The sequence below is a fragment of the Scopulibacillus cellulosilyticus genome (assembly GCF_042665295.1).
GTDB classification, from domain to species: Bacteria; Bacillota; Bacilli; order Bacillales; family Sporolactobacillaceae; genus Scopulibacillus_A; species Scopulibacillus_A cellulosilyticus.
Window position 1 is genome coordinate 171,841 of record NZ_JBHTCO010000020.1, and the last position, 57,671, is coordinate 229,511.

Here is a 57,671-nt window from a genome sequence, read left to right on the forward strand (position 1 = left end):
TTTTCAGAGCATCCCATGCAGCATCAATATCTTTTTTATTAGCTCTGGCCAGTCCGGTGACTGAACTGTCCTTGACCGTTTCCGCAATCGTTTTTACCGCTTGGAAATCACCTTTTGAGGAAGCGGGAAATCCCGCCTCCATAATATCCACACCCAAACGCTCTAACTGTTTGGCAATTTCCAACTTTTCTAATGCATTTAAATTGACGCCTGCTGATTGCTCACCGTCTCGAAGCGTTGTATCGAAAATGTCAATTTTTCGCATTAGCGACCACTTCCTCTTGTTTATCCTCTTTTCTGATAAATGGCATTAATTTACGCAATTCTCTGCCGACAACGGCAATTTGATGATTATTTTCCTGTGCATTAGTCGCATTAAATTGCGGACGGTTCACTTGGTTTTCCAAGATCCAGCCTTTGGCAAATTTGCCTTCTTGAATATCTTTTAACACGCCTTTCATATTTTCTTTAACATGCTCATCAACAACTCTTGGTCCGGAAACGAAGTCACCCCATTGAGCAGTATCAGAAATAGAATAGCGCATGCCCTCGAAACCACCTTCATAGATCAAGTCAACAATAAGCTTCATTTCATGTAAACACTCAAAGTAAGCTATTTCCGGTTGGTACCCTGCTTCGACCAATGTTTCAAATCCTGCTTTGATTAATGAAGTTAGACCGCCGCATAGAACAGCTTGTTCGCCGAAAAGATCAGTTTCAGTTTCTTCTTTAAAAGTTGTTTCCAAAACGCCTGCTCTTGCAGCGCCAATGCCTTTAGCATAAGCCAGGGCAGTTTCCTTGGCTTGCCCGGTTGCATCTTGATAGACTGCGATTAATGCCGGAACCCCTGCGCCTTCAGTAAATGTTCTTCGGACAAGATGGCCAGGACCTTTTGGCGCAACCATGAATACATCAACATCTTCAGGCGGTGTAATTTGGCTGAAGTGAATATTGAAGCCGTGGGCAAACACGAGTGCATTGCCTGCTTGTAGTCCAGGTGCAATTTCTTCATTGTATACTTTTGTTTGGCGCTCATCTGGAAGAAGAACCATGATAACATCAGCTTCTTCAGCTGCCTCTTTTACAGTTTTTACAGTAAAACCGTCTTTTTCTGCTTTATCTGCAGACTTACCAGGTCTAATACCAATTACAACATCAAAACCATTTTCTTTTAAATTCAACGCATGTGCGTGGCCTTGTGAACCATAACCAACCACTGCGATTTTTTTCCCTCTTAGTACTGCCTCTTGAACGTCGTTATCATAATATACTTTAGTCATTTTTCATCTTTCCTTCCTATGTTTGTTTGATTTATTAGAATTTATTTTAAAAGAGAGTACGAATTTAAATCAGTGACTTGCCTTTGTGACCCTCTTAAAAAAGCAGTTAAACCAGTTCTTGATAATTCCTTAATGCCATATGGCCGGAGGAGATCAATCATTGCTTCAATTTTTTCTGTGTCACCCGTGACTTGAATCGTGATGCTTTCACGGCTGACATCAATTATTGAAGCTCTGAACGGTTCAGCAATACCGACAATTTCACTTCGTGTTTGAGCATTGCTTAACACTTTAATTAAAGCCAGTTCTCTTGCGACAATTGCTTGATCTGTAATGTCAGAAACTTTAATAACATCAATTTGTTTGTTTAATTGTTTTATCAACTGTTCGATTTGCTGTTCACTGTCAACATTGACAACAAACGTCATTTTTGAAATACCATCATTTTCGGTTCGGCCGACAGTGATGCTGTCAATATTGAATTGCCTTTTGGTCATTAGTCCGGTGACTCGATTCAGGACACCGCTTTGATTTAATACTGTGGCTGTAACAATGCGTTTCATGGTTTCACTCCAATCATCTCGTGATGTCCCTTTCCTGGTGCAATCATTGGGTAGACATTTTCACTTGCCTTAATCCGGCAATCAATTAATACTGGTTCTTTAACCATCATCGTTTCCCGGAGAACAGACTCTGCTTCCTGTTCATCTGTTACCCTAATACCCTTAATGCCGTAACTTTCAGCCAATTTAACAAAATCAGGCTGAACCGGAATTAGTGACTGGGAATATCTCTCCTCGTAAAAGGTTTGCTGCCATTGCCTTACCATACCAAGCGCTTCGTTATTCAGGATAACAATTTTTATAGGAAGATTTAATTCCCTGACCACTGAGAGTTCCTGCAAAGTCATTTGAAATCCGCCGTCTCCCAGTATTGCAACAACATTTTCTTCAGGACAGGCTATTTGTGCACCGATAGCAGCAGGGAAACCAAATCCCATTGTTCCAAGCCCTCCGGAGGTTACCCAACGATTCGGCAGATTAAATTGGTAATATTGTGCCGCCCACATTTGATGTTGGCCAACATCTGTTGTGACAATGGCATTCCCGTTTGTACATTCATGAACAAGTTCAACCAATCTTTGCGGTAAAAGTTCTTGGTCTCCTTCGTGATACCAAAGCGGGTAATCATTTTTGTAACGATTTAAGCGGCTGCACCAGCTTTCAGTATTAGTATTAATGTCTTCTTCTTCTAAAAGCTTAACTAAAGCCTCTTTGGCATCGGCAACAACCGGAATATGTGTATTGATATTTTTACCGATTTCAGCCGGATCAACATCAATATGTGCAACCTTTGCATTCGGCGCAAAATGTTTGAGATTGCCTGTTAATCTATCATCGAAACGCGCGCCGATATTAATTAATAGATCCGTTTCATGCAATGCCATATTTGCAGCGTAAACACCGTGCATTCCGGCCATGCCAAGGAATAATCGATGATCTGCAGGAAAATTTCCCAACCCGAGCAGCGTATTCGTAACCGGGATATTGTATCGTTCCGCAAATTCAGTCAGTTTTTCTGAAGCCTTGGCGTGCAAGACACCTGCCCCGGCTAAAATTACTGGTTTTTCAGCATGGGACAATGCTTCTGACAGTTTCTTAATTTGCAAATAATTCGGGGTTAGATTAGGCTGATAACCTGGTAAATGAATGTCAGGTTCAAAATCTACAACAGCCTTTCCCTCTGAAATATTTTTTGGAATGTCAATCAATACCGGCCCCGGACGTCCGGTTGTTGCAATATGAAAAGCTTCTTTAATAATTCTTGGCAAGTCTTTCATATCGTGAACCTGGACGTTATATTTTGTTATCGGCATTGTAATCCCCATAACATCTGCTTCTTGAAAGGCATCGGTTCCGATGACGTTTTGCGAAACTTGCCCTGTAAATATAACAAGCGGTAAAGAGTCCATCATCGCATCAGCGATTCCGGTAACTAAATTAGTCACGCCTGGACCGGATGTCGCAATGACAACGCCCGGTTTACCGGATACACGTGCATATCCTTCGGCCGCATGGATCGCTCCTTGCTCATGACGAGTCAACACGTGGCTGATTGGATTTTTATAAAGTGCGTCATAGATAGGCAAGACCGCACCGCCGGGATATCCAAAAAGTATCTCTACACCTTCGTTTATGAGGGATTGTATTAAAATATCCGCTCCGCTCATTTCAGCTGGTGCAGCATTAACATCAACACTTGTTTTAACAGTCACTTTTTAACCCTCCTATAAGAATTTTTAAAAGTTGCTTTACCCAATTACGACGTTTAGCTATTAAAGTCAGCCAATAATAAAAGAGTCCTCTCTCCCCTTGCACACGACATACACCTGTATATGTGTGATGCATTGGGGTGAAAAGACTCTTATTTCACGGTACCACCCAATTTCACGACGCCCTCACGAACGCCGCCTCAGCAACAATCAAGTACTTGATTGTTGAGTTCTATTAACGAATATCATAGTGATACCCGGCTCAGCCTACTGGACTCGCGTTCAGCTGAACACTCAGAGGCGATGTCGCTATAAGAGACAATACCGGTTTCCACCAACCCGGCTCTCTGTGAATGTCTGACCTTATAACTTTTACCCCGTCATCGTTTTTAAAAGGATATTCAAAATTTTTGAACACGCATTTTAAGTTTTAAGTTTTAAATTTTCATAACGCCGCCTGTATTTGCTGATGTTACAAGCTTTGCATATCTGGCAAGGTAACCTTTCTTAATTTTAGGTTCCGGAGCTTGCCATTGTTGCTTCCTTTTTTCCATTTCTTCTTCAGTTTCAAGAATATTAATCGTCCGGTTTGTTAAATCGATAAAAATTTGATCCCCGTTTTCGATTAAAGCAATCGGTCCGCCTTCAGCCGCTTCCGGAGAGATATGGCCGACAGCTATGCCTCTTGTTGCGCCTGAAAAACGTCCGTCTGTAATTAAAGCGACTTTAGTTCCTAAGCCTCTGCCCATGATTGATGATGTTGGAGCAAGCATTTCCGGCATTCCCGGACCGCCTTTTGGACCTTCGTAGCGAATAACAACAACATGCCCTTCGCGAACAGTGCCATCATCAATGCCTTGTTGGGCTTCATCCTGGGAATTAAAAACAATAGCTTCTCCCGTAAAGGTTTTTATTGATGGATCAACTGCCCCGACTTTGATAACAGCGCCATCCGGAGCAAGGTTGCCATATAAAATGGAAAGACCGCCGACTGGACTATACGGATTATCTTTTTCTCTTATAACATCTTTATTAAGAATTTCCGCATCTTTGACATTTTCATAGATTGATTTGCCAGTAATCGTGATCCGGTCGCGGTGAATCGCGCCGTCTATTTTACAAAGTTCTTTAATAATAGCACTGACTCCGCCAGCTTCATGAACGTCTTGCATCGAATAATCTGAAGCCGGCATGATTTTCGCTAAGTACGGTACACGCTTAGCCACTTCATTAATACGGTTAAGATCATAATCAACTTCCGCCTCATTAGCTAAAGCCAGCGTATGCAGAACCGTATTTGTTGATCCGCCCATAGCCATATCCAAAGCAAACGCATCATCGATCGCTTCTTCTGTAATAATATCGCGCGGTCTAATATCATTTTTAATTAAATCCATTAAGTGATATGCCGCATCGTAAATCAGTTTATGGCGTTCTTCAGATGTAGCAACAATTGTACCGTTACCCGGAAGAGCCATTCCGAGCATTTCCATTAATGAATTCATTGAATTTGCTGTAAACATCCCTGAACAAGAGCCGCAAGTCGGACATGCCGTTGTTTCCAGTTCTAACAGCTCTTGCGTTGTCATCTTGCCTGATTTATGAGCACCGACGCCTTCAAAAACTGAAGTTAGTGATAAATTTTGCCCTGTTTTTGAACGGCCGGCTTCCATTGGGCCTCCTGACACAAACACAGCAGGGACATTCGTTCTCGCCGCCGCCAATAGCATTCCCGGTGTAATCTTATCACAATTCGGAATATAGAAAACACCATCAAACCAATGGGCGTTAATAACTGTTTCCGCCGCATCTGCAATGATTTCCCGGCTTGGAAGCGAATATCTCATGCCGATGTGGCCCATCGCTATACCGTCATCAACACCAATTGTATTAAACTCAAATGGTATTCCGCCCGCTTCCCTGATCGCATCTTTTACGACTTCGGCAAATTTATTCAAGTGCTTATGCCCCGGAATAATATCAACGTATGAATTACATACACCGATAAACGGCTTTGCCAAATCTTCTGTTTTTACTCCTGCAGCATGCAGCAAGCTTCGATGCGGTGCGCGGTCAATACCTTTTTTTATCATGTCGCTACGCATACAATCCACCTCTTTTGCAACGTCTATTATCCTGCTTGAACACTATTTTGAGCGTAGACTTTTGTACCTTCTTTGGTGACAATGTCACGGAAATCTGTTAACAGCTGATTTGTAACCGGCCCGGGACGTCCATCATTGATTTGCCGGCCGTCTACCTTAACAACTGCAACGAGTTCAGCCGCCGTTCCAGTGAGAAAAACCTCATCTGCAACGTAAACATCATGCCTTGTAAACACATCTTCACGAATGTCGTAACCTTTTTTAACAGCCAAATCTATAATAGCATTGCGGGTAATACCTTCTAAGGCGCCAATGTAGCTTGGCGGTGTTTTGATAACGCCGTTTTTCACGATAAAAATGTTGTCGGCTGATCCCTCAGCGATATAGCCTTCATCGTTCATAATCAGCGCTTCACTGACACCCGCTATGTGCGATTCAATTTTAACTAATATATTATTCAGATAATTTAGAGACTTCACTTTAGGACTCAAAACATCCGAGCGATTTCGACGAGTTGGAACAGTAACTACGTCAATACCAGTTTCATAGAGTTCTTTCGGGAATATAGCAAGTGCTTCAGCAATAACAATAATTGAAGGAGCCTTACAATTATATGGGTCCAGCCCTAAGTCGCCGACACCTCTCGAAACGACAACTCGAATATATGCATTTTGAAAATTATTCTTCTTTAAAGTTTGAATAATTATATCAGAAAATTCTTCTTTTGTATAAGGTATATTTAGCATAATCGAATGTGCGGATTCATAAAGCCGTGCGATATGTTCATCGAAACGGAATATATTACCCTCATACATCCGAATACCTTCAAATACACCATCCCCATATAAAAAGCCATGATCAAAGACTGAGACGACAGCCTCTTCTTTTCTCACGAATTTCCCATTGAGAAAGATCCACTGTTCACTCATTGCTATTACTCCCCTCACAGTACGTCAATAACTTGTTGTGTTTGGTTGATTGTTGACCATCTTACGCCTTTTCGCCTAAGTGGTCAATACCTATTTTTAATTTTTTTGACTCTTTCGATTAGTGCGCATTCAATGTAATCGCTTCCAAACGTGTCATTGCTTCATTTCTATAAAAATTCCGAGTTAATTGTAAATTTTTTTAAATCGCTTTCATTTTTCTGTTATTTATTTCTAAATGAATTTTTCGTTTTTTTTCGTAAAATTATCTTGTGCAACATTAAAATCACCGATATAATGTCCACTAACGGTAAACATTTGTCTCTTTTATAAAAACAGGAGTGATAACAATGGATCATGTATCAGTAGGATTATTAGGTTTTGGTACTGTCGGCACAGGTGTTGTTCATTTGCTCTCAGATGATCAGGAACAGCTGCAACAACGTACAGGCTGTCCAATCCAAATTGAAAAAATACTTGTTCGCGACAAAGACAAGGCAAGAAAAATTAAACTCGATGATCATCGCTTGACTGAAAACGTTAGTGATATTATAGATAACCCGAATATTGACGTAGTTATTGAGGTCATGGGCGGTATTGATGAAGCGCGGCACTATATTTTGCAAGCCCTACGAAACAAAAAGCACGTCATTACAGCAAATAAAGATCTTATGGCTTTGCATGGCAGCGAACTTCTGGAAGCTGCCGCGGATAATCATTGCGACTTATATTATGAAGCAAGCGTCGGCGGAGGCATTCCAATTATCCGCAGTTTAAGAGACGGCCTGGCCGCAGACCGCATTCAAAAGATGATTGGCATTGTCAATGGAACAACAAATTATATATTAAGTAAAATGAGCCGTCAGCCGGTGTCGTATCAAGAAATGCTTCAAGAAGCACAAGCGCTTGGTTTTGCGGAAGCAGATCCTACATCAGACGTTGAAGGACTTGACGCAGCCAGGAAAATGGTCATTTTAAGCCATCTCGCTTATTCCATTCCGGCAAGCCTTGAAGATGTAACGATTGAAGGTATTACCCGCGTGGAACAAGAAGATATTACTTATAGTAAGAAGCTTGGCTATACGATTAAATTAATTGGAATTGCTGAATACGAAAATGAGTTAATTGACATTAGCGTACAGCCGACACTATTGCCGGCCCATCATCCGTTAGCATCTGTAGATAACGAGTACAACGCTGTTTATGTATATGGAGAATCTTGCGGGGAAACGATGTTTTACGGGCCAGGAGCGGGTGAACTGCCGACTGCTACTGCCGTCGTATCAGATCTTATCACCGTTGTAAAAAATCTGAGCCTTGGTATTACCGGCCACCATATTTTTCTGCCGAAACTCAAAAAACAATGTAAACCGGCAGAAGCTATTTCAAGCCAGTACTTCTTGAGAATGCATGTTTTAGATAAGCCAGGCGCTTTTTCCAAAGTCAGTCATCTATTTAAAGAACAAGGCATCAGCTTGGAAAAATTAATACAAGAACCATTAATTGGAGATGAAAAAGCTGAAGTAGCTATTATTACACATGAAACGAATAAACGGACTTTCGAAAACACTTATCATCTTTTAAAAGATCTTGATGTTGTGAGCGATGTAAAAAGCTATTATCGTGTTGAGGGGATGAATTAAATGTTGTGGCAAGGACTAATTTCAAATTATCAAAATTATTTACCAGTTAATGAAAAAACACCAAGGTTAACTTTAATGGAAGGCAATACACCTCTCATTCCTTTGGAAAAGCTGTCTGATCAATGGGGCGCAGAAATACATGTCAAATATGAAGGATTAAATCCAACCGGCAGCTTTAAAGACCGCGGTATGGTTTTAGCTGTTGCTAAGGCAAAAGAATCTGGTAGCCAAGGTGTCATTTGCGCTTCTACCGGAAATACGGCTGCATCTGCCGCCGCCTACAGCGCCCGGGCAAATCTCGATTGCCTTATTGTTATTCCCAAAGGGAAAATCGCTCTTGGCAAGCTTGCTCAAGCAGTCATGTACGGCGCAAAAATTTACGAAATTGACGGTAATTTTGATGACGCACTTAAAATGGTCAGATATACTGCAAAGCATTCTTCTTATACTTTAGTTAACTCTGTAAACCCATATCGTCTTGAAGGACAAAAAACAGCTGCTTTTGAAGTATGTGAACAGTTAGGCGGCGCACCTGACATTTTAGCAATCCCTGTTGGTAATGCAGGTAATATTTCGGCTTATTGGAAAGGGTTCAAAGAGCTACACGCGCGAAATAAAACTTCCCTGCCGCAAATGCGCGGGTTCGAAGCTGAAGGTTCTGCGGCAATCGTTAAAAATAAAATCATTGAACAGCCTGAGACGATTGCTACAGCTATAAGAATCGGAAATCCAGCCAGCTGGGAACTTGCTGTAGAAGCTGAAAAAGATTCTAAGGGAAAAATTGACAGCGTTACTGATGAAGAAATTTTAGCGGCCTATAAAACTTTGGCAAAGGAAGAAGGTGTATTTGCCGAACCTGCTTCTTGTGCTTCGCTCGCAGGGATTAAAAAGCAACTTAAAACCGGAGAAATCAAAAAGGGAGCAAAAATTGTTGCTGTATTAACCGGAAACGGACTCAAGGATCCAACAACAGCTATGGATACTTTAAATGTTCAGCCCGTCCTTTTAAAAGCTGAAGAAAATCAATTGCTTGATGCCCTTGGAGAGGGTGTTTCAAAATGAATCAACCCGCTTTCAAAGTAAAGGTTCCCGCAAGCACTTCTAATCTTGGTCCAGGATTTGATTCTATCGGTCTTGCGGTTAACCGTTACCTTTATCTTAATGTTGAAGCCGCGAATAGCTGGCAAATTGTTTTTGACACAGGATCGGATGATTTACCTGAAGTAAAAGAAAATATTATTTATCAAGCCGCTCAAATGGTCGGCGAAAAATACAATCAAACGCTCCCGCCATTATCAATAAAGATGCATAGTGAAATTCCGCTTGCCAGGGGGCTTGGCAGCAGTGCAGCAGCGATTGTTGCAGGTATAGAAATTGCCGACACTGTACTTAAGCTTCAATTATCATGCCGGGAAAAAGCACATTTAGCCAGTTGCATTGAAGGCCATCCCGATAATGCAACGGCTTCCGTTTACGGCGGATTAACTGTCTCAGTCCATACTGACGAAGAAACCGAAACCGTCGTATTACCTGCCCCGAATATTGATTTAATTGCTATGATTCCGGCTGTTGAGCTTAAAACTAAGGATTCACGCAACGTTTTACCGCAAACTTTGCCGTATAGTAAATCTATCAAAGGAAGCGCTGTTGGCAATGTCCTTGTGGCTGCAATTTTACAAGATAATTGGGAATTAGCCGGAAAAATGATGGATCAAGATATTTTTCACCAGCCTTATCGTGAACCGCTTGTACCTGATCTCCCTAAAATCGCCGCTTTTGGCCGTGATTTTGGTGTGCTCGGTACATCTTTAAGCGGTGCCGGTCCGACGATTAATTGCTTCATACCTAAAGGCAAAGGCGAACATATCGCATCCCTGATGTCAGCAGCCTTTCCTGATTATCAATGTGATATATTATCCCCAGTATCTCATGGAGCCCGCAAATTAGTAAAAGAAGAAAAAATCTTTTAAAGAGACTGCACCTTTTAATCACAAAATGATATAATGCTTTATACAAAAACTCGCCTTGTCGGCGAGTTTTTAAAATTGAACTTTATTTTTCTTATCTTAAATAAAAAACACACCTATATAAGGCGGGTGATTGTTTGAAAGCCATTTTATTAGGGATCTTAGCCTCATTTTTCTTTGCCTTTACCTTTGTTTTGAACCGGTCAATGGATCTTTCGGGCGGGAGTTGGCTTTGGAGTTCTTCTTTAAGGTTTATTTTCATGTTGCCGTTTTTATTTGTGATTGTGCTTATTCGCGGACATTTAAAACCGTTGTTTAAAGCATTGATCGCCCAGCCTTGGGTTTGGGTAAAATGGAGCTTTGTCGGTTTTGTGCTTTTTTATGGACCGCTGACATTTGCATCAGCTTACGGACCAAGCTGGTTAATTGCCGGGACTTGGCAGTTAACCATTATTGCCGGTGTTTTGCTGAGTCCGCTTTTTTATGAAACGAAGCTGACAACGGAGGGCCCGGTAAAAGTCCGGCAGCGTATCTCATTAATGTCCCTATGTACTTCCTTAATTATTATTATCGGCGTTATCTTTATGCAGGCAGCTCATATTGAAAAGGTTTCAATTAAATTAATTTTAATCGGGTCTTTACCGGTAGTGCTTGCAGCCTTCTGTTATCCATTAGGGAATCGAAAAATGATGGCTGAATTCAGTGAACGTGTGGACACCTTTCAACGAGTTCTAGGTATGACAATTGCCAGCATGCCTTTTTGGATTATCTTAGCGGTTATTGGCTGGATTAAAGACGGTCCGCCAAGTACGGGACAACTCACTCAATCATTTATTGTGGCTGTAACTTCAGGAATTATCGCTACCGTATTATTTTTCTTTGCCACTGATATGGTTAATAATCAGCCGCAAAAACTTGCTGCTGTGGAAGCCACACAATCTGGTGAAGTTATTTTTTCATTGCTGGGGGAAGTTTTTATCTTAAATGGAAATATGCCGTCTTTTTGGTCTTTTATTGGTTTATTTTTTATTATCACCGGCATGATTATACACAGCTTTATGTCAAATAAGGAAAAACATGTACATAAGGCACATAAAGCATCGTGAACTTTTTCGCTGTTTAATCCGCCATTACCTTGCTAACTTTACCAGATCTCGCGTATCTTTGTTTCTATATATGCTTTCTGAATAAAAAATATTGTTGCATGGACCCTTTTTTTCGGGAAAAACTAATAGAAAAAGGGGGTAAAAAAGTGAAACAACAAAATGTTCAAGGAAGATACATTAAGTATGTTTGGGTAGTTATAGTTATTGCCGCCCTCCTATATGGGGTATGTTATGTATGGATCAGGATGCGATAAAGTGAATTCTGTCTAAACTTCAGCGCTTGAAACTTAAGCTTTGAGACGGCAGCTTTAAGCACAATGCAATTTGGTTAGATTATAGAAAATGACCCAAATTATGGGGCATTTTCTATAATTTCTTTAAAGATATAGCTCTTCGTATCTTTTGAAGAGCATTAACGCCTTCATCTTTTCTTTCCTTCATAATATTAACAAATAGAGCATCAATTAGGCTCAGTTGGGCAATTCTTGAAGCAAGCGCTTCGGACCTATATTCAGTTTCCTGTGAAATAGTATAAAGCACAATATCAACATTTTGACTTAATAGAGATTTTTTAAAGCTGGTAATACCGAGTGTTTTACAACCTGTTTCTTTTGCAATTGAAAGTACTTCAAGCAAATCTCTATTATTACCGGAATGGGAAATAAATACCGCAACATCTTCTTTTGTTAATTGTGAAGCAGCCATTAATTGAAAGTGTGAATCATAATAGGCAGCACAAGGAATTCCACTTCTTACAAATTTATGATAAGCGTCAAGTGCAATAACCCCGGACCCGCCGTTTCCGTAAAACTCAATTTTTTTTGCCTTATAAAGAGATGCAACCGCTTTCGAAAAAGATGTATTTTGAAGAATTTGCTGCGTCCCTTCTAATGTTTGGATATTTGAAAGAAATACCTTCTCTGCCACTTCTATTTCATTATCTTCCTCACTAATCGCCTCATGTATGTCATTTATTGGCGAAACAACTTCGGATGCAAGAGCGATTTTCAATGCCTGAAATCCCTTAAACCCTATTTTTTTGCAAAAACGGAAAACAGTGGCTTCTGCCACATTCAAAATCTCAGCGACTTCATTAATGCTGCTATTAATCATCTCTTGAGGATTTTCTAAGATATAATCCGCAACCTTTCTTTCCTTCTCGCTGAATCCTTGATAGGCTAAGCGAATTCTTGACATACACCGCTCTTGAACCATCAAATATTCCTCCACATCACTATTTATGTATTTATTCTTAGTTTACTATATTTTGTTTAAAAGAAAAATTATTTAATGCAAACGGTTTTATTGAAAAAAAATTTTATTATATAATGTTATATGTTGAAAAAATTTTTAAAGCAAGATTAATATTTAAACCTAATGAATACAACAATGGAGGGAATATTATGTTTAGGTTTAAAACATTTTGTTGTCAAGGAAATCCAAAAGCAAGGGAGTTATAAACAATGTATAGTATATTTGGCTTAAGTCACCATACAAGCTTATTGTTGTATGCTTTAATTGCCATCATCTTACTTATTGTCTTAATTGCAAAAGTAAAATGGAATCCATTTGTTGTTCTCATTCTTGTTTCTTTACTTTTAGGGCTTGGAGCAGGAATGAAGCTGCCTGATGTTGTTAAATCCGTACAAGACGGTGTCGGAAGTCAACTTGGATCAATCGCAGTCATTATTGGACTTGGAACGATGCTAGGTAAAATGATGTCTGAATCCGGCGGTGCCGATATCATCGCCAATACGCTCATTAAGCGCTTTGGCGAAAAAAATGTTCACTGGGCCATGATGATCGTTGCTTTAATCGTCGGCATTCCGGTCTTTTTTGAAGTAGGGTTAATACTTTTAATCCCGCTTGCCTTTACGATTGCCCGTAAAGCTAACATGTCTTTATTACAAATTGGTATTCCGCTTGCGGCCGGACTTTCTACAGTTCATGGATTACTGCCGCCGCACCCGGCACCAATGATCGCTATTGATGCTTATCACGCGAGCATTGGAAAAACGATTGTTTATGCTATTATTGTCGCTATTCCGACAGCTATTATTGCCGGTCCGGTTTTTGGTAAATTTATCGGCAAAAGAATTGAATTATCACCGTCTACCGAACTGGCAGAACAGTTTTCTCAAAGGAATACTAAATTAAAAACGCCTGGTTTCGGCATAACATTATTGACTATTTTAATTCCAGTTATATTAATGCTTTTAGCCGCAATTGTTGACGTTTTCATTAAAGGGAATGACACAGCAAAATCAATTTTTGATTTTATTGGAAACCCAATCGTTGCTTTAATTATTGCTGTCATTTTTTCATTCTTTTCGCTTGGCTATTCCAAAGGCATGGCCAAAGAGGATATCTCTAAGTTTACTTCCCAATGCCTGGCGCCTACAGCATCAATTATTTTAATCATCGGCGGAGGCGGCGCATTTAAGACAGTTCTCATTAACAGCGGGGTTGGCAATGCTATTGCTGATATTGCGTCACAAACAAACATTTCACCGATTTTATTTGCTTGGCTTGTAGCTGCGCTTATCCGTGTTGCAACCGGTTCAGCAACAGTAGCTATGACAACAGCCGCTGGTATTGTGACACCGATTATTGCCCAAATACCAGGTGTGAATTTATCATTGCTGGTTCTTGCAACCGGATCCGGTTCACTGATTTTATCTCATGTGAATGACGCTGGATTCTGGATGGTCAAGGAATTCTTTAATATGTCCGTGCCGCAAACTTTAAAATCATGGACTGTCATGGAAACGCTTATTTCAGTCGTTTCGATCATTATTATACTAATATTGAATGTTATTTTTTAGAAATGAAATGAGGGGTTTTTTGTGAAAGAATCTACATACATGATGGGTGTAGACATTGGGACGACAAGTACTAAAGCTGTCCTTTTCAATAAGGAGGGTCAAATTGCTGCTCAACATGCAGTCGGTTACCCTTTACTCAGCCCAAGTCCATCAGTGGCTGAACAGGATCCTGATGAAATTTACGAAGCTGTTGTTAATTCGATAAAACAAGTCATGTTAAAAAGTGCTGTTGACCCAAAAAGTTTGTTGCTAATTTCTTTCAGCTCAGCAATGCACAGCGTTATTGCTGTAGACAGGGACGGCAATCCTTTAACCAAAAGCATCACATGGGCGGATAATCGCAGTGTCACTTATGCAGACAAGCTTAAAAATGACCTTAATGGTCATGATATTTACTTGCGTACGGGAACACCGATCCACCCAATGTCACCGTTATCTAAATTATTTTGGCTAAGAAACGAAGATAAAGAAACATTTAATAAAGCCTATAAATTTATCGGTATTAAAGAATATGTCTTCTTTAAATTATTCGGGGAATATGTTGTAGATTATTCGATTGCCTCAGCTATGGGAATGTTTAATTTAAAAGACCTTGATTGGGATAATGAAGCTTTGGAAGTTGCCGGTGTCTCCGCTGATCAGTTATCCAAACTTGTCCCGACAACGCATGTTATGAAGCATATAGATCCTTCACTTGCTGAAAGAATGGGTATTAGTGCTGCCACGCCTTTTGTTGTTGGTGCGAGCGACGGTGTTCTATCTAATCTCGGATTAGATGCTATTCAGCCGGGTATTGTCGCCGTAACAATCGGCACAAGCGGTGCTGTCCGTACCGTAAGCAACCGTCCTGTGACAGACCCTAAGGGAAGAACTTTCTGCTATGCCCTGACAGAAAATCACTGGATTATCGGAGGCCCCGTTAACAATGGCGGCATGACATTCCGATGGGTGCGTGATCAGCTTGGCGATTCAGAAATTGAAAACGCCAAAAAGAATGGCAAAGATCCGTATGATTTATTAACAAAACGGGCTGAAAAAATATCACCAGGGTCTGATGGATTGCTCTTTCATCCTTATATGGCTGGTGAACGTGCGCCATTATGGAACGCGGATGCACGCGGATCATTTTTCGGCCTTGCCCTTCACCATACCCGGGATCATCTGATACGGTCGGTACTTGAAGGCGTTATTTTTAATATATATGGCGTTCTTCTTGCCCTTCAAGAACTTATCGGATTGCCGAAAAGTGTACAAGCAACTGGGGGCTTTGCCCGCTCTGAACTATGGCGGCAAATTATGGCAGATATTTTTGACCAAAATGTAACTATACCCGAAAGTTTTGAAAGCTCGTGTTTAGGTGCAGCTGTACTCGGGTTATATGCCATAGGCGACATTGACTCAATCGATGTCGTCAGTCATATGATTGGTACCACACACCAACATCAGCCAATTCCAGAAAACGTTAAAATATATGACGAACTCAAACCCATTTTTCTATCGATTTCCCGAAGAATGACCAATGATTATCAACGAATAGCCGATTTTCAAAGAGAACATTTAGAAAATAAATAAAGAAAACTCGCCGATTGGCGAGTTTTTGCTGTATTAGTAAACGTATGCAGCACCAACGATGATCAATAAGATGAACAAGACGACGATAAGAGCGAATCCAGCGCCCATTCCGTAACCGCCGCCGCCGCAGCCGCAGCCGGCTCCACCAGCGTAACCCATAGACTTACACCTCCTTCATCAGGTGTATAGTATAAGTTATGCTGTTTTGGATTTTTTGACATGGACAGCAGCTTCTTCTTAGCTAATCAATCTTTTTAACTAACTTCAATGACAATAATTAAGATGCCCCCATTAAAGGCGGCATCTTTATAAAAAACTATGCAAAAACTGCTGCAGAGGATTTTAGAGCTTTCATAAATTCATGGAATTGAGGAATGTCCATTTGTTGTGCAGCATCTGACAAGGCTGTTGCAGGATCAGGATGTACTTCGGCCATTACGGCGTCAGCGCCAATAGCCAATGCTGCTTTAGCAGCAGGCAAGAGCAAGTCTTTCCGTCCTGTAGAATGTGTGACATCAACCGCAACCGGCAAGTGAGTCTCCTGTTTCAAAATTGGTACAGCTGAAATGTCTAATGTATTTCTTGTTGCCTTCTCATAAGTTCGAATACCTCTCTCGCATAAAATAATCTGACTGTTGCCCCGTGAGATAATATATTCCGCCGCAAACATAAATTCTTCAATAGTCGCAGATAGTCCACGCTTTAATAAAACGGGCTTATTAACAGATCCCGCTGCCTTTAACAAATCAAAATTTTGCATGTTTCGGGCGCCTATTTGAATAACATCCAAGTACTCCACGGCCGTTTCAATATCATTTGGATGTGTAATTTCACTTATAACAGCTAAATCCAACTCATCAGCCACTCTTTTTAAAATCTTCAATCCTTCAATCCCGAGACCCTGGAAATCATATGGGGAAGTCCGCGGCTTAAATGCACCGCCGCGCATTAATTTTAAACCTTGCTGTTTGAGCGCTTGGGCTACTTCTTTCACTTGTTCATAGCTTTCAACTGCACAAGGGCCCATGACGAAATGAGGGTGCCCGTTACCGATTTCCTCCCCTTTAATATTAACAATCGTATCTTCAGCCTTTTTCTTTCTGGAAACAAGGAGCGCTTTACGATTATCAGACTCTTGAAGTTCCAGGCTTGCTTTAAAAATTTGTTTGAACAAATGCTGAAGGGTTGATGTTGTAAAAGGGCCGTCATTTTTTTCGGCAACTGTATCAAGCAATTTTCGTTCACGAACAGGATCATAACGGGTAATCCCCTGTTCTTCCTTTACTTTCCCTATATTTTTTACAATTTCCCCTCTTTTGCAGAGCAGCTCCAACAGCTGCATATCAATCGTATCAATCTGTTCGCGAAGTTGGTCAAGATTTTGATTCGACATAATTAAACCTCCCCATCTAATAAAAATTATTATTGAAAACAGCATAACTCTTTTACGTTTATACTGCAACGCTTAAAATCGCTAAAATCATTTTATACACTTTAAAGCATTAAGTGCCAAAAAAAGGCTCTTAACAAATCTGTTTCATCGTGGCCACGAAAATTTTTAGTTATTGTTCCATAAGATAAACAACCTGAATCAAAAAGTCAATACTTAAATTTTTCAGCAATTTATAAATAAAATAACAAACCTGTTGCTATATCAATACTGTAAACCCTTTCAAAAGATAATAAAAATTTTATTTTTTAAAAATAAGACTTTATATATCCATGGTTTTCATGGTAAAATATTTTATAAATAACATGTGTAAAAAGCTATGACAGGTAAAAGTAATGTTTAATTCCCCGTTATCAGAGAGCTGATGGTTGGTGCGAATCAGTACAAAGTTAAACATGAATTTCGTCCTTGAGCTTCTTTTTCTAACATCCGGTTCTAATCGGATCATTAAAAAAAGACGGGTCAGCCGTTATCCTAATGAAGTGGTGGAACTTTGTTCCGCAATATGGGTGGTACCGCGAATAATTTCGTCCCTGCATTAGCAGGGACGTTTTTGTTTTTCTTAAGTTCTGTTCAAAAAGGAGGAACGAGCGTTACATCTCGAACTACTGCGAGCTGCGACGAGAAGTGGAAATACTTCTATGCGTAATCTTCGGCGCAGGAGCACTTTAGCTCTCAGTCTCGATGCTCAAGTTTTCCCGGACTTTTTGAACATCCTCTTTAAAATATAAATGGGAGATGATCATATGTTAGTCAAAAACCAATTGTTATCGTTAAAAGCTTATGAACCAGGAAAATCTGTTGAAGAAATAAAAAAAGATTATGGCCTTGCAAAAATAACAAAACTAAATTCCAATGAAAATCCTTATGGTTCTTCGCCAAAGGCAGCCGAAGCTTTGGCTAATTTATCATCACAATTTGCCATTTATCCGGATGGCGGTGCTATGAATCTGCGAGCTAAAGTTGCAAGTCATCTGGACGTTGATGAAGATCAGATTATTTTTGGCGCCGGCCTTGATGAAGTCATTCAAATTATCAGCCGGGCTTTGCTTACTCCTGACTCTAACACTGTTATGGCATCTCCTACCTTTTCTCAGTACAAGCTTCATGCTGTGATTGAAGGTGCTGAAATAAGAGAAATAGCGACCGTTGATGGCTGTCATGATTTAAATACAATGCTTTCCCAAATTGATAGTCAAACAAGGATTGTTTGGATATGCAATCCTAATAATCCAACAGGCACATATGTCAACGAAACTGCATTAAAGAATTTTATATCCCGCGTTCCAAAAGAAACCTTAGTCGTTATTGATGAAGCCTATTATGAATATGTCACCGCTGAAGACTTCCCTCATTCATTATCTTTATTGAAGGACTTCGATAACGTCATGGTTTTACGCACCTTTTCCAAGGCTTACGGCCTCGCTGGTCTTCGTGTTGGTTACGGTGTAGGCAACAAAGAATTTATACAAAGGCTGGAAGTGACCCGCCTGCCGTTTAATACAAGCCGTTTAGCGCAAATCGCAGCTGAAGCCGCTTTGGAGGATCAAGATTTTATCCAAGGGTGTGTCAAAATTAACGAAAAGGGCTTAAATGAACTTCAAGCATTTTGTAAAAGACATAAAATTGATTTCTATCCGTCACAAGCTAATTTTATATTTATAAAAACAGACAAAGGACATGAACTTTACGAATCACTGCTGCAAAAAGGCTATATCGTTCGTCTGTTTCCTAATGGTATTAGGATTACGATTGGGACGGAGGAAGAAAATAAAAATCTATTAGCTGATTTTGAAGATATCATTGTAAAAGCTGGTACCCCTAATTAGGCAACTTAAAAAAGAGTGTTCCCGACATCCGGAAACACTCTCCCTGCCTCTATACCGCTTTCTCTTCAAATGCTTTATATTTTCTTCCCTTTAATAAATAAGCACCATAAACGCCAACAAATTATCACCATAAATATAATAGAAACAAAATACATGTTTGTATAGCTTACCTTATAAAATTTGGATGATTACCTTCATATTTTTAGGTTATTGCCCAAGCAACAATCACTCATTACAGAATAGGCTATTAACGAGTAACTAAAGGAGTGATTGGCATGACTCATACTGTACAGCATGGGGAGACAATATATTCTATTGCATCAAAGTACGGGATTGACCCTGCATATTTAATGAGATATAACCAGCTGCATTCAACGATGTTACATGTCGGGCAAAAGCTAAGAATTCCGGAGGGCATGGGACAGCATCCAGGCGGTGGTCAGCACCCGGGCGGCGGTCAGCACCCGGGCGGCGGTCAGCACCCGGGCGGCGGTCAGCACCCAGGCGGCGGTCAGCACCCGGGCGGCGGTCAGCACCCAGGCGGCGGTCAGCACCCAGGCGGCGGTCAGCACCCGGGTGGCGGTCAGCACCCAGGCGGCGGTCAGTATCATCCAGGCGGCCATTACCCGGGTGGAACCTATTATCCTGGCGGCCCGCACCATCCAGGCGGAGGCCATCATTCAGACGGCCAGCATGAATCTCAGGAAATTCGCCGTTTGGAACGTCGAATTTCTCGGCTTGAACAGAGGATTGATCAATTAGATCGCCGTGTGAACCATTTGGAAGGCGGCCATCATTAAGAAAAACCGGGCGAAATGAAATACGCCCGGTTTCTCTTTCTTATTTTCCAAACAACCCTTTGCCGCCTTTAGCCAGAACGACCCAGTTTTGGCCTGCACTCTCTGTTGTATACACATCATTTTTTTGTGTTGATATAACCATTTGTTTTTGGTCTTTAGGGTTTTGCGTCATGTATTTAATTGGATCTTGTTCAACCGAAGATAACTCTAATGAAGTGATGTTTCCTGTGCTGAGGTCAACTTTATCCATTTCAGATTGATCAGTAAAAGCACCTGCATATAGAAATCCATCAAATCCATACAATAAACCGGTAACGTTTTTACCTGTAAATACCGTTTTAAATATCTTTCCGTTATCCTTAGATATGAACAGCCCCTGATCGGTTCCGACCGCTACAATACTTTTATTTTTAGGATGTACAGCGATTGCTTGCGGTTTTCCTATTAACCCTTTTGCATCGCTTTTGGTCCACGATTTCCCATCATTTAATGAATAATAAAGCCCCGAAGTTGGCATCTTTGAATTTTTGTTTGGATTAAATACATAAATAGCATGAGAATAGTAGCCGACACCCATAATTTGAAAATTAGTTTTCCCGGAAAAACCTAAAGTCTTAATATTTTTGCCTGTATTCGTCACTTTAATAATACCAAGCGGATCAGGATGCTTTGAATTTTCACCCGAATGACCGCTGCTGTAAAATCCGTCATCTGTCATTGAAAAGCCAACATAATCATTTTTCTCAGCATTTTGCTTTTTCCATTCACCATTCATATAAACAGCAAGTCCATCATGTACCGGTACATAAAGGCTTTTACCGTTACTTGAGTATCCTAAGCCGTATATTTGCTTAAATCCCACCGTTTTATTCTGAGATCCATGGTGAAGATAGAGGAACCATGCTGCAATAATAACTATAAAAATAATAACAATGATAAAAAGTCCGCCGAAACCTTTCTTAGGACCATTAGCTGTTTGGTCTGTATTTTTTGTCACCAGACGATGCCCCTTTGATAGTAAACTTTTGGATTCTAGCTGAATCATCATCCAATTAATTTTAATGATAATGATTATAGTTCCATTAAACAAGGAATAAGCTGGTATTTTGACAGTTTTTCTAAGAAAAAAGTCATTTAGTCACAGTATTGCAATATAATATGCGAATTAAACAAAGAAACGAGGCCCCGCTGTTTTACCAGGTGGACCCCGCTCTGCTTAAGAATGATGTGCAGCCTTTTCTTTCATTGTTTGAATTAACGCTTGACGTTCTTCAGCTGTAACCGTCGAACAGCCGGATTGGCATGATTTTTTCATTGAACAAGCAGCACATTGGCCTTGACGGCTCTTTTTAATAAACCGTGTTATTGTCCAGACCGCATACCCAAAGATCACAACGCCAATGATAATACTAATAACCATTTCATCTGCCTCCTTGTTAATGCAAACCTAGTAATTTTCCGCCTTGGTAGATAACGAGAGAAAGAATATAAGCAATCGCTAAGGCATATATGATAGAAAATGCCGTCCATTTTTTTGAACCTGCTTCCTTTTGTATAACAGCAACCGTGGATAAGCATGGTACATATAATAAAATAAATACCATAAAACTAAAGGCTTGAAGCGGCGTAAAGAAATGTGTGATAATATGCGACAACGATTGGCCATCAGGAACAAAGTAAAGAACATTCATCGTTGAAACGACAACTTCCTTTGCCAGAAATCCGGTAATAAGAGCGCCTGCCGCTTGCCATGTGCCAAATCCTAGCGGTGCAAACAGCGGAGCAATATAACTGCAAATGATAGCCATAAAGCTCTTATCAATCGGAACGTTAAATCCGCTCGGTCCCGCATAGGATAAGAACCAGATCGCTACTGTTCCGCCAAAGATAAATGTACCAGCCTTTCTGACAAAACCTTTCCCTTTATCCCAAGTGCTTCTTAATAAAGTTCTCGCTTGCGGGACACGGTACGGCGGAAGTTCAATAACAAATACTGAACCCTCTCCCTTAATAAAAATAGAAAATATCTTTGCAAGTATCAATGCAACGACAACACCAAGAACGTACAGTGAAAGAACAATGATCGCCTGATGTTTGTGAAAAAAAGCGGCAACAAATAAGCTGTATACAGATAAACGTGCTGAACAAGACATTAAAGGCGTTAATAATGTCGTAAGCAGCCTTTCTTTTGGCTGTTCAATCGTTCTCGCCGCCATGATACCCGGAACGTTGCAGCCAAAGCCAATAATCAGCGGAATAAACGCCTTGCCATTCAGCCCGACAGATTCCATAATCCGGTCCATGACCATGGCAACTCTTGCCATATATCCTGAATCCTCAATTAAAGATATAAAGAAAAACAGGATAAAAATTTGCGGAACAAAGACCAGTACGCCTCCGACACCGGCAACAATGCCATTTAAAACAACGTCTCTGATAAAATGCGTTGCTCCAATCGCGGTCAGTCCCTTGCCTATCCAATCGGTTAACGGACCGGAAAAGAAAGCATCAAGGGCATCCGACAGCGGTGTGCCAAGGTAGTTGAATGTTAAATTAAACACGAAAAACATTAACAGCAAGAAAATAGGAATCCCTAAATATTTGTTAGTGACAATCGCATCAATTTTTTCGGTAAATGTCGTTCCTTTAATATCAGTCTTTGTAATAGATTCATTAAGTACAGATGAAATAAACTGCTGCCTGACAGCATGCAAATGATGCTTAATAGATTTCTTTTGATGATGTTTCTTCAGTTCATCACTTAATGTTTCATAGATCTCATTTAGTTGCACAGGGTTAATATTGGATTCCAGTTGTGACCTTACAACCTGATTCCCCTCTAAAAACTGAAGCGACAGCCATCTTTTATTTATTTCATTATAATCAGGCATAATAGAGATAAGCTCTTCGATGACATTCTCAACCTCTTTACCATAATCAATATGTAATGGTCTAATGTCTTTACCTGTCACCCGAAGTTCTTGAGCAAGCTGTTTGCAGCCCCTGCCTGTTCTTGCAATGATTGAAATGACAGGTGCACCCAATTTCCTTTTAAGCGCCTGTTCATTAATTTGTATACCGCGGGACCGGGCAACATCTATCATATTTAATCCGATGACAACCGGTTTCCCAAATTCCAATAACTGAACCGTCAAATGCAAATTTCTTTCCAATTGTGAAGCATCAACAATATTTAAGACCGAAGAAAATGATTCATTAATTAAAAATTCGCTGGCAATACCTTCATCCTTCGATAAAGGATTCAAAGTATAAATGCCCGGTAAGTCAATAAGCAATCCATTTTTGCCTTTAAGCGTGCCAACCTTTTTCTCAACAGTGACACCGCTCCAATTGCCTACGTACTCATAAGAACCTGTTAAAATATTAAAGAGTGATGTCTTGCCTGTATTCGGGTTGCCAAATAGCGCGATTTCCATTAGACTTTCTCCACTCTTATGCATTTAGCCTCTTTTCTTCGAATCCCAATACATTGTCCGCATGCTTCAAGCATACATGGCCCCCCAAAAGGAAGCGCATATTTATAACAAACCTTCTCCCCTTCTTTAATGCCAAGATCAAGTAAACGATTTTGAATAAGAGGATTGATTTTAGATATATCAGTTATAAATCCTTTTTCACCAGGTTTCATTTGCGTTAGTTCCATTCTAATTCCCCCATGATAATAATGAGAATCATTATCATTATCATAAATAAAAAAAGCGTTCTTGTAAAGAGCTTTTTTTTGGATCTGTAAAAATTGAATTTATTTTTTCAATTGAAATAGGCCTATATAAATGAAACTGGAAAAACAACCATCAATATTTGGATAATCACTTTAGTCTATGAAGGCTGTTTTTTAGTGAGAATAACTTTCATCCATTTAGTTCATTTTAAAAAAAGAAACTAATTTGGAGGAAACTATGCGTCCGATCATTGGTATAACATCTGATATTGAAGCGCAAAAATTTTATGTAAAAAAGCCGTATGTATCCTCTATTATGGATGCTGGAGGTTTGCCTTATATCTTCCCGCAAACACATGATACTGCGATTATTCAAGATCTTCTCGATCACGTTAACGGACTGCTCCTGACTGGCGGATCTGATATTGATCCTTCCTTATACGGCGAAGAGCCTCAACCGGGACTTGGACAAATTAAACCGGACAGAGATCAATTTGAAATGTTATTAATTCAGGAAGCCCTTAAACGAAATATGGCGATTTTCGCTATTTGCCGGGGATCAAACATGCTTAATGTTGCTGCCGGGGGAAATATTATTCAAGATATTCTAAGCCAAAATCCCCATCCTCTTCAACACTATCAACTTGCACCACGGGATTATTGCTCCCACCAGATAGTCATCAATACCGGAACCCTGTTACATCAGATTATCCAGTTGGATAAAATGAAAGTTAACAGCTTTCATCATCAAGCTGTTAAAAACCCTGCACCAGGATTTCAAATATCCGCTGCCTCCAGTGATGGCGTTATCGAGAGTATAGAGAGCACTGTGCATCGGTTTGTTTTAGGTGTTCAATGGCACCCGGGAGATCTCGTCCAAAAGGACAGTTATGCAAAACAGTTATTTCAATCATTTGTAAATGCTTGTCAGAGTAATATGTAACTAATTTTTTATGAAAAACCATTCTAATCGTTATAAATCAAATATAAAATAAAGACCCTTGACTATATTTTCAACATAGTCAAGGGTCTTATAAAATTAAGCTCGAACAAGTTCACTTTCCTGGTTTTTCAACATTTTTTCACGGTACTTTTTTTGTTCCTTTTTAGACATTGCTTTAAAGTCTTTCAGGAACTTTTCATAATTCGGCATGATCTCTTCAATTGTTCCAAAATCTTTTACCTGACCGTATTCCAACCATAAAGCTTTCTCGCAGAATTTCTTCATTTGGCCAATTGAATGGCTGATAAAGAAGATCGTTTTGCCTCTTTCTTTAAACTCATTCATTTTATCATAACATTTATCAGCAAAAGTTTGGTCACCAACAGATAAGGCTTCGTCAATCACAAGAATGTCCGGATCAACGGTCACTGATATACCAAATCCCAGCCGCGATTTCATACCGCTGGAATATTTTTTTACGGGTTGGTCGATGAATTTGCCAATATCGGCAAATTCAATGATTTCCGGCTCAAGCTTGCGAATTTGTTTTTTACTAAAACCAAGCATTAAGCATTTCAGTTCAATATTCTCCCGGCCTGTTAACTGGTTATTGAGTCCTGATTGAACCGCTATCAGCGATGTTTCACCTTTTGTTTCAACAGTACCGGTTGTCGGCGGGACGATGCCGGCGATAATATTAGATAACGTTGATTTTCCTGAACCGTTAATCCCGACAATACCGACGACATCCCCCTCTTCGGCTTCAAAGCTTACATTCCTCAATGCATAGAAGTCTTCGCCGTAACCGGTTGGCAAGATAATATCCAGTAACCTTTCAGATGTCTTTGTATGGAGTTTGTAACGCTTGGTTACATTTTTTACGATGACAGATTTCGCCATGATTCATCACATCCATATTTACTTATAATCAATAAAATGGCCTCTAAACTTCACATGCATCATGGAACCTAAGAACAATAATACTATGACGACAACCCAAAAATAAATGGTATATTGATAATGCTCAACAAAGTACCATGAAGGCTTGCCTAATAAAGCTGAACGATATCCTTCAACAATATAGTATAACGGATTGATCCTCATAATATTTTGGATAAACTGAGGCAATCTATCCGGCGCCCAAAGGATCGGCGTTAAATAAAGCAGCATCCTCATAATTGCCTGAATAAACATTTGTACGTCACGAACAATGGTTGTTAATGTTGATGTAATTAAAGACAAAGCAAAAAGGAAAGCAAGCGACGCAAACATATAATATGGCAATTGTACTATTTCGAGAGTTACTGGAGAGCCGCTAAATTGCAAAATAATAAATATAATAACGAGCAGCATTAAATGTTGATAAAACTTTGCTAAAATCACATAACTCGGTATTGCACTCATTGGAAAACTCATCTTAGACATCATATTAATGCGTGTATATATCGATTTAGATGACTGTGTGATAGCAGGATTAACAAAAAACCAAACGACAATACCCGCAAGCATCCATTCCAAAAACGGTACGCCGTCAATGGAATGGTTCTTTCGAATACCAAATCCAAACACGAACCAGTAAACAGCGATTTGGATCATTGGGTTAATTATTTCCCAAAGGATGCCAAGGTAATTATTTTTATTGGCGCTTTTAACTTCATATGCAGCTAATCGTTGTATTAAATAAAAGCTATTAATTTGTTCCTTAATAACTGTAAACATTGATTTCATGACGGGATCCTTCCTAAAAAAGGTTGTTCAAAAAGTCCGGGAAAAATAGCTGTCGAATTTCTTCGTCACTCGGTCTCTCCGGTCCTCACGTATCATCTTCATACACTCCGGTCCTCGAGACTTTCGTTCCTCGAACTTCTCGGCTCTTTTTGTCCTCCTTTTTGAACACTCATAAAAAAGACTCTCTCCGCAACTCTTCTGGAAGCTTCACCATCCTCTAAATAACAGAAGCGGCGATGAAAATTTTCGAAGCTGTCCGGACATTCAAAGTTATTCAATTCAATATGATGAATGGCGTTAATTACTTCATCGGTTGTTTTGACAAGCGGACCCGGGGCCTCTTTTTCAAAATCAAAATAAAAGCCCCTTAATTTATCACGGTAATGGTCTATATCATATACAAAAAAGATCATCGGACGTCGTAAATTTGCATAATCAAAAAAGACTGATGAATAATCCGTTATTAATAAATCAGAAATTAAATAAAGCTCACGGATATCCTCATAACCCGAAAAGTCATAAGCAAAACCTTGATATGGGGTTAAATCAAAGTTTTCCGCAACTAGATAATGCATTCTTAAAACGACAATATAATCATCGCCTAATTCCTTTTGCATCTTATTAAGATCTAAATCTAAATCGAATTTGTACCGCCCCTTGCCGTAAAATTTATCATCACGCCAGGTTGGCGCATATAATAAAATCTTTTTATCCAAGGGCAGTCCGCATTTTTCTTTGATATTATTTATAGCCTGAACATTATTATTAATATAAAGGAAGTCATTTCTCGGGTAACCTGACTCGATCATTCCTTTATTAAATTGGAAAGCTCTCTGAAAGATTTCCGTTGAATAAGCATTGGGAGATATTAAATAATCCCATTTCCTCGTTGCTATATTAAAATTTTCTTTATATTGGTCTGTTGTTGTTCCTGGCATATGCACTTCATCAATATCTGCAGCTAATTTCTTTAATGGTGTGCCATGCCAAGTTTGTAAATAAACGGTATGCTTAAGTTTTGGAATCCACAAAGGCAATCTGCTGTTAATCACCCAGTATTGTGCACGGGGCATCAGGAAAAACCATTGAATGGAAAATCTTTTTATATACGGTATATGTCTTTCTTCAAAGGTTTTCACGTATCTCTTATCAGCACTCCAGTACATTTTATACTGGGAATGGTTGTTAGACAAGTACTCATAAATAGCTCTCGGATTACAGCTGTATTGTTTTCCATGGAAACTTTCAAATATAATTAAATTCCTTTTTACAGGCAAACATCCAATTAATTTAAAAATGGCTTTATAGATACTTTTTACTTTCGGATGTCTTTTGATTGTTGTCAATAATCGTTTCATATTTTAATCATTCCTTTTACCATCCGATTATAAAGTACCTCTTTTTCTGCTTTGAAGTTTAACGGATGCTTCCTCAGTAAATAAATATTTAACAAGGTTTTCACTGGAATGCCCGTTTGAGTATAAATTCCACTTTTTTGAGAATGACTGAATTTCATCTAAATCAAACTGATGATTTTTAATTTGATTAACCAATTCTCTGGTTGTATAGACAACCGGCCCTGGAACAGATTGCTCGTAATTCTCCCAAAAACCTCTTTGACTCTGATATTCCTTAAGATCATAAGGGAAGAATATCATCGGTTTACTTAATAAGGCATATTCATAAGGGATAGACGAATAATCAGAAATAAGCACATCTGTCACAAATAATAAATCATTGACATTTGGATAAGATGAATAGTCAAAGAAAAACTTGGGATATTTCTCTTGGAAATTAACTGTTTGATCTTTAATAGCCGGATGAAAGCGAAGAAGAACTACATATTCGCCGTTTAATTCTTCATACATTTTATCTAAATCTAACTTTAAGTCAAAATGGTCCAGTTGATGATCACGAAATGTCGGTGCGTATAAAATAACCTTTTTATTTTTCAAATGTTGATTTTCACTGTATAAATAAGAAACAATTTGCTTTTTATAATCCTGGTCAAAAAAAAGGTCAGTCCTTGGAACCCCCGTTCTTAAAATTTTATAAGAAGGGAGATCGAAAGCCTCAATAAATATATTGGCCATCACTTCGGAACCGACAACAACTCTATTGAATTTTTGATAAACGTTTAAAAATCTCTTTTTGGCTGATGCACTGCGATGCTGAACACTTTTATCCTTTAAACCAAAAGTTTTCAGAGCGCCTGCCGCATGCCAGAGCTGAATACACTCGACGCTTTCTTTAAACTTAACAACGGATAAAAAGCCGTAATAATTATCGACAAAAACATACCGCGATGTGGCTATATGATAAGTCGATTTAATTAAATCAACAACATTATTCGTTTCAAACATAATCGTTTTCGTATGATTTATATCTTTGAATTCCTGCCAGCAAGAAGGCTTGCACAAAAAAACCACTTCATAATCTACGCTTTGGCGCTGCATTTCTTCATAGACAAATAGACTGTTCTGCCCAAAAGTAGCTATAAAGGATACTTTATTTTTAAGCGGGAGCCATTTAAAAATGTTAAACAATATCTTAAAGATATACAAGTAAACAGAAATAATGAGCTCCCTAACCATTTCTCGGCTGAAGTAAGTCCTTTTTAATTTTAGTGGTTGAAATACCGGCCGTTCGAGGCAGATAAACCACTTCGCAATATTCCTTAAGGAAGTCAAAGTGTCCTTCCCAGTCGTCGCCCATGACGAAAATATCAATCTCATTATCTATCACATCCTGAACTTTTTGTTCCCAATTGTGCTCAGGAATGACTTCGTCAACATAACGTATCGCTTCAAGAATCATTTTTCTGTCTTCATAGCTGTGATAAGCTTTCTTTTCTTTTAATGCATTAAACTCATCTGTTGAAAGCCCCACAACTAAATAGTCGCCTAATTCTTTGGCTCTTCTCAGCAAGTTAATATGTCCACTGTGAAGCAAGTCATACGTACCATAAGTGATGACTTTCTTCATAATTATCTGCTCCCTTTTTTTGATTTGTCCACTATACCTGTTTCGGCAGTTGGCATATCAATTAGAAGATATATAACAGTAATTCACGTATATATATTACAGCTTTCCGCTTATTTCTACACATTCATATACATATATCCCATTATACTCAAAATGCATCAGATTTCAAATAGTTATCCACAGGTCTTAATTTATATTATCAGCGTTTCTGCGGTGCGACTGTGCGGACGTCTATTCAATTTTTTCGTCGCAATTGTTAAGTCAATTAGTTACTTTTTTGTTGTTGTCTTTTTCCTTTCTTATTATGTAATATTTCCTATAAAAACTTAAAAATGCTTGGTAATCATCTTCACATAAGGAAATTATAAACATAACCCATAACGTTTTCTGCTCAAATAGTCACCCGTCATATTTAGGCATTTTACACTCTAGACCGTGAAATATCATAAAATATTCGGAATATAGGTTTAAAAACCCAAAATAACAGGTATTAAACAATATTAACTGTTTTACATCTCATTTGAAATGGATAAAAAGTCTCGTTAAGCTTTTATTAGACAGACTTTTTAACTAAAATAAAATTTTTGTAAAAATCGTGGAGGTGTCTCTTATTTGCTGAAATTTGACAACGTAACAAAGATATATGAAGGGGGAAAAAAAGCGGTTGATAATATAAACCTTGAAGTTAAAAAGGGAGAATTCATTGTTTTTATCGGACCCAGCGGCTGCGGTAAGACAACAACAATGAAAATGATCAACCGCTTAATCGAACCATCAGAAGGAACCATTTACATTGAAGACGAAGACATCATGAAAAAAGATCCGGTAGAGCTCAGACGTTCCATCGGTTATGTTATCCAACAAATTGGTCTCTTTCCGCATATGACAATTCGCGAAAATATTGCTTTAGTCCCTAAATTGTTAAAATGGCCTGATTCTAAAAGACGCGCCCGCGCAGAGGAATTATTGAAACTGGTCGATTTACCGCCAGAGTATTTAGACCGTTATCCTCACGAATTAAGCGGCGGCCAACAACAACGTATCGGGGTATTGCGTGCATTGGCTGCTGACCCGCCACTCATTTTAATGGATGAACCCTTCGGAGCGTTAGACCCCATAACCAGGGATTCCTTACAGGAAGAATTTAAAAATTTACAGCAATCGCTTGGCAAGACGATTGTATTTGTTACGCATGATATGGATGAAGCGATCCAATTAGCCGATCGTATTGTTATTATGCGTGACGGAAAATTAGTGCAAGTCGGCACACCTGATGAAATTCTTCTGGAACCGGCAAATGATTTCGTTGAAGAATTTATAGGTAAAGAGCGTTTAGTACAAGCCCGGCCAAACATACAGACTGTCGAACAAGTGATGAACCCCGCTCCGGTAACAATTACTTTCGATAAGTCATTATCTCAGGCCATCGAATTAATGAAACAGCGCAGAGTGGATACCTTGCTTGTTGTCGATGAAGAGCGGGTTTTACAGGGATATATCGATGTTGAAATGATTGACCTGAAACGCAAAAAGTCTCATCAAGTCGGCGATGTCATGGAAACAGAAATGTACACAGTAAAAAAAGACACACTGCTTCGCCATACGGTTCGCCGTATATTGAAAAGAGGCATGAAGTACGTCCCTGTTGTTGATAATGACCAACATTTAGTCGGCATTGTAACCCGGGCTAACCTCGTTGATGTCGTTTACGACTCAATCTGGGGCGAAGAAGATCCCGAAATGACTAAACAACAGGAGGGATGATATGGATAGTGTCATAAAATTTTTATCAAACAATTGGGATGAGCTATTAATCAAGTCATGGCAACATTTATATATATCACTGGCCGCCGTCCTTCTTGGCGTCATTATTGCCATTCCCCTCGGGATTGCCCTTACTCGCGTCCCGAAATTCGCCGGTTTCGTTATGGGCATTGTCGGGGTTATTCAAACCTTTCCAAGCCTTGCTATATTAGCCTTCTTTATTCCGATACTCGGTGTAGGTCAATTGCCGGCAATTATAGCCTTGTTTGTCTATGCACTCTTACCAATTTTAAGAAACACATATATAGGAGTCAGAGGTGTTAATAAAAGCATGCTAGAGGCCGGACGCGGCATGGGGATGACAAGCTGGCAGCGGATTATCCATGTAGAATTGCCTCTAGCTGTTCCAGTCATTATGGCCGGCGTCAGGCTGTCAACGGTTTATTTAATCGGTTGGGCTACGCTTGCTTCATATATCGGCGCAGGCGGATTAGGCGACTATATTTTTGAAGGGCTTAATCTGTTCCGGACCGATTATATTATCGCGGGTTCTGTTCCTGCTATTATTTTAGCGCTAATCGCCGATCTCTTGCTGGGCCGCCTGGAAAAATGGATGACGCCAAAAGGTATTAGAAATTCAAAGGAAGCCGTTTAAAAAGGGGGTAGCTTTATAGTTGTTTAAATATAAATGGAAATGTCTATTTATTTTTGTACTCGTTATTTCATTACTCAGCGGCTGCTCTCTTCCAGGCTTGAGCGGTCCAAAGAAAGACACAATTACTATCGGTGCGATGGGTACAACTGAATCACAAATTGTCAGCAGTATTGTCCAACAAATGATTGAACATGACACAAAATTAAAAACAGAAGTAATCAGTAACCTGGGAACATCAACTGTGGCTCATAATGCGTTAACGAAAGGCCAAGTTGATATCACGCCAACACGTTATACCGGTACTGATCTAACAGGCGCATTAGGCATGGAGCCGATTAAAGACCCAAAAAAGGCTCTTAAAGTCGTACAGCAACAGTTTTCAAAAAGATTTAATCAGACTTGGTTCCCTTCTTACGGCTTCGCAAATTCATATGCTTTTACAGTCAGAAAGGACTTAGCAGATAAAGATCATTTAAAAACAGTATCGGATCTTAAGAAAATTGCGCCGCAGCTCAAATTAGGTGTGGACAGCAGCTGGCTGAAACGTAAGGGTGACGGATACCAGGGATTTGTTGAAAAGTACGGATTTAAGTTTGGCCACACATATCCGATGCAAATCGGCTTAGTGTATCAAGCTTTAAAAAACAAAAAAATGGACGTTGTTCTCGCTTATACAACGGATGGCCGTTTAAAAGCTTTTAATTTGAAAACTTTGAAAGATGATAAAAGGTTTTTCCCTCCGTATGATTGTTCGCCGGTTGTTCGCAACGACGTATTGAAAAAGCATCCGGAAATTCGCACCATCCTAAATAAACTTGCCGGAAAAATCAGTACAAAAACAATGCTTGAAATGAACTATCAAGCAGACGTTAAACTAAAAGAACCATCGGTTGTTGCTAAAGAATTTTTAGAGAAGCATCATTATTTTGATAATGAAAAAGGCAGGTGATGATATTTGGAAACACTAAAAGAACTTTGGATATACTATACGCAAAACGGCGGGTACGTTTGGCAAGAATTTTATAGACATTTTCTCATGTGTGCGTACGGCGTGGTGTTTGCTGCGATAATCGCAATCCCAATCGGTATCATCATCGCCCGTTACAGCCGTCTGAGCACTTGGGTGCTGACGCTCGCAAACATTATTCAAACCATTCCGGCGCTCGCGATGCTGGCACTTCTTATGTTAGTAATGGGCCTTGGTTCTAATACAGTTGTTGTTTCACTATTTTTGTATTCCCTTTTGCCTATTATTAAGAACACATATACAGGTATTCGCAATGTCGACAATGCCCTTTTACAATCAGGGCGGGGCATGGGAATGACTAAATTTCAAATTCTGTGGATGGTAGAATTGCCGCTGTCATTAGCAGTTATTATGGCCGGCCTTAGAACCGCTTTAGTTGTTGCCATTGGCATTGCCACAGTTGGTACATTTATCGGAGGCGGCGGTCTTGGCGACATTATTGTCCGCGGTACAAACGCCACCAACGGAACAGCGATTATTTTAGCAGGAGCAATCCCAACTGCCTTAATGGCGGTTATTGCCGATATTTTGATGGGCTGGCTGGAACGTCTCCTTTCACCTATAAAAGGAAAAAATATTAAGAAGGCACAGGATTCAGCCTCATAAAAAAGCTCGCCGCCCGGCGAGCTTTTACCTTGTGATTTTTTTCTTTATGGCTTTTAACATAAAAACCGGAAGCACCGACATTCTGCGCCATCTTGATGGCTGCTGACATAGACGGTAAAACCATTCGAGGTTAAGTTTCTGCCATGCCTTTGGCGCACGTTTGAATTTCCCGGCAATCACATCATAACTCCCCCCGACTCCCATAAATAAGCCGTGGTTAAAATCTTTTAAATGTTGATTGATCCATTGTTCTTGCTTTGGGAATCCTAAACCGACAAATACAATATCCGGCTTTTTTTCGCGAATTTCGTTGACAAGTTCCGTATCATCTTCGATATAACCATGGTGATAGCCTGCTATATTTAATTGAGGGAAATCGCCTTGTATTTTACCCGCTGCTTTTTCTATAACTTCCGGCTCAGCCCCAAGAAAATAAACTGAATAGCCCTTTTTCTCAGCCGCTTTTAGTATTTCTTGCATTAGGTCAAAACCAGTAATACGTTCCATTAAAGGCGTGCCTAAAATTCTTGAAGCAATGACAACACCCGCGCCGTCAGGAACGATATAATCTGCTTTATGAATAACATCACGAAATTCAGGATCTTCACCGGCATACATAATAATTTCGGGATTTGCAGTGATAATAAACGTTTTTAACCGGTTAGCCAATCTATTATTTAAATCTTGAACGAACGAATTTATATCTGAATTTATAAAATGATAATCCATGACTTCTGTAGTCTTCATATAAGTCAACTCCTACTTATAAAGTTATTTTTCTTCTATTAAAATAGTACCGTAGGAAATGACACAAAAAACATCTACCTATAAATATACCATGGATAAAGAAAGAAAAACATATAAAACTATTTACATAGAGGGAATATAAAACCAAAATATGATATTAAGCTGGAACTGAAAAATTTGTTAAAATAGTAGATACAATTCAGCCTTTCTGGAGGTCATTATGTTAAAAACAATGTTATTTGATGTCGATGGTGTTCTTTTAAGCGAAGAACGATATTTTGATGCTTCTGCGCTTACAGTTTGGGAGTTAATTAACAGCCCTAACTATCTTGGCTTAATGCCTGAAATATTTACTCCTGAACCGACAGAAGATCAAATTAAGAGAATAAGAACCGAAGTATTTGATCACGATCATGTCCTGCATTTTATCAAATCAAGGGGAATAAACGCCAATTGGGATATGGTTTATCTTGCTTTTTCCTATCAGCTGATTTTGTTATTAGAGAAATTGAAAGCTAAGCACAAAGATTTTATCAAAAATTTCCTGGAAAAAAATTTAAGCCGAGAAGATTTAAATTCCTTAGGACAGTTAGCTAAACAATCTCAGATCCATTTTGAACCTGACTTTGCTTCTTTTAATCAGGATTTTAAAAAGGGCAATGCCAAAAAACAAGAATTAATGACCTATATGAATCAAATATCGGAAGAAAAAATCGGACTGAAAACCTCACAATTTTCACGAAATAGTTCGTTATGGACGATTTGCGAGAAAGCTTTTCAAGAATGGTATCTTGGAGATGAAAAATTCATTGAAGATGAAGACACTCGTCCTGTTCAAACCGGTAAACAAGGATTCCTTTCTAACGAGATTCCGATTGTCGAGCCATCAAAGCTTCAGAAGCTTTTTCAAGCTTTAAAAAGCCGCGGTGTAAAACTTGGTATAGGCACAGGACGTCCAACCATAGAAACAATTGACCCGTTAGCTTCTTTAGGTATTCTTGATTACTTTAACAGGGACAGTATTTCAACAGCAAGCGATATTCTGACAGCCGAGCAAAAATACCCGGAGCGCTCCCCGCTTGCTAAACCTCAGCCGTATACTTATATATCGGCGCTTCTTGGCAAAAAGTGCAGCGAACCCGAAGTATTAGATTACCCCCTTCCCATTCAGAATGGCCATGAAATTCTTGTTGTCGGTGACTCAGTAGCAGATTTTTATGCGGCCCAGTCGTTAGGCTGTCAGTTTGCCGCAGTCCTAACCGGTCTTTCGGGACAAGATGCCCGTTCCGAGTTTGAAGAGCTTAACGCAGATTACATTCTAAATGATGTCATGGCGTTGCTTGATATCTTATAAGGACTTCTGCCCCCGGTGTTTGAACCATTATCACAGCGGGGGAAAGTTCCGGAAAGAAGGTATTGAATGCTGGAAAAAATAAAATCTATGTACGGTGAAGCGTTTATTGAGGATTATTATAAAGCCGAAGACCCTGAACAATATGAATGGTTTCGAACCAGCGATCAGCATGTTTTTGGCATTCTTAAGCGGTCCATAACAGCTAATGAAAGACGATTACTGTCGATGCTTTTCAAATCACAGCGGTTTGACAACATTTTAGAAACAAAAATCCAGCGCTATTGGTCAAGCCTTCTGTTTGAAGGTACGGCGTTTAATTATAAACATGAAGATTTTGATATCCCCGATAAATTTTATCTCATTCATTTTTCTTTAAAACAGATATTTGAGGACCGAAAAGGATTTGAAGAAGCGCTTGACGGCTTTTTTTCTGCCCCCTTTCATGTTGTATGGCGGGATTTTAAGTACGGAATCATAGTCGTTTTTGATAACCAAAAAGAACGTCATGAAGAATTGGCTAATATTATTGCATCAGATTTTTATATTGATATGTCGATGATGGTGACTCCGGTGACAATCTTAGACAATATCCACACAGAATGCAAAAACCAGATCAAATTATTTAACCTGGCCCAACGAATTTTTCCTAAAAAGCGTTCTTTTTATTATGAGCATTTGCTGCCGCTTGCCCTTCTTCACGCCTTGCCCGCCAGTCAAAGGAAACAGATACTTAATCAATTTGCCTATCGCCTTGAAGATGAGGATTCCGAACTTACCCGCAGCATCCTTGTCTACTTTGAACATAACTTTAATTTAACAACTGCTGCAAAAGCGCTGTACATCCATCGGAACAGCTTGCAATATAGAATCGACCGGTTTCACGAAAAAACAGGTCTTGATCCAAAGCAATTTAACGATGCCGTTATCATCGCTTTGTTATTCCTCCATCATCAATATGAGGAATGCGAATGAAAGGATACAGATTAAGTTATCCACAGTTCACGGGGTCAGACCCCAAAACAGTGAGTTGTCCACAGTCAGCAAATTGCAACAAAACAAACTGTCTTTTTGTGCAAACGACCAATATATATTTAATTCTGAATAGTTTACAATTTAATTAAACCATTCGAATTATACGGGGGCGAGATTGTGGCGGGAATAACTATGAAACATATTAAAAAGTCATATGACAATAATGCGTTAGCTGTTGACGATTTTAATTTGGATATTGAAGATAAGGAATTTATCGTTTTTGTTGGACCTTCGGGCTGCGGGAAATCGACAACGCTTAGGATGATTGCAGGTCTTGAAGATATTACAGATGGCGAACTCTACATAGGGGACAGATTGGTCAATCAGGTTCCCCCTAAAGACAGAGATATTGCCATGGTTTTCCAAAACTATGCCTTATACCCTCATATGAGTGTTTATGACAACATGGCATTTGGTCTTAAAATAAGGAAATTCAAAAAGGACGAAATTAATAGGCGTGTTAATGAAGCTGCACGAATTCTCGGACTTGAGGATTATCTGAACCGGAAACCGAAGGCGCTGTCAGGCGGGCAAAGGCAACGTGTCGCATTAGGCCGGGCTATCGTCCGCGACCCTCAAGTATTCCTTATGGACGAGCCCTTATCAAACCTTGATGCCAAGCTTCGTGTACAAATGCGTTCGGAAATTTCAAAACTCCATCAACGTCTGCAAACAACAACCATTTATGTTACGCACGATCAGACTGAAGCTATGACCATGGCCACTCGTATTGTTGTTATGAAAGATGGTATTATTCAGCAAGTCGGCTCGCCAAAAGAAGTTTACGATCTTCCTAAAAACGTCTTTGTCGGCGGATTCATCGGCTCACCAGCCATGAATTTCCTGCAGGCAAAATTAAGCGATGGCTATGTTACTGTCGGAGATGTTAAATTTAAAGTACCGGAAGGAAAAATGAAAGTCCTTCGCGATCAAGGATATATTAATAAAGACGTTATTCTCGGTATTCGCCCGGAAGATATTCATGATGAACCGGTATTCATCAATGCTTCCAAAGAAAGCACATTCACAGCAATAATTGACGTCGCGGAACTTATGGGCGCCGAAACTTACCTGCATTCAAGAATAAATGACGAAGCATTTATCGCCCGGGTTGATTCACGTAACGATATTAACAGCGGACAAAATCTGGAACTTGCCTTCGACATGAATAAAGTTCATTTCTTTGACACCGAAACCGAACTGTGCATCCGTTAAAACAAAGAGACTGTCAGCACCTTTGCTGCAGTCTCTTTGTTTTTGTCTCATTTCACGTTTATGGGATAAAGAAAATAGAAATGTTAAAAACTATCTGCAGTGCTTCAGAATTGAAATGAGCGGAAGAAAAGATATGATAAAAACAATCGTTAATTTTTTTAATAAAACAAGCATTATATGGCAAACAGCCCTTGCATCAGCGGTTTCTTGGCAATTAGCTAAATGGTCGGGATCAAAAGACCCTTTTTTGGCACCGCTCACAGCCATTTTATGTTTGCAGCAATCCATAGATAAATCCATTCGGTTTGCATTTCAACGGGTCGTTGGAACAATGATTGGCATTATTGTCATTGAATGTATTGTCCAATTTTTGCATGTTAATTTCTGGACACTCTTTTTTGTAATACTTATCTCTGTCAGTATCGGTTACTGGTTGAATTTCAATCAGGTGGTCGTCCGCCAAATTTCCCTTAGTGTCTTATTGGTTTTCCTGCTGACCAGTCATTCACATGAATACGGCATTGACCGGTTGCGGGATACTTTTATTGGTGCAGTGATATCAATAATTGTCTGCCTGTTTTTATTCCCGCCGGACTTCACTAAAAAGGTAAAACAATCAATATTAACTTTTACAGACCACCTTTCTGATAATTTTACCAATACAGCGAAATGGATTGAAAATGGCTGTAAAATAGAAGAAGGAAAACAAATTCAAAACAATACAAAGAACCTTTTGAATGAATGTCATCAAGTATCAACACAGTTAGAAAGTGCCCTCAAAAATAACCGTCTAAATATTTATTCCAAAAAGAATCGGGCACGCTTAGCTGAATATCAGCAGCAATTACTTAATCTTAGAAAAGGTTATACACATATTTCCGGAATGGTTAGAACAACGATGGATTGGTCCGCATCCGGCAATATGACCCCCTCCGATAAAAATATATGGTCACAATATATGCATCAATTTGCGGTCTATATCCAAGCCTGGAAGCAAACAATTAACAACCAGGCGGTTTATATTAACAAGCAAGCCGCCCAAATAACGCTTCCGAAAGACATGGATAAAATCCAATACCGCTATTCTCTTTACAATGCCGCTTATGAATTTATTCAAGATTTTAAAAGGTAACTGACGTTTAGAAAGCAACTATGGTAACATTAAAGAAAGAATTTTATCGGAGTTGAATGGACTATGAAAGAATCCATGCACTTATGTCCGCGGTTTGAATCAGCTTTTGAAATATTAGGCAAGAGATGGACGGGGTTAATCATTAGGGTCCTTTTAACCGGCCCCAAGCGTTTTAAAGATGTATCAGAAAGTATTCCCCAATTGAGTGACCGGGTTTTAACAGAAAGATTTAAAGAACTTGAGAAGCTTCAGGTTGTCCGAAGAAATGTCTACCCTGAAACACCAGTCAGGATCGAATATGAATTAACGGAAAAAGGAAAAGAATTACAATCTGTTATGGACGCTGTTCAAGATTGGGCGGAAAAGTGGATTAAATAGCTGTATATATTTATGAAGTCATAGAAAACCTTAAAAATATCTTAAATTCCCTATTTTTTTAATTAAAAAATGGGGTTTTTTATGTTAAATTGTAATTACAAAAGTCTGATACTTCTTATCGTTGAAAGGATGTTCCAAATGAATCCAATTGCCGAACAGCTAAATGCTAGTTTAGATTCAGAAAACCCACACGTATTAAATATGTTATCTCAGCTTGGAAAAGAATTATTTTATCCAAAAGGCATTTTAAGCCAATCAGCGGAAGCTAAGAAATCTGCACATAAGTTTAATGCAACGATTGGCATGGCAACAGAAAATGGCGAAATGATGCACCTTGATCTTATTCAGAAAACTTTATCAGCTTATGAACCGAAAGATTTATACCCTTATGCGCCGCCTGCCGGAAAACCCGAGCTTCGTTCCGAATGGCGCAAAAAAATCATTCTTGATAATCCATCTTTAAAAGATAAAACATTCGGCACACCGATTGTGACTAATGCTCTGACACACGGCATGAGTATTGCGGCTGATCTTTTTGTTGATCAGCAAGATCCAGTCATCTTGCCTGATAAATATTGGGGCAACTATAACTTGATTTTTGAACTTCGCAGAGGCGGACAATTGCATACTTTCCCTCTTTTCAACGATCAAGAAACTTTTAATGTCGATGGTCTTCGCGAGGTTTTATTTGCACAAAAAGATCATGGTAAAGCTATTGTTATATTAAACTTCCCGAACAACCCGACAGGTTACACGCCGCATGAAGAAGAAGCAGAGCAAATCGTTTCTGTTTTATTGGAAGCAGCGGAAGCCGGCATTAATATTGTAGCGGTTACAGATGACGCCTACTTTAAATTATTTTTTGAAGACTCAATAAAGGAATCTTTATTTAGCCGACTGGCAAACTTGCATCCGCGTATTCTGTCCGTTAAAGTCGACGGTGCGACAAAAGAGGAATTTGTTTGGGGCTTCCGTGTTGGATTTATTACATTTGCAAACACCAGCTCGAAGGCAGTGGATGTACTGGAACAAAAAACAACCGGACTGATCAGAGGAACGATCTCAAGCGCAGCCCACCCTTCACAAACGTTTGTATTAAAAGCACTGCAATCTCCAGAATTCACGGGCCAGCAAGAAGAGAAATGCAGCATCATGAAAAAGCGGGCTAACAAAGTTAAAGATGTACTGAACAATCAAAAATATCATAAGCTGTGGTCATACTATCCATTTAATTCCGGTTACTTTATGTGCCTTAAACTGAATGAAGTCAATGCAGAAGAAGCACGCAAGCATTTGTTGGATAAATACGGCGTCGGGGTCGTTGCCATTAATGCGACTGACCTTAGAATAGCTTTCTCCTGCGTTGAAGAGGAAGATATTGAGGAATTATTTGAGCTTATCTATCAAGGGGTTAATGATTTGTTAGCTGTTCGTTCATAAGTTTTGTCAAGCGGTCAGTTCCCTGCTTTAAATAGCGGGAACTGGCCTTTTTTGTATAAAAAAGCTTATCTAATGAAAAATATTGACTGACTAATTTATTTTTAAGGAGGACAAAAATGAACGAGGAACAAGAAAAGGCTATGGAGAATGGCACGTCGATCACCCGTTCCGGAGATTCTTTAGATAAGCGATTAACAGAAGGTGAAGACAGTACAACAATAACCACTCGCCAGGGTCACCCTGTTAAATACAATCAAAATATAAGGACGGTAGGTAACCGCGGACCTGCAACACTTGAGAACTATCATTTTATCGAAAAGATTTCCCACTTCGACCGTGAACGCATTCCCGAATGTGTTGTACACGCACGGGGTGCAGGCGCTCATGGGTATTTTGAGGCATATGGAAAAGCTGGCGATGAGCCGGTTTCGAAATACACCCGTGCGAAAGTTTTTCAAAAAGCGGGCAAAAAAACGCCTGTTTTTGTGAGATTTTCAACCGTTAATCATGGCGGTCATTCTCCTGAGACCTTACGTGATCCCCGGGGATTTGCTGTAAAATTTTATACTGAGGATGGCAACTGGGATCTTGTCGGAAACAACCTAAAAATATTTTTTATTCGGGATGCGATGAAATTCCCTGATGTTGTTCACGCTTTTAGACCTGATCCGGTCACAAATATTCAAGACGGTGAACGCATTTTCGACTTTTGCACTAATTCTCCTGAATCAATTCACATGATTACTTTTTTATTTTCTCCATGGGGAATCCCTGCAAATTACCGGCAAATGCAAGGTTCCGGTGTTAATACTTATAAATGGATCAACGATAAAGGCGAAGCTGTTCTTGTTAAATATCATTGGGAACCAAAGCAAGGCATTAAAAATTTAACTCAAAAAGAAGCTGAAGAAATTCAAGGGAAGAATTTTAATCATGCAACACAAGATCTTTATGAAGCGATTGAACGCGGTGATTATCCTGAATGGGAACTTTATGTTCAGATTATGAGTGATGATGATCATCCTGAGCTCGATTTTGATCCGCTGGATGATACAAAAATTTGGCCTCAGGAGCAATTTCCATGGCTTCCCGTCGGCCGAATGGTACTGAACAAAAATCCGGAAAATTACTTCGCTGAAGTGGAACAAGCTGCCTTTGGGACAGGCGTCCTCGTTGATGGGCTTGATTTTTCGGATGATAAAATGCTGCAAGGGCGGACGTTTGCCTACTCCGACACACAGCGTTACCGTGTCGGCGCTAACTATTTACAGCTCCCTATTAACGCGCCAAAAAAGCATGTCGCTACAAACCAGCGTGATGGTCAAATGGCCTATTATGTTGACATGGCTCCGGGTACAAATCCTCATGTTAATTATGAACCATCATCTTTAGGAGGCCTGAACGAAAGCACAAGCTCAAGTCAGGATTATACACCCCATGTTGAAGGCAAGCTTATCCATGAAAGTGTCGAGCGAACAAATGATTTTAAACAAGCTGGTGAAACCTATCGGGCATTTAGTGATTTTGAACGTGATGAATTAATTAATAACCTTGTCAACACTTTGAGCTCCTGCCAGCCGCATATCCAAAAGCGTGCGGTTGAACTGTTTACAAAATGTGATGAAGATTATGGACAACGGGTTGCTGAAGGTTTAAAAAAACATGCAAATCAAATGAACCATCATGGGCCAGCCGGTGCGTCTGAAACGAAAGAAGCCGTTCAAGAAGCTGAGCATAATGGACACGAAACAGATTCTTATTAAAGAAAGGGGCAGCTGCAATGCTTAAAGCATTGACAGACTGCCCTTCCACTATCCTTTCACAGAACCGGCGAGAAGCCCGCGAATAAAGAATCTCCCTAAAAAAATGTAGACTAATAATGTCGGCAGCGCCGCGAGTATCGCGCCGGCCATTTGCACATTCCATTGAACGACTTGACTGCCCGCCAGATTTTGCAAAGCTACCATGATCGGTTGTTGATCTGTTGTTGTAATCGTAACAGCAAACAAAAATTCATTCCAAATGTTCGTAAATTGCCATATAGCAACGACAACAAAGCCGGTCACTGATAAAGGAAAAATCAAATGGCGGTAAATTCTAAAAAAACCGGCCCCATCGATTTGCGCTGACTCGATCAATGAATGGGGAATATTCGCATAAAAATTACGAAACATTAATGTCGTGATTGGAATACCGTAGACGACATGGACAAAAATCAGACCCGGAATGCTATTGTACAAACCTATCGTCTTTAGAAATTGGATGAGCGGAATTAATATGCTCTGATAAGGAATGAACATACCAAATAAAATCGCTGTAAAAATCCAATCAGCACCCTTAAAGCGCCATTTTGATAAAACATAACCGTTTAAAGAACCAAGCATTGCCGAAATAATTGTCGCTGGAATCACCAGGTAAAAAGTGTTTAAAAGATTTGGCAGAAGCTGAGATAGCGCTTCGGAATAACTTTGAAAGTCCAAAGATGAAGGCAGTTTCCACATCGTGTCAAGCGAGACTTGATCAAACGGTTTTAAGCTTGTCACAACCATGACATACAAAGGAATCAGAAAACATATAGCAAAAAGGATTAATATAATATACATCATGCTTCGGGAAATCACTCTTGTCATTTTACCGATCCCCTTTTCGATTAGTTATTAAGTAAGGGATAATGAAAACAGCGACAATAAGCAGCATGATAATAGCAATGGCCGCACCTTGAGCATAAAAATGGCTGCGGAATGTCGTCTCAAACATATTAACTCCCGGCATATCAGTGACATAATTCGCTCCGGAACCGGTCATTGCATAGATCAAGTCAAAAATTTTCAGTGAAATATGCGCCATAATAATAATGACACTCAGTGTAATCGGGCGAAGCATCGGCAGAACCACTTTCCAATAAACTTGAAATTCTGAGGCACCGTCCATTCTCGCCGCTTCTTTCAATTCATCAGGAATCCCTCTTAAACCGGCAAGATACATTGCCAGAGAAAATCCTGTCATCTGCCAGACGGCCGCAATCACAACAGCAATAATCGCAACAGGCACACCTAATGAGATCTGACCAACATGAATATCCGGCCAAATGGTTGTGCTCGTGTACCATTTTAAATGCAATCCTAATTTTTCAAAAAGCAAATTAACACCTGAAGAAGGATTTAAAATCCAACGCCAGACAACACCGGTTACGACAAAAGATAAGGCCATTGGAAAAAGAAAAATGTTACGGAATAAAGACTCAGCTTTCAGCTTTCGATCAATCATCACCGCCAGAAATTGACCGAGAAATACAACAAGCACAATAAAAAGCACAGTAAAAACAACTGTATTTCGCAGGTCTGATTGAAAGCGGAAGTCATGAAACAATGTTTTGTAATTATCAAATCCAGCAAATGAAAAATCCGGTAAAATCGAGCTCCACTTACTTAATGAAACATAACCCGTCCAGCCGATAAAACCATAAACAAAAATGGCAACAGCAATGATTGAAGGACATAAAAAAGCAATAGCAATAATTTTATCCGTTGATATACTCTTTTTTTGCTTTGGTTGAATGACCGGTTTAACTTCTGATTGCTGAACCTTCTGCATACCTGCTTGCGCCAATGAACTCCCCTCCTTAAATCGTTCTTAAGCGTTAAAGAAAACTTGCTGATAGGGAATTTAAATTTGCCCCTATGTCAAATTAGCTGCCTTTAAGTAAGCTAATTTATCGCCCTGTGAATAATGGAGAAAAGGGGGAAATTCTCCCCCTTCCCCCGCTAATCATTATTTAAGATCTTTACTCGCATCTTTAAGCGATTTAATGAATTGATCTACATTCTTTTGAGTTACAAAGACGTTTACAGCTTGGTTTACCTTTGTTAAATAAGATTCAGGTGCGGCGGAGCCGTGCGCCAAACTTGGTGTTAAAGCATCCTTCTTAAAATCTTTCATGGCAGCTTTGCCATAGACATCGTATTTCGATTGATCGGCATCCACACGGGCAGGAATCGAGCCTTTCTTAGGATTAAAGGCATCTTGACCTTCAACCGATCCTAAAACAGTTAAGAATTTCTTTACATCACCAGGGTCTTTAACGCCTTTAGGCAAACCGAATGTATCAGTAATCACCATAAAGTCGCCCTCTGTTCCCGGTGATGCGACCCATCCATAATCTTTGTTCGGCTTAAGCTTCAAGCTTTCATAATAACCTTTAGCAAAATCACCCATGATATTCATGGCTGCTTTACCGTCGGCTACAAGCTGTGAACCGTCTTGCCAAGCTCTTGAACTATGGTCATCGTTAATATAACCAAGCATCTTTTTAAAGATTTCCGCCGATTCTTTTACTTTCGGCGAATCAAATGGAATCTTGCCTGTCCATAACTCTTTATATTTGTCCGGCCCAAGCTCAGCTAAAAGTATGTTTTCAAAAATCATTGTTGCCGGCCAAATTTCTTTATCGGCTAAGCCAAGCGGTGTAATCCCTTTCGCTTTTAACTTATCAGCCACTTTAAAGAAATCGTCAAATGTTTTCGGCGGCTGAAGGTGATTTTCCTCAAAAATTTTCTTGTTGTACCATAAAACATTGCCCCGGTGAATATCGACAGGAATGGCATAGATTTTCCCATCTTTACTTACCATATCCATTAAGTCTTTTGGAAACTTGTTTTCCCAGCCGTTCTTTTTGTACAAGTCATTTAACGGCTGCATTTTTCCTGAGTTCACCCATGTCATGAGCTCTGCCCCGCCGTGGACTTGGAATGTCGAAGGCGGATCATTCCCCTGCATTCTTGTGGCGAGAACAGCTTTTGCATTCGTTCCGGCACCGCCCGCGACAGCGGCATTTTGTACTTTAATGTCCGGATATTTATTCTGAAAGACTTTGATTAATGCTTTTAAGCCGTCTGCCTCACCGCCGGCCGTCCACCAACTGAAAATTTCCAATTTGCCTTGGCCGCTTTTACTTGATGAACTGTTCGTAGACTTCGAACCGCATGCAGTTAGAATAAGAGAAAAAACTAATAAAATAGCTGCAAATAAACTAAGCTTTCTTTTCATCATGACCCTCCTTTTTATTACTGTAAACGCTGTCAACTATAATTTACTAAAAAGCCGGTTAATTAAAATTAAAAATTTCTGTACTTTTTTGCGAAGTTCTTTCATTTATTGTTAAAAAAACCCGCTGTTTTTAGTAGCGAGTTTTTTGCTTTTGATAATTTTGTATCCGGTATGATTTGGGTGATAGTTTTTCTGCCTTTTTAAAAACACGGCTAAAATAATTTGGATCTTTATAGCCGACTTGATACGTTATCTCTTTTAGACTTAATTTCGAGTATAAAAGCAATTCTTTTGCTCGTTTTAACCTTACTAATGTTAAATATTCAATAAAAGTAACTTTAAAATGATCTTTAAACAATTTACTGAAATAATAGGGACTTAGTGATACATGTTGGGCCGTTTCTTCCAAAGTAATCGGGCGCATATAATGTGTTTCAATATATTTTTTTGCTTCAATGATTGACCTTTTAGAACCGATATCCTGCCAGCTGGTAATTTGATCAAATATCTTTTGTAATGCCATTTTCGCTGTTTCTTTCAGATGTTGCGATGTACGATAAGAATTAAGTGAAAAGGGATTTTTAATTTGAATGCCTAATTCTTTTAGAAGCGTTATTAAAACGTCGAACAATTCTTCAACACCTTTTTGTACTTGGGCTGTATCACCTTTAGTCATTACCTTTAGTTTATTAACATATTGATCAAACACCCCTAACGCTTGATCAAATTCGCCTTGTCTGACCATTTCGAATAATCGCTGTTCCGTTTTAAAAAGCGTATGATCGTGAAAATCATCCTTGTCCATTTCCGCATGAAAAAGTCGTACAGGTTTATTTATAGTGGTATGTTTAAGGGCTTTTAATGCTTCTTGGTATGACCCGAAGAAGTGGTTAACATGATAGGCTAAACCGCCGATGCCTGCACAAATAGATACACCCGGAAAAAACTCTGAAAAAGATTGAACTATTGATGTTATTTGTTGCAGACGGCTGGAAGGGACACCTTCCAGCTCAGTTTGAACAGGAATGAAAGCGGGAATTTGATTTCCGGTTAACGGTCCGGCAAGTCCTTGACAGCGTTTTCTCAGCTCTTTTTTTATCCATTGGTATTGTTCAATTTTATGAACCTCGTTAGTATTCAATTGAAAAGCAACTGCATAGTTATTAGCTAGGGTAACATCAATAGCTGCACCTAATTCCACCATACTCATTTCTTGGACATGATCCAGGAGTAAGGAAGCGACCCATTCTGATTGTACAAAGGGGAGTACTTTATTATAGCGCTCCTTTAATTCTGTTTGCGACTGTTCGTTCGTCTTTTCACTTTCAAGTTCGTTAATCACACGCTTAATTGTTTGGACCGTTTCATCAATACGAGCAGGCTTCAATAAGTATTCCTTAACACCCTCTTTCATGACTTCACGGGCATAGTCAAATGTATCATAAGCCGAAATGATAATGAACTTTGCAGCTAAGCCTAGTTTTTTCATTTCTTTTAAAGTTGATATGCCGTCCATGCCAGGCATTTTAATATCAAGTAAAATAATGTCAGGTTGATGGGCTTTGGCAAGTGCCACAGCCTGACTGCCGCTTGATGCTTCTCCGATAATACTGATACTGTCAATGTGTTGGTTAATCATTTTATGAAGAGATTTTCTTTCAATTTCCTCATCGTCGACAATAAGGCATTTATACATGGGAAGCCACCTCACTTTTGGTATAAGGAAGTGTCAACGACACCCTTGTTCCTGAACCTTTTTCCGAAGAAATACTGATTAGTCGGCTTGTTTGATAAAACAGTTCTAACCTTCGTATAACATTGTTCAGCCCAATTCCCGTTATATGACCTTTTTTGCTTTGTTTCGCAGAGGAATTGTCCTTTTTTAAAATACTTTTAATCGTTTCCTGATCCATGCCTGCACCATTGTCACTAATTTCAATACATACGTGCGGTTTTTTAAATTGAATACTAACTTCAATTCTGCCTTGTTTTTCATAAGGTTCTAAACCGTGGATAAACGCATTTTCAACAATTGGCTGCAAAACCATGCTTGGCATAAGAAAATCAAGGCACCGTTTATCAATATCTGTCACAAATTCAAGCCGGTCTCCAAATCTGGTTCTTAATATTAAGAAATAGTCCTCGATCACTTTTACTTCTTTATGAAGTTGGACAGGCTCATCTATACTATTGAGGTTATAGCGCAACAAAGATGCCGTAGCGGTAATAAGGTGATGGGTTTTCTCCGCATCTTCCAAGTAGGCCATTTTCGATACCGTATTGAGTGTATTAAATAAAAAATGAGGATTCATTTGGCTTTGCAAACTTTTTAATTCCATTTCTTTTAATAGTCTATCAAGCTCTGATTTTTGTTTCATTTCTTTAATAAGCTTTTGCGTATTATTTTTCATATGGTTGAACGTAGCTGTAAGAAAACGGAATTCATCTCTTGTATGAACAACAACATCTTGCCCATCAAAATTCCCTTTGGCAATTTCCCTGGCAGCCAGTTCCAAACGTTTGATTGGCCGGGTGATGCTCTTTGAGAATAAAAGCGTTGTTAACACGCAGAATAGAAGTGTCGTTATAAAGATAGATATGCTCATATACTTGAAATAGAGATTCTTTTGATTCATTGCCCGATAAAAGTCCCGGTACTCGGTTAACAGATTATCAATAAGGTCCAATGTTGCATCTTTAATAAAACCTGAAATCTTTTCTGCTTCAGCTAAATGCTCTGAATACAAATTAATATTTCCTTCGTTATAAGCATGAATGGCCATTGTACATTCGTCTAAAAAACTGGTTATCATATGGCGATAATTTTGCAATGTAACATCATTATGATTTTCGATCACAGACGTTAAACGGCTCTGGTTTTTTAATAATTTACGGCTTGCGTCCTGATACTTTTCGTATAATTTCGGTGACTGGTCATTTAAATATGCTTGCAAATTTTGATATGTTTCTATCGTATTTTTTGAAACCTCATTTAATAGGAAAAAGCGTTGAAGTAAATTGTTATACTGTGCCATTGATTTTTGACTGCTGTAATAAAGGTAAAATGCTACGCCATTTAATAACAGCACAAGGGCTAAAGAGAAAATAAACAGCTTTGTCCGTATTTTAATCATAATCTGACGCCTTCTTATATTTATTAGATGATTCAGAAAATAAATCCCCCTTGTGAATAACGCTAATCTTCGTGAAAATACTTTTTGAGGTATTTTGGTGATTTAACAGCTTAACCATTGTTTTGATGCTGTCACGCCCCATCGTATATGGTTGTTGCTGAATGGCCGCTTGAATCGAACCTTTCTTAATAAGCGACATTGTTTCAGGCAGCGTATCAAAGGCGAGAATATAAATATCCTTACTTTTTCCAAACTGCTCGGTTACAGCCGATATGCCGAGGCCATCTAATGCGCTTGTCCCATAGAATGCCGTGACATTTGGATAGTGCTGATAAATCTCGTAAGTTTTTTCAGCGGCTTGAATCCTTGAGATATTAGATGATTTAACAGCAGCGATTTTGATTTTCGGCGTGTTTTCTACAGCCTTCTTAAAGCCTTTTACCCGCAGTACCTCATTTTCATTATGGTTCCCGGTAATAATACCGACAACCGCTTGTCCCTTTGTGTCTTTAATAAGTGTCTTTCCCGCAAGATATCCGGCGCGATAATTATTGCTGCCAATGTACGCGGACCGATCGCTGTCAGGTGCGTCTGTATCAATAGTAATAACAGGGATACCTTCATTTTCAGCTTGATTGACAACTTTACTAAATGCCGGATTATCAATTCCTTGGGTAATAATTCCATCAACTTTGGAGGCAATCGCCTTTTCAATAGCCTTAATTTGTTCATTAACATTTGTTTGAACAGGTCCTATATACTCTACTTCAACATGAAATTTTCGTCCAGCGTCCTTCGCCCCTTTTTCAATTAACTCCCAATAAGGGTTATCCTCTTCTTCCGGAATTAATATAAAATGATAATCAGCCTTCTTACTGGAAGAATGCTTATTGAGTGACACATTTGAATGAAGTGTTTTCGTAAAAAAATAAATAGCACTTATAAGCGAAAAGAAAAAACATGTAAAAAGAATCGCATAAAAAACATAACGGTATCTATACATAAATGACCCCCTTCCCACCCCTATTTTAACAAAATTCCGATATTAAAATATATTCTTTTTTATCCACAATGACGGGGTCAGACCCCAACGCTGTGGATAAGTTTTTGGTATTGCAAAATTATCAAAAACATGCTATATTCTTTTGCAATATATTTTTTAGTTAAAGCATGCGAACGATATAAAAAACAACCAACAAAGATACTTTTAAATATATAAAGTTCACAAAAAATATACGGAAAGGAGCTATAATTATGAGAAATGTAACGTTAGAAAAAATTTTCACCCACCCAATAGCACAAAAATATTTAAGCCGGTCAGGAATGGCACATGCCATATCTGTTGCAGAGTATGCTTTTTCCTATGCTCAAAAATTCAATGTTGATCCTGACCTTGCAGCAAAAGCCGGTCTTCTTCATGATATTGGACATTATACTTGGTATAACAATGGCGAATGGGATTTTCAGCTTTATAAAGATAATGATATTCATGCGATAAAAGGGGCAAACCGCGCTCATAAGCTTTTGATTCGTTCTGGTGAAAATCGCCACGCCGCAAAAGAAATTGCTTTGGCTGTCTTGCTTCATACCGATTCTTATTTACCAGAAGGCCATTTGCATTTAAACCCGCTTCAAAAGGTCGTCGCCCTTGCCGATGAGGCTGATGAAGAACCTTCAGGCAAACATCACTATCATACAATTGACCAAAAAGCCGCGCTTGCACGAATCCGCAGGTTAGATCATCGTATTGAAGAAATACAAAATATAAAAAGTCAGAAATGCTCCAGCTAAGAATCCTCCAATCGAAGATTTTTCGGGCATGGATGTTTACCATCCTCCCTTCCTCCTGCCTCTCTTTAATCGTCCAAGAATTGCCCTTTATCCGTTTATAGGCCGATACACTAATTCATAGATGTTTATACCCATTACAGTGAAAAATTGAATAGGATAGGTTATATGGCAGAGGAGGGACCTTTTATGGATTATCACAACCCTTATCAACCGCATTGGAATAATCGCCAGGGGCAAGGCGGTACCGGAGGCATGTCTTCCGGCAGCAGCCACAATCATGGTACATTCCATGAAGGAGGCGGCGGTCCTCAAGGGGGCGGACATGGTGAAGGCGGGGAACCTCAAGGACAAGGCGGGTTTCCAAGTATTAGTATGTTACCCCCGCCGCCGTTTCACGGTCAGGGATATCCCGCCCAAGGCAGGCTGACGGATACCCAGTATATGGTACAGATGTTGACAAGACTTGCTATGTTAGTTGAGCAAAACAATCAGCTGCTTCGAGCTTTTCTTCAGCAAGAAGGTCAAGAAAAGCAAAGACAAATCGTTACAAGCGGCGGCGGATCAGTTATTGTAAGAATGTAAATTTTTTATTCCATATTCCTGAGCCACAATGTACTCCTTGTAATCTAACAAAGAGAATGTGTCCCGTAAAAAATAAAAAGCGGCCTCACTTATTACTTTTTCAAAATAATGAGTGAGCCGCTTTTTTATTTTGGTCAATGATCTTTTAGAATCCGGTAAATCCCCCGAATACCCGGCCGACCAAAAACGAAGTAATCTTTGTCATCCAATTAAAGTATAAAAAAACACCCATAATGATCATAATGTAGCCGCCGATTTTTGTTACTTTCCCGCTATATTTTTTAATCCAGTTCATCCTGCCTATAAAAAATGAAAAAATAATAAACGGAACAGCAAACCCTAAGACATAAGCAATCATATAAAATAATCCTTCACCCGGATGTGTGACACCCAAAGCAATGACCGCAGCTAATATTGGACCGGTGCACGGCGTCCATCCTGCCGCAAATCCCATACCAATGACAATAGACCCCAAATAACCGGCGGGCCGTTCACGAAAGGTAATTTTCTTATCTTTCATAAGAAAAGAAGGCTTAAGCCATCCAACAACAACTACTCCAAAGAATATGATAAGAATGGCACCAATTTGACGGATCGCATGACCATATTGAAAAAATAAGTTCCCGATAAACGAAGAAGACAATCCTAATGCTATAAATATAATAGAAAAACCTATTAAAAAAAATAAAGTGTGCAGCCATGCCCTTCGCTCAAGCATCCCGTTGTTTTCCTTTAATTTATCAACCGAAACGCCGGTAATATAAGAAAGATAAGCGGGATATAACGGCAATGAGCACGGAGAAATAAAGGAAAGTATGCCGGCGCCAAAAGCCAAAAATATGTTTACATTAGCCAATCGAATCCCCCTTTTATATTTTACTAATTTGTTCCTCCATCCACGCTTCTGTAATTACAACAATATAACTTTTCCGAATAATACAGAATCACAATGATTATACCTACTAATTTTCTATACAAAATACATGAACTCCTTTAAGTCATTCTATTCAATTTAACCTTAACATATCAAATTTCTTAATTTCTTAACCTTTTACGATTGTTGGAGTGTTTAACTCTTAAAAAAAAACACGTATTGGAAATTTAATACGTGTTTTTTATTGAATAACCCGCCCAATATAATTAAAAGTTTACCGAAAATACAAGAGTTTCATGGTTTGAAGACTAAAAAAATTTTAAAAGCCTTGGAAAACAAAAAAAGAGGCTGTCATCAAAAGGTTCCTTTGATGACAACCTCCATATTTTAGGAAGGCATTCCTAAAACGGCTTTGACTTCGAGATATTCTTCGATGCCAAAATCGCCCCATTCCCGGCCGATGCCGGATTTTTTGTATCCGCCGAACGGCGCGGAGAAGTCTGACGGTGCTTTATTGATCCGGATTTGGCCGGCACGAATATTAGATGCCACTTTTTCTATTGTTTCTGGATCTTTTCCGACAATGTAGCCTGCTAATCCGTACTCAGTATCATTAGCAATTTCAATCGCCTCATCCAATGTTTCATAAGTGATAATCGACATGACCGGACCGAAAATTTCCTCTTGGGCAATGACCATGTCATTTTTTACATTAGTGAAAACAGTCGGTTTGACATAGTAGCCGGTCTCAAGTCCTTCAGGTTTGCCAAGACCGCCTGTGACAAGTGTTGCCCCTTCATCGATCCCTTTCTGAATATAACCTTGAACCCGATCCCACTGCTTTTTGGAAACCAGAGGTCCGACAAAGTTTTTATCATTTGGATCACCAACCGGGAACTTCGGCAATACGGCTTTGACGGCTTCAACAAAATCATCGTGCATGGATTTTGGCACAAGCGTCCGAGTTGCCGCCGTACATACTTGTCCGGTATTCATGACGACATTTGACACCGCAATTTTTGCCGCTTCTTTCAAATCAACATCCTCCAGAACAACCAACGGTGATTTACCGCCGAGCTCAAGGGCAACTCTTTTAATCGTTTTTGCAGCGTTTTCCATGACCTTTTGCCCTACAGCGCCCGAACCGGTGAAAGAAACAAAGTCAATATCAGGGTGTGAGCTAATGCCGTTGCCTATAACTTCCCCTGTTCCGTTAACAAAGTTAAAGACGCCTTTAGGCACACCGGCGGCGTCAAAAACTTCTGCCAGAATAACCGCCGCAAATGGCGTTATTTCTGCAGGCTTTAATACAACCGTGCTCCCGGCCGCAAACGCACTGGCAATTTTAGTCGATGTCTGGTTAGTCGGGAAGTTCCAAGGTGTAATCAATCCGCTTACACCAATAGATTCCTTCTTGACAATTGTATTGCCGCGCTTCTCTGTAAAAGAAAATTCTTTTAATAATCTGGCTGTCTCACGAAAATGATTCAGCCCCATCGAGTAATGAACATTTTCAGACATTGAACGTGGAGAACCTAATTCCTCGGTAATCGCATCAATAAAATCATCTTTTCTCTTTTCATATTCATCGGCAATCCTTTCAAGCATCTGCACCCGTTCTTCCCTGGAAGTTTTCGAAAATGAAGGGAAAGCTGCCCGTGCTGCTTCTACCGCACGATCGAGGTCCTCAAGCGTACCCAAACTAATACGGCCCGCAACTTCCTCTGTTGCCGGATTAATGACATCCATAGTTTCCGATCCCGTGGATTCAACCCATTCTCCATTAATAAAGTGCTTTAAATATTCTCGCATGCTGGCAGGACTCCTTTATTATCAGTATTATAATGTTCTATACCCTTGTAAGCATGATTTAAAACGGGATTTTGATCTGTAAAATTTAATAATACCTGCTTGTTGTTTTATCTATTAAAACTTAGACTTTTTTCTTAAAAATTTCCTGTTATTTACGGAAAAGGGTGAAGATAATAAATAGAAAGGGAGTCTCTTATAGGAGAAAGGGTTTTTATGATGTTGACACCGGCTAAAATAAATGTGGATAGTAAAGCATCACCTTTTTTAACCTTTTTTCTTATTACTTCAATGCAAACTGGAGTTGGAATTCTTGGATTTGCACGTTATATTGCGCAATTTGCGGGGTATGATGCTTGGATTGCTATTATTTTTTGCGGTTTAAGTACCAATATTACTCTATGGTTCATTTACAAAATTATTGAACGCGGGAGCGGCAACGATATTATTTCTATTCATAGTGAACTTTTTGGGAATTGGTTGGGCGGTCTATTAAATGCAGGTGTTTTAGCCTACTTTTTAGTCGGTCCTATTACTACACTAAGAAGCTATATTGAAGCTATCCAAATATGGGTTTTTCCCCAGATTTCAACGTGGGAACTTGCGCTGCTTATTCTATTATTGGCCTATGTTTTTATTGTTGGAGGCTTTCGAACAGCAACAGGGATATGTGTTTTAAGTGTTGTTTACAGTACCTTATTCTTTGTTATATTATATTATCCTTTAAAATACGCTCATTTCAATAACCTTCTTCCTTTATTTGACCATTCATTGCCATCTTTGTTTCAGGCAAGCAAACAGATGGTTTTTAGCTTTGGAGGATTTGAACTTATTTTTATCTATTATCCCTTTATTAAAAAACCACATCTTTCTAAAAAATGGGCGCATACCGCGCTTATGTTCACCACTTTTTTTTATGTCATTGTAGCTTTGGTTATATTTGTCTTTTTTAGCGAGGGGCAACTTAGCCATATCCTTTGGTCAACGTTGACATTATGGGCAATTGTTAAATTACCTATAATTGAACGGTTCGAATACTTTGGTTTAGCCGTCCTGTTATTAGTTATTTTAGCAAACATTTGTATTTCTATATGGTCAGTAACTAGAGGTTTAAAACGCCAATTTTTTATTAGACAGAAAATATTTCTGCCCTTTGTATTAATCATAGTTCTAATCATCACTTGTTTATCTAAAGAACATATCCCAATTGATCAATGGAACTCTTTTGTATCAAAAATAATTATGTACTTTCTTTATATTTATATACCGGTGTTATTTATTTATCAATGGCTATTTTTAAAAGTAAAAAGGATGAAAAAAAATAAATAATAAAGTGAAACTTCCATTAGTGGGGGTTTTGTTCATCCCCCACTGATGGTTAGTGAAGCTGCTACATGAATAAGCTTCCTGTGCTTTGCGACGAGAAGTTGGCGAAGCTTCAAGTGAATAATCTACGGCGCAGGAGCACAACAAATCGGGGTGTTAGCGTCCGTTATCTCCCGCCTAAACTTCAGCGCTTAAACTCAAGTTTTAAGGCGGGAGTTTTACGGACGGTTTCACCGGGATAAATATATTTTGGAGTCGTACTATTCAGGAAAACTGCCATGTTTATTTTCACATAACCAATCCATGCAGAAGTTAAATGAAAATGTAGTTTACGTTCTTATAATTTGCGTATGGATTTCTTTTTTAAACAAAAAAATCTCCTCAATTTAATCCTGAGGAGATTTTATCATAATTAATGCAGGAAGAATTTAAAAAAATAATAAAAAAACCACCATGCTCTATGTATGGTGGAGACGGTGGGAGTCGAACCCACGTCCAAAGATATCGTAATTTAAGCTTCTACGAGCGTAGTCGGTATATTAGACTTTCGCCGGCACGTTGGCCTGCCGACAGGCTTCGATGCGGCTAGCCCGATTGTTCTCTTCCTTGGCCCTCAGGCTGCGGGCTTCCGGCGTATCCCACTAAGAGTGAGTCCCTTACCCTACCACATGGGCGATGGAGGGAGGAACCGCTATGCTAGCTTACGCAGCAAAAGCGAAATTGTTTTCTTTTTTGCCAGTTATTGGCTGTGGCATTTTTACGAGACTGCCAGCTCGGCTCGCAACTTAAACCCGACCTATCCCTGTCGAATCCGTAACGTCCCCTTATTGTATAAAAAATGTTCAATAGTTAGGAGCAATGCCCTCTCTCGAACAAGTACTATAAGTGAGACTGTAAAAGTCAGATCTAAGCTTACATCAATTATATTAACACATATCGGCAGCTTTGACAACCAGTTTACATTTTTTGGCGTTCACGGAACGCTTTTTCAATTTCACGCTGTGCAGTCTTTCTCTTTAATGTCTCGCGTTTATCGTAGTTTTTCTTACCTTTTGCAAGACCAATCAGCACTTTGGCATAGCCGTTTTTAATATACATTTTTAAAGGAATAATGGCATAACCGGTTTCCTTTGATTTACCCAGAAGCTTGCTGATTTCCTTTTTATGGAGCAGCAACTTACGGGTTCTAAGCGGATCATGGTTATAACGGTTCCCTTGCTCGTAGGGGCTGATGTGCATATTATGAAGAAAGACTTCACCGTTTTCCACACGGGCAAAGGCATCCTTAAAGTTAACAGAACCTTTGCGCACTGATTTAATTTCTGTTCCTTGTAAAACAATGCCTGCTTCGAATGTTTCTTCAATAAAATAGTCGTGGCTGGCACGGCGATTTTGAGCAAGCACTCTTCCGTCATTCTTAGCCATGTCTTTAACCTTCCTCTTCTTTTACGTATTCTCTATTATAATAGGGGATAAAATGCCAAGCAAGTGTTTTGTAATAATAACGAGACAACCGCCAGTTTCAATATAACTAGCGGCGTTCTCGTCTTGCAAAATCGACAAACCGGAATTTATCAAGGCGGTGCCTGGATTCTGTATATTGCAGGAGGCTCGCATCCTCTAAATAAACATAATTTTTTACAACAACAACATGCGAAAGTCCCTTAAGATTTAAGTATGTTTTGTCTTCCGGGGTTGCCTCTTCTACAGTAATCTCTTTTTTAGCAAAACTAATCACAAGATGAAGGTCATTTTCAAAGTAATTGTAAAGGGAATCCTCGCAAATATCTTTAGTAATGGTCGGTACAAATTGTTTTTTAATATAGTCTATATCGAGAATAATTTTTTCCCCATCAATTTCTCTGGATCTGACTGATTTCCAAACCTCGTCATTCTTTTTCAAATTTAATTGCTGTTGAATATAATCATCAGGTTTAATGAGAACAAGTTCATGGGCATTGGTCTTCCATGGTTTTCCTGTACTTGTTGCCAGTTCTTTAAAACTGATAAGCCCTGAGACGGGAAATACATACTTCCCGACATCCAGTACGATTGAACCTTTCCCGCGCACTTTTTGAATATAGCCGTTTTGCGATAAGAAATTAAGAGCTTTACGAATCGTTTCCCGCGATGACTTGTAACGATCCGCAAGATCATGTTCAGAGGGTAAAAGCTCTCCTGTCTTATAATTCCCTTTTTGTATATTATCAGCAAGATCATTATAAATGGCCAAAAATTTATTTTCACTCATTCATATCACCAAAAGTATTTTAGCATGATTTATCTTATTAAGGATAAGCCTTTATCAATAAAGTGAAACTTCCATCAGTGGGGGTTTTGTTCATCCTCCACTGATGGTTAGTTGAACTTATCGGGGTGTTAGCGTCCGTTATCTCCCGCCTAAACATCAGTGCTTAAACTCAAGTTTTGAGGCGGGAGTTTTACGGACGGTTGCACCGGGACAAACGTTTTTAACTAAATAGACAATGGATTCATAAGGTCTTAGCTTTATCTGTTGATTCATCTTAGGCGAATCTGGATAATTGGAAATTAAAATGTCACTATGATGTTCATTAAGCATTATATTTTCTGGCTTTTCAAATATAGTTTCCTCTTTGTAAAAATTATTAATAACTAAAAGCAATT

Annotated in this window: 52 protein-coding genes, 1 other RNA gene, 1 pseudogene and 1 other annotated feature (2 of these 55 only partly in view); of the genes and pseudogenes, 23 read left to right on the plus strand and 31 right to left on the minus strand. The window is 39.2% G+C overall.

Annotated elements, in window-relative coordinates; all coding sequences use genetic code 11:
• The 6 genes from ACFQRG_RS15985 to ilvE all read right to left on the minus strand — a co-directional run.
• Positions 1–265: the 5' end (the start) of a 2-isopropylmalate synthase gene (locus ACFQRG_RS15985; RefSeq protein WP_380967837.1), read on the minus strand. 1,277 nt of this gene lie to the left of the window's left edge; only the first 265 of its 1,542 coding nucleotides appear in the window; it begins with the start codon at positions 263–265; the stop codon falls past the left edge of the window.
• Positions 252–1,280 (minus strand): ketol-acid reductoisomerase, encoded by a 1,029-nt coding sequence (ilvC, locus tag ACFQRG_RS15990; RefSeq protein ID WP_380967839.1) that lies wholly within the window; start codon positions 1,278–1,280, stop codon positions 252–254. Before ilvC ends, ACFQRG_RS15985 begins: the two co-directional genes overlap by 14 nt.
• 41 nt (positions 1,281–1,321) lie before the next feature.
• On the minus strand, positions 1,322–1,843 hold the full coding sequence (gene ilvN / locus ACFQRG_RS15995) for an acetolactate synthase small subunit (protein ID WP_380967841.1): 522 nt from the start codon (positions 1,841–1,843) through the stop codon (positions 1,322–1,324).
• On the minus strand, positions 1,840–3,510 hold the full coding sequence (ilvB, locus tag ACFQRG_RS16000) for an acetolactate synthase large subunit (RefSeq protein ID WP_380968025.1): 1,671 nt from the start codon (positions 3,508–3,510) through the stop codon (positions 1,840–1,842). Before ilvB ends, ilvN begins: the two co-directional genes overlap by 4 nt.
• Positions 3,511–3,989: 479 nt before the next feature.
• Complete coding sequence (ilvD, locus tag ACFQRG_RS16005) at positions 3,990–5,657, minus strand: dihydroxy-acid dehydratase (protein WP_380967843.1); 1,668 nt, start codon at positions 5,655–5,657, stop codon at positions 3,990–3,992.
• Positions 5,658–5,683: 26 nt separating this feature from the next.
• Positions 5,684–6,586, minus strand: coding sequence for a branched-chain-amino-acid transaminase (gene ilvE, locus ACFQRG_RS16010; RefSeq protein WP_380967845.1), 903 nt, complete (start codon positions 6,584–6,586; stop codon positions 5,684–5,686).
• A 347-nt stretch (positions 6,587–6,933) separates the two neighbouring features.
• Between ilvE and ACFQRG_RS16015 the strand changes: the two genes are divergently transcribed.
• The 4 genes from ACFQRG_RS16015 to ACFQRG_RS16030 all read left to right on the plus strand — a co-directional run bounded on the left by ACFQRG_RS16015 (position 6,934) and on the right by ACFQRG_RS16030 (position 11,299).
• Positions 6,934–8,226 (plus strand): homoserine dehydrogenase, encoded by a 1,293-nt coding sequence (locus ACFQRG_RS16015; RefSeq protein ID WP_380967847.1) that lies wholly within the window; start codon positions 6,934–6,936, stop codon positions 8,224–8,226.
• Positions 8,227–9,288: a threonine synthase gene (gene thrC / locus ACFQRG_RS16020; RefSeq protein ID WP_380967850.1), complete on the plus strand. Its 1,062-nt coding sequence runs from the start codon at positions 8,227–8,229 to the stop codon at positions 9,286–9,288. It begins immediately after the preceding gene.
• Positions 9,285–10,196, plus strand: a complete 912-nt coding sequence (thrB, locus tag ACFQRG_RS16025) for a homoserine kinase (RefSeq protein ID WP_380967852.1) — start codon at positions 9,285–9,287, stop codon at positions 10,194–10,196. The genes thrC and thrB overlap by 4 nt, the downstream gene beginning before the upstream one ends.
• 134 nt (positions 10,197–10,330) lie before the next feature.
• Entirely contained in the window at positions 10,331–11,299 is a 969-nt protein-coding gene (locus ACFQRG_RS16030; RefSeq protein ID WP_380967854.1) for a DMT family transporter, read from the plus strand.
• Between the two features lie 366 nt (positions 11,300–11,665).
• Here the strand turns inward: ACFQRG_RS16030 and ACFQRG_RS16035 are convergent, their stop codons facing one another.
• Entirely contained in the window at positions 11,666–12,514 is an 849-nt protein-coding gene (locus tag ACFQRG_RS16035) for a MurR/RpiR family transcriptional regulator (protein WP_380967856.1), read from the minus strand.
• A 248-nt stretch (positions 12,515–12,762) separates the two neighbouring features.
• Between ACFQRG_RS16035 and ACFQRG_RS16040 the strand changes: the two genes are divergently transcribed.
• Positions 12,763–14,124 (plus strand): GntT/GntP/DsdX family permease, encoded by a 1,362-nt coding sequence (locus ACFQRG_RS16040; RefSeq protein WP_380967859.1) that lies wholly within the window; start codon positions 12,763–12,765, stop codon positions 14,122–14,124.
• Between the two features lie 21 nt (positions 14,125–14,145).
• Positions 14,146–15,696 (plus strand): gluconokinase, encoded by a 1,551-nt coding sequence (gntK, locus tag ACFQRG_RS16045; RefSeq protein ID WP_380967861.1) that lies wholly within the window; start codon positions 14,146–14,148, stop codon positions 15,694–15,696.
• A gap of 33 nt (positions 15,697–15,729) precedes the next feature.
• Here gntK and ACFQRG_RS16050 read toward each other — a convergent pair whose 3' ends face one another.
• Positions 15,730–15,855, minus strand: a complete 126-nt coding sequence (locus ACFQRG_RS16050) for a YjcZ family sporulation protein (protein ID WP_380967863.1) — start codon at positions 15,853–15,855, stop codon at positions 15,730–15,732.
• Positions 15,856–16,012: 157 nt separating this feature from the next.
• On the minus strand, positions 16,013–17,089 hold the full coding sequence (locus ACFQRG_RS16055) for a bifunctional 3-deoxy-7-phosphoheptulonate synthase/chorismate mutase (RefSeq protein WP_380967865.1): 1,077 nt from the start codon (positions 17,087–17,089) through the stop codon (positions 16,013–16,015).
• 367 nt (positions 17,090–17,456) lie between these two features.
• Positions 17,457–17,684: a binding site (T-box leader), on the plus strand.
• Positions 17,685–17,892: 208 nt separating this feature from the next.
• Here ACFQRG_RS16055 and hisC point away from each other — a divergent pair.
• Both hisC and ACFQRG_RS16065 read left to right on the plus strand, forming a co-directional pair.
• A complete protein-coding gene (gene hisC / locus ACFQRG_RS16060; RefSeq protein ID WP_380967867.1) occupies positions 17,893–18,975 on the plus strand; it encodes a histidinol-phosphate transaminase in 1,083 nt (360 codons plus the stop codon).
• A 275-nt stretch (positions 18,976–19,250) separates the two neighbouring features.
• The gene (locus ACFQRG_RS16065) at positions 19,251–19,775 is read left to right on the plus strand and encodes a LysM peptidoglycan-binding domain-containing protein (RefSeq protein ID WP_380967869.1); all 525 of its coding nucleotides are present in this window, start codon (positions 19,251–19,253) and stop codon (positions 19,773–19,775) included.
• Between the two features lie 40 nt (positions 19,776–19,815).
• On the opposite strand, the gene ACFQRG_RS16070 is transcribed toward ACFQRG_RS16065, so the two are convergent.
• The 4 genes from ACFQRG_RS16070 to ACFQRG_RS16085 all read right to left on the minus strand — a co-directional run bounded on the left by ACFQRG_RS16070 (position 19,816) and on the right by ACFQRG_RS16085 (position 23,439).
• The gene (locus ACFQRG_RS16070) at positions 19,816–20,772 is read right to left on the minus strand and encodes a F510_1955 family glycosylhydrolase (RefSeq protein ID WP_380967871.1); all 957 of its coding nucleotides are present in this window, start codon (positions 20,770–20,772) and stop codon (positions 19,816–19,818) included.
• A gap of 219 nt (positions 20,773–20,991) precedes the next feature.
• Positions 20,992–21,195, minus strand: a complete 204-nt coding sequence (locus ACFQRG_RS16075) for a FeoB-associated Cys-rich membrane protein (protein ID WP_380967873.1) — start codon at positions 21,193–21,195, stop codon at positions 20,992–20,994.
• A 16-nt stretch (positions 21,196–21,211) separates the two neighbouring features.
• A complete protein-coding gene (gene feoB, locus ACFQRG_RS16080) occupies positions 21,212–23,212 on the minus strand; it encodes a ferrous iron transport protein B (protein WP_380967875.1) in 2,001 nt (666 codons plus the stop codon).
• Positions 23,212–23,439: a FeoA family protein gene (locus ACFQRG_RS16085; RefSeq protein ID WP_380967877.1), complete on the minus strand. Its 228-nt coding sequence runs from the start codon at positions 23,437–23,439 to the stop codon at positions 23,212–23,214. Before ACFQRG_RS16085 ends, feoB begins: the two co-directional genes overlap by 1 nt.
• A gap of 256 nt (positions 23,440–23,695) precedes the next feature.
• On the opposite strand from ACFQRG_RS16085, the gene ACFQRG_RS16090 reads away from it, so the two are divergent.
• Positions 23,696–24,400: a gamma-glutamyl-gamma-aminobutyrate hydrolase family protein gene (locus ACFQRG_RS16090; protein WP_380967880.1), complete on the plus strand. Its 705-nt coding sequence runs from the start codon at positions 23,696–23,698 to the stop codon at positions 24,398–24,400.
• Between the two features lie 96 nt (positions 24,401–24,496).
• Here ACFQRG_RS16090 and tagH read toward each other — a convergent pair whose 3' ends face one another.
• The 5 genes and pseudogenes from tagH to tagD form a co-directional block, all read right to left on the minus strand.
• The gene (gene tagH / locus ACFQRG_RS16095; RefSeq protein ID WP_380967882.1) at positions 24,497–25,300 is read right to left on the minus strand and encodes a teichoic acids export ABC transporter ATP-binding subunit TagH; all 804 of its coding nucleotides are present in this window, start codon (positions 25,298–25,300) and stop codon (positions 24,497–24,499) included.
• Between the two features lie 18 nt (positions 25,301–25,318).
• Positions 25,319–26,128: an ABC transporter permease gene (locus ACFQRG_RS16100; RefSeq protein WP_380967885.1), complete on the minus strand. Its 810-nt coding sequence runs from the start codon at positions 26,126–26,128 to the stop codon at positions 25,319–25,321.
• 167 nt (positions 26,129–26,295) lie between these two features.
• Positions 26,296–27,483 (minus strand): annotated as a pseudogene (locus tag ACFQRG_RS16105) (CDP-glycerol glycerophosphotransferase family protein); the annotation flags it as partial.
• A gap of 30 nt (positions 27,484–27,513) precedes the next feature.
• The gene (locus tag ACFQRG_RS16110; RefSeq protein WP_380967887.1) at positions 27,514–28,722 is read right to left on the minus strand and encodes a CDP-glycerol glycerophosphotransferase family protein; all 1,209 of its coding nucleotides are present in this window, start codon (positions 28,720–28,722) and stop codon (positions 27,514–27,516) included.
• Positions 28,715–29,113: a glycerol-3-phosphate cytidylyltransferase gene (gene tagD / locus ACFQRG_RS16115; protein ID WP_380967889.1), complete on the minus strand. Its 399-nt coding sequence runs from the start codon at positions 29,111–29,113 to the stop codon at positions 28,715–28,717. Before tagD ends, ACFQRG_RS16110 begins: the two co-directional genes overlap by 8 nt.
• 612 nt (positions 29,114–29,725) lie before the next feature.
• On the opposite strand from tagD, the gene ACFQRG_RS16120 reads away from it, so the two are divergent.
• From ACFQRG_RS16120 to ACFQRG_RS16135, 4 genes are read left to right on the plus strand one after another with little or no spacing between them, the layout of a single operon-like run.
• The gene (locus ACFQRG_RS16120; protein ID WP_380967890.1) at positions 29,726–30,877 is read left to right on the plus strand and encodes a betaine/proline/choline family ABC transporter ATP-binding protein; all 1,152 of its coding nucleotides are present in this window, start codon (positions 29,726–29,728) and stop codon (positions 30,875–30,877) included.
• Between the two features lies 1 nt (position 30,878).
• On the plus strand, positions 30,879–31,532 hold the full coding sequence (locus tag ACFQRG_RS16125) for an ABC transporter permease (RefSeq protein WP_380967892.1): 654 nt from the start codon (positions 30,879–30,881) through the stop codon (positions 31,530–31,532).
• A gap of 19 nt (positions 31,533–31,551) precedes the next feature.
• Positions 31,552–32,481: an osmoprotectant ABC transporter substrate-binding protein gene (locus tag ACFQRG_RS16130; RefSeq protein WP_380967894.1), complete on the plus strand. Its 930-nt coding sequence runs from the start codon at positions 31,552–31,554 to the stop codon at positions 32,479–32,481.
• Positions 32,482–32,487: 6 nt separating this feature from the next.
• Entirely contained in the window at positions 32,488–33,165 is a 678-nt protein-coding gene (locus ACFQRG_RS16135) for an ABC transporter permease (protein WP_380967896.1), read from the plus strand.
• A 24-nt stretch (positions 33,166–33,189) separates the two neighbouring features.
• Here the strand turns inward: ACFQRG_RS16135 and ACFQRG_RS16140 are convergent, their stop codons facing one another.
• Entirely contained in the window at positions 33,190–33,912 is a 723-nt protein-coding gene (locus tag ACFQRG_RS16140; protein WP_380967898.1) for a WecB/TagA/CpsF family glycosyltransferase, read from the minus strand.
• Positions 33,913–34,132: 220 nt separating this feature from the next.
• On the opposite strand from ACFQRG_RS16140, the gene ACFQRG_RS16145 reads away from it, so the two are divergent.
• From ACFQRG_RS16145 to ACFQRG_RS16175, 7 genes are all read left to right on the plus strand, one after another.
• On the plus strand, positions 34,133–35,266 hold the full coding sequence (locus tag ACFQRG_RS16145) for an HAD family hydrolase (protein WP_380967900.1): 1,134 nt from the start codon (positions 34,133–34,135) through the stop codon (positions 35,264–35,266).
• 66 nt (positions 35,267–35,332) lie between these two features.
• Entirely contained in the window at positions 35,333–36,238 is a 906-nt protein-coding gene (locus ACFQRG_RS16150) for a PucR family transcriptional regulator (protein ID WP_380967902.1), read from the plus strand.
• Positions 36,239–36,430: 192 nt separating this feature from the next.
• Positions 36,431–37,513, plus strand: coding sequence for an ABC transporter ATP-binding protein (locus tag ACFQRG_RS16155; protein WP_380968027.1), 1,083 nt, complete (start codon positions 36,431–36,433; stop codon positions 37,511–37,513).
• Positions 37,514–37,646: 133 nt separating this feature from the next.
• Positions 37,647–38,645 (plus strand): FUSC family protein, encoded by a 999-nt coding sequence (locus tag ACFQRG_RS16160; protein WP_380967904.1) that lies wholly within the window; start codon positions 37,647–37,649, stop codon positions 38,643–38,645.
• 63 nt (positions 38,646–38,708) lie between these two features.
• On the plus strand, positions 38,709–39,023 hold the full coding sequence (locus ACFQRG_RS16165) for a winged helix-turn-helix transcriptional regulator (RefSeq protein ID WP_380967906.1): 315 nt from the start codon (positions 38,709–38,711) through the stop codon (positions 39,021–39,023).
• A gap of 138 nt (positions 39,024–39,161) precedes the next feature.
• A complete protein-coding gene (locus ACFQRG_RS16170) occupies positions 39,162–40,463 on the plus strand; it encodes an aminotransferase class I/II-fold pyridoxal phosphate-dependent enzyme (protein WP_380967908.1) in 1,302 nt (433 codons plus the stop codon).
• Between the two features lie 116 nt (positions 40,464–40,579).
• Positions 40,580–42,226 carry a catalase gene (locus ACFQRG_RS16175; protein WP_380967910.1) on the plus strand — a complete coding sequence of 549 codons (1,647 nt, stop codon included), beginning with the start codon at positions 40,580–40,582 and terminating at the stop codon, positions 42,224–42,226.
• Between the two features lie 48 nt (positions 42,227–42,274).
• Here ACFQRG_RS16175 and ACFQRG_RS16180 read toward each other — a convergent pair whose 3' ends face one another.
• From ACFQRG_RS16180 to ACFQRG_RS16205, 6 genes are all read right to left on the minus strand, one after another.
• Positions 42,275–43,093, minus strand: a complete 819-nt coding sequence (locus tag ACFQRG_RS16180) for a carbohydrate ABC transporter permease (RefSeq protein WP_380967912.1) — start codon at positions 43,091–43,093, stop codon at positions 42,275–42,277.
• Position 43,094: 1 nt separating this feature from the next.
• Positions 43,095–44,057 (minus strand): carbohydrate ABC transporter permease, encoded by a 963-nt coding sequence (locus ACFQRG_RS16185; protein ID WP_380968029.1) that lies wholly within the window; start codon positions 44,055–44,057, stop codon positions 43,095–43,097.
• A gap of 177 nt (positions 44,058–44,234) precedes the next feature.
• Entirely contained in the window at positions 44,235–45,509 is a 1,275-nt protein-coding gene (locus ACFQRG_RS16190) for an ABC transporter substrate-binding protein (RefSeq protein ID WP_380968031.1), read from the minus strand.
• 130 nt (positions 45,510–45,639) lie between these two features.
• The gene (locus ACFQRG_RS16195; RefSeq protein WP_380967914.1) at positions 45,640–47,205 is read right to left on the minus strand and encodes a response regulator transcription factor; all 1,566 of its coding nucleotides are present in this window, start codon (positions 47,203–47,205) and stop codon (positions 45,640–45,642) included.
• Positions 47,198–48,643, minus strand: a complete 1,446-nt coding sequence (locus ACFQRG_RS16200) for a sensor histidine kinase (protein WP_380967916.1) — start codon at positions 48,641–48,643, stop codon at positions 47,198–47,200. The genes ACFQRG_RS16195 and ACFQRG_RS16200 overlap by 8 nt, the downstream gene beginning before the upstream one ends.
• Positions 48,636–49,646, minus strand: coding sequence for a sugar-binding protein (locus tag ACFQRG_RS16205; RefSeq protein ID WP_380967919.1), 1,011 nt, complete (start codon positions 49,644–49,646; stop codon positions 48,636–48,638). Before ACFQRG_RS16205 ends, ACFQRG_RS16200 begins: the two co-directional genes overlap by 8 nt.
• Positions 49,647–49,897: 251 nt before the next feature.
• Between ACFQRG_RS16205 and ACFQRG_RS16210 the strand changes: the two genes are divergently transcribed.
• Entirely contained in the window at positions 49,898–50,434 is a 537-nt protein-coding gene (locus ACFQRG_RS16210) for an HD domain-containing protein (RefSeq protein WP_380967921.1), read from the plus strand.
• A 186-nt stretch (positions 50,435–50,620) separates the two neighbouring features.
• Positions 50,621–51,016 (plus strand): hypothetical protein, encoded by a 396-nt coding sequence (locus ACFQRG_RS16215; RefSeq protein WP_380967923.1) that lies wholly within the window; start codon positions 50,621–50,623, stop codon positions 51,014–51,016.
• A gap of 145 nt (positions 51,017–51,161) precedes the next feature.
• Here the strand turns inward: ACFQRG_RS16215 and ACFQRG_RS16220 are convergent, their stop codons facing one another.
• Positions 51,162–51,872, minus strand: a complete 711-nt coding sequence (locus ACFQRG_RS16220; RefSeq protein ID WP_380967925.1) for a cytochrome c biogenesis CcdA family protein — start codon at positions 51,870–51,872, stop codon at positions 51,162–51,164.
• A 405-nt stretch (positions 51,873–52,277) separates the two neighbouring features.
• On the minus strand, positions 52,278–53,702 hold the full coding sequence (locus ACFQRG_RS16225) for an aldehyde dehydrogenase family protein (protein ID WP_380967927.1): 1,425 nt from the start codon (positions 53,700–53,702) through the stop codon (positions 52,278–52,280).
• A 213-nt stretch (positions 53,703–53,915) separates the two neighbouring features.
• On the opposite strand from ACFQRG_RS16225, the gene ACFQRG_RS16230 reads away from it, so the two are divergent.
• Complete coding sequence (locus tag ACFQRG_RS16230; RefSeq protein WP_380967929.1) at positions 53,916–55,028, plus strand: GerAB/ArcD/ProY family transporter; 1,113 nt, start codon at positions 53,916–53,918, stop codon at positions 55,026–55,028.
• A gap of 462 nt (positions 55,029–55,490) precedes the next feature.
• On the opposite strand, the gene ssrA is transcribed toward ACFQRG_RS16230, so the two are convergent.
• The 4 genes from ssrA to treC form a co-directional block, all read right to left on the minus strand.
• Positions 55,491–55,849: a transfer-messenger RNA gene (ssrA, locus tag ACFQRG_RS16235) on the minus strand.
• A gap of 133 nt (positions 55,850–55,982) precedes the next feature.
• A complete protein-coding gene (gene smpB / locus ACFQRG_RS16240) occupies positions 55,983–56,450 on the minus strand; it encodes an SsrA-binding protein SmpB (protein ID WP_380967931.1) in 468 nt (155 codons plus the stop codon).
• Positions 56,451–56,556: 106 nt separating this feature from the next.
• Positions 56,557–57,276, minus strand: a complete 720-nt coding sequence (gene treR / locus ACFQRG_RS16245) for a trehalose operon repressor (protein WP_380967933.1) — start codon at positions 57,274–57,276, stop codon at positions 56,557–56,559.
• Between the two features lie 156 nt (positions 57,277–57,432).
• On the minus strand, positions 57,433–57,671 hold the 3' end of the coding sequence (gene treC, locus ACFQRG_RS16250; protein WP_380967935.1) for an alpha,alpha-phosphotrehalase. Its footprint extends 1,501 nt past the window's final position; 239 of the gene's 1,740 nt are visible here — the last part of the coding sequence; its start codon lies off the right edge, out of view — the gene reads right to left on this strand; it ends in the stop codon at positions 57,433–57,435.

Coding starts and splice junctions, on each gene's coding strand:
- ACFQRG_RS16035 (WP_380967856.1), bottom strand. CDS start 12,514: ATGGTTCAAGAGCGGTGTATGTCAAGAATTCGCTTAGCCTATCAAGGA.
- ilvN (WP_380967841.1), bottom strand. CDS start 1,843: ATGAAACGCATTGTTACAGCCACAGTATTAAATCAAAGCGGTGTCCTG.
- treR (WP_380967933.1), bottom strand. CDS start 57,276: ATGAGTGAAAATAAATTTTTGGCCATTTATAATGATCTTGCTGATAAT.
- ACFQRG_RS16230 (WP_380967929.1), top strand. CDS start 53,916: ATGATGTTGACACCGGCTAAAATAAATGTGGATAGTAAAGCATCACCT.
- thrC (WP_380967850.1), top strand. CDS start 8,227: ATGTTGTGGCAAGGACTAATTTCAAATTATCAAAATTATTTACCAGTT.
- tagH (WP_380967882.1), bottom strand. CDS start 25,300: ATGGCGAAATCTGTCATCGTAAAAAATGTAACCAAGCGTTACAAACTC.
- ACFQRG_RS16155 (WP_380968027.1), top strand. CDS start 36,431: ATGAAACATATTAAAAAGTCATATGACAATAATGCGTTAGCTGTTGAC.
- tagD (WP_380967889.1), bottom strand. CDS start 29,113: ATGAAGAAAGTCATCACTTATGGTACGTATGACTTGCTTCACAGTGGA.
- ilvB (WP_380968025.1), bottom strand. CDS start 3,510: ATGAGCGGAGCGGATATTTTAATACAATCCCTCATAAACGAAGGTGTA.
- feoB (WP_380967875.1), bottom strand. CDS start 23,212: ATGGAAATCGCGCTATTTGGCAACCCGAATACAGGCAAGACATCACTC.
- ACFQRG_RS16100 (WP_380967885.1), bottom strand. CDS start 26,128: ATGAAATCAATGTTTACAGTTATTAAGGAACAAATTAATAGCTTTTAT.
- ACFQRG_RS16015 (WP_380967847.1), top strand. CDS start 6,934: ATGGATCATGTATCAGTAGGATTATTAGGTTTTGGTACTGTCGGCACA.
- ACFQRG_RS16210 (WP_380967921.1), top strand. CDS start 49,898: ATGAGAAATGTAACGTTAGAAAAAATTTTCACCCACCCAATAGCACAA.
- ACFQRG_RS16175 (WP_380967910.1), top strand. CDS start 40,580: ATGAACGAGGAACAAGAAAAGGCTATGGAGAATGGCACGTCGATCACC.
- ACFQRG_RS16040 (WP_380967859.1), top strand. CDS start 12,763: ATGTATAGTATATTTGGCTTAAGTCACCATACAAGCTTATTGTTGTAT.
- ACFQRG_RS16205 (WP_380967919.1), bottom strand. CDS start 49,646: ATGTATAGATACCGTTATGTTTTTTATGCGATTCTTTTTACATGTTTT.
- ACFQRG_RS16215 (WP_380967923.1), top strand. CDS start 50,621: ATGGATTATCACAACCCTTATCAACCGCATTGGAATAATCGCCAGGGG.
- ACFQRG_RS16050 (WP_380967863.1), bottom strand. CDS start 15,855: ATGGGTTACGCTGGTGGAGCCGGCTGCGGCTGCGGCGGCGGCGGTTAC.
- ACFQRG_RS16150 (WP_380967902.1), top strand. CDS start 35,333: ATGCTGGAAAAAATAAAATCTATGTACGGTGAAGCGTTTATTGAGGAT.
- ACFQRG_RS16165 (WP_380967906.1), top strand. CDS start 38,709: ATGAAAGAATCCATGCACTTATGTCCGCGGTTTGAATCAGCTTTTGAA.
- ACFQRG_RS16170 (WP_380967908.1), top strand. CDS start 39,162: ATGAATCCAATTGCCGAACAGCTAAATGCTAGTTTAGATTCAGAAAAC.
- ACFQRG_RS16145 (WP_380967900.1), top strand. CDS start 34,133: ATGTTAAAAACAATGTTATTTGATGTCGATGGTGTTCTTTTAAGCGAA.
- ACFQRG_RS16200 (WP_380967916.1), bottom strand. CDS start 48,643: ATGATTAAAATACGGACAAAGCTGTTTATTTTCTCTTTAGCCCTTGTG.
- ACFQRG_RS16195 (WP_380967914.1), bottom strand. CDS start 47,205: ATGTATAAATGCCTTATTGTCGACGATGAGGAAATTGAAAGAAAATCT.
- ACFQRG_RS16055 (WP_380967865.1), bottom strand. CDS start 17,089: ATGTCGAATCAAAATCTTGACCAACTTCGCGAACAGATTGATACGATT.
- ACFQRG_RS16085 (WP_380967877.1), bottom strand. CDS start 23,439: ATGGAACTAACGCAAATGAAACCTGGTGAAAAAGGATTTATAACTGAT.
- ACFQRG_RS16225 (WP_380967927.1), bottom strand. CDS start 53,702: ATGCGAGAATATTTAAAGCACTTTATTAATGGAGAATGGGTTGAATCC.
- ACFQRG_RS16185 (WP_380968029.1), bottom strand. CDS start 44,057: ATGCAGAAGGTTCAGCAATCAGAAGTTAAACCGGTCATTCAACCAAAG.
- ACFQRG_RS16125 (WP_380967892.1), top strand. CDS start 30,879: ATGGATAGTGTCATAAAATTTTTATCAAACAATTGGGATGAGCTATTA.
- smpB (WP_380967931.1), bottom strand. CDS start 56,450: ATGGCTAAGAATGACGGAAGAGTGCTTGCTCAAAATCGCCGTGCCAGC.
- ACFQRG_RS16140 (WP_380967898.1), bottom strand. CDS start 33,912: ATGAAGACTACAGAAGTCATGGATTATCATTTTATAAATTCAGATATA.
- ilvD (WP_380967843.1), bottom strand. CDS start 5,657: ATGCGTAGCGACATGATAAAAAAAGGTATTGACCGCGCACCGCATCGA.
- ACFQRG_RS16190 (WP_380968031.1), bottom strand. CDS start 45,509: ATGAAAAGAAAGCTTAGTTTATTTGCAGCTATTTTATTAGTTTTTTCT.
- ACFQRG_RS16075 (WP_380967873.1), bottom strand. CDS start 21,195: ATGGTTATTAGTATTATCATTGGCGTTGTGATCTTTGGGTATGCGGTC.
- hisC (WP_380967867.1), top strand. CDS start 17,893: ATGTTAGTCAAAAACCAATTGTTATCGTTAAAAGCTTATGAACCAGGA.
- ilvE (WP_380967845.1), bottom strand. CDS start 6,586: ATGAGTGAACAGTGGATCTTTCTCAATGGGAAATTCGTGAGAAAAGAA.
- ACFQRG_RS16180 (WP_380967912.1), bottom strand. CDS start 43,093: ATGACAAGAGTGATTTCCCGAAGCATGATGTATATTATATTAATCCTT.
- ACFQRG_RS16065 (WP_380967869.1), top strand. CDS start 19,251: ATGACTCATACTGTACAGCATGGGGAGACAATATATTCTATTGCATCA.
- ilvC (WP_380967839.1), bottom strand. CDS start 1,280: ATGACTAAAGTATATTATGATAACGACGTTCAAGAGGCAGTACTAAGA.
- ACFQRG_RS16160 (WP_380967904.1), top strand. CDS start 37,647: ATGATAAAAACAATCGTTAATTTTTTTAATAAAACAAGCATTATATGG.
- ACFQRG_RS16110 (WP_380967887.1), bottom strand. CDS start 28,722: ATGGTTAGGGAGCTCATTATTTCTGTTTACTTGTATATCTTTAAGATA.
- ACFQRG_RS16090 (WP_380967880.1), top strand. CDS start 23,696: ATGCGTCCGATCATTGGTATAACATCTGATATTGAAGCGCAAAAATTT.
- thrB (WP_380967852.1), top strand. CDS start 9,285: ATGAATCAACCCGCTTTCAAAGTAAAGGTTCCCGCAAGCACTTCTAAT.